General features: G+C 73.6%; 54 protein-coding genes, 1 pseudogene and 1 riboswitch (2 of these 56 only partly in view). Of the genes and pseudogenes, 18 read left to right on the top strand and 37 right to left on the bottom strand.

Annotated elements, in window-relative coordinates; all coding sequences use genetic code 11:
• Positions 1-1,615: the 5' portion of a translation elongation factor 4 gene (lepA, locus tag ACLE50_RS15835; RefSeq protein ID WP_410944317.1), read on the bottom strand. The gene continues 245 nt to the left of window position 1, outside the view; only the first 1,615 of its 1,860 coding nucleotides appear in the window; its start codon is at positions 1,613-1,615; its stop codon lies off the left edge, out of view.
• A gap of 330 nt (positions 1,616-1,945) precedes the next feature.
• Between lepA and rpsT the strand changes: the two genes are divergently transcribed.
• The gene (gene rpsT / locus ACLE50_RS15830; protein ID WP_410944316.1) at positions 1,946-2,212 is read left to right on the top strand and encodes a 30S ribosomal protein S20; all 267 of its coding nucleotides are present in this window, start codon (positions 1,946-1,948) and stop codon (positions 2,210-2,212) included.
• Positions 2,213-2,298: 86 nt separating this feature from the next.
• Here rpsT and holA read toward each other — a convergent pair whose 3' ends face one another.
• Complete coding sequence (holA, locus tag ACLE50_RS15825; protein WP_410944315.1) at positions 2,299-3,276, bottom strand: DNA polymerase III subunit delta; 978 nt, start codon at positions 3,274-3,276, stop codon at positions 2,299-2,301.
• A gap of 135 nt (positions 3,277-3,411) precedes the next feature.
• Positions 3,412-3,565: riboswitch (SAM riboswitch) on the top strand.
• 6 nt (positions 3,566-3,571) lie between these two features.
• Between holA and thrC the strand changes: the two genes are divergently transcribed.
• Entirely contained in the window at positions 3,572-4,837 is a 1,266-nt protein-coding gene (thrC, locus tag ACLE50_RS15820) for a threonine synthase (protein WP_410944314.1), read from the top strand.
• Positions 4,838-4,845: 8 nt separating this feature from the next.
• Here the strand turns inward: thrC and ACLE50_RS15815 are convergent, their stop codons facing one another.
• From ACLE50_RS15815 to rsfS, 6 genes are all read right to left on the bottom strand, one after another.
• Positions 4,846-7,326 (bottom strand): ComEC/Rec2 family competence protein, encoded by a 2,481-nt coding sequence (locus tag ACLE50_RS15815; RefSeq protein ID WP_410944313.1) that lies wholly within the window; start codon positions 7,324-7,326, stop codon positions 4,846-4,848.
• Positions 7,323-8,615 carry a helix-hairpin-helix domain-containing protein gene (locus tag ACLE50_RS15810; protein WP_410944312.1) on the bottom strand — a complete coding sequence of 431 codons (1,293 nt, stop codon included), beginning with the start codon at positions 8,613-8,615 and terminating at the stop codon, positions 7,323-7,325. The genes ACLE50_RS15815 and ACLE50_RS15810 overlap by 4 nt, the downstream gene beginning before the upstream one ends.
• A 194-nt stretch (positions 8,616-8,809) precedes the next feature.
• On the bottom strand, positions 8,810-10,255 hold the full coding sequence (locus ACLE50_RS15805; protein WP_410944311.1) for a xylulokinase: 1,446 nt from the start codon (positions 10,253-10,255) through the stop codon (positions 8,810-8,812).
• Positions 10,252-10,983: a diglucosylglycerate octanoyltransferase gene (octT, locus tag ACLE50_RS15800; protein ID WP_410944310.1), complete on the bottom strand. Its 732-nt coding sequence runs from the start codon at positions 10,981-10,983 to the stop codon at positions 10,252-10,254. The genes ACLE50_RS15805 and octT overlap by 4 nt, the downstream gene beginning before the upstream one ends.
• Positions 10,976-11,596 carry a histidine phosphatase family protein gene (locus ACLE50_RS15795; protein WP_410944309.1) on the bottom strand — a complete coding sequence of 207 codons (621 nt, stop codon included), beginning with the start codon at positions 11,594-11,596 and terminating at the stop codon, positions 10,976-10,978. Before ACLE50_RS15795 ends, octT begins: the two co-directional genes overlap by 8 nt.
• Entirely contained in the window at positions 11,593-11,994 is a 402-nt protein-coding gene (gene rsfS, locus ACLE50_RS15790; protein ID WP_410944308.1) for a ribosome silencing factor, read from the bottom strand. The genes ACLE50_RS15795 and rsfS overlap by 4 nt, the downstream gene beginning before the upstream one ends.
• Positions 11,995-12,207: 213 nt before the next feature.
• On the opposite strand from rsfS, the gene ACLE50_RS15785 reads away from it, so the two are divergent.
• Complete coding sequence (locus tag ACLE50_RS15785) at positions 12,208-13,059, top strand: MaoC/PaaZ C-terminal domain-containing protein (protein WP_410944307.1); 852 nt, start codon at positions 12,208-12,210, stop codon at positions 13,057-13,059.
• Positions 13,060-13,174: 115 nt separating this feature from the next.
• Positions 13,175-13,990 (top strand): class I SAM-dependent methyltransferase, encoded by an 816-nt coding sequence (locus ACLE50_RS15780; RefSeq protein WP_410944306.1) that lies wholly within the window; start codon positions 13,175-13,177, stop codon positions 13,988-13,990.
• On the opposite strand, the gene ACLE50_RS15775 is transcribed toward ACLE50_RS15780, so the two are convergent.
• A complete protein-coding gene (locus tag ACLE50_RS15775; RefSeq protein WP_410944305.1) occupies positions 13,948-14,706 on the bottom strand; it encodes a class I SAM-dependent methyltransferase in 759 nt (252 codons plus the stop codon). The two genes, ACLE50_RS15780 and ACLE50_RS15775, sit on opposite strands and share 43 nt — an antisense overlap.
• Positions 14,707-14,801: 95 nt before the next feature.
• Here ACLE50_RS15775 and ACLE50_RS15770 point away from each other — a divergent pair, with 95 nt between their 5' ends.
• Complete coding sequence (locus ACLE50_RS15770; protein ID WP_410944304.1) at positions 14,802-15,554, top strand: DedA family protein; 753 nt, start codon at positions 14,802-14,804, stop codon at positions 15,552-15,554.
• Between the two features lie 43 nt (positions 15,555-15,597).
• Positions 15,598-16,260, top strand: coding sequence for a maleylpyruvate isomerase family mycothiol-dependent enzyme (locus ACLE50_RS15765; RefSeq protein WP_410944303.1), 663 nt, complete (start codon positions 15,598-15,600; stop codon positions 16,258-16,260).
• Here the strand turns inward: ACLE50_RS15765 and ACLE50_RS15760 are convergent.
• The 3 genes from ACLE50_RS15760 to ACLE50_RS15750 all read right to left on the bottom strand — a co-directional run bounded on the left by ACLE50_RS15760 (position 16,245) and on the right by ACLE50_RS15750 (position 18,319).
• Positions 16,245-16,793 (bottom strand): dihydrofolate reductase family protein, encoded by a 549-nt coding sequence (locus tag ACLE50_RS15760; protein WP_410944302.1) that lies wholly within the window; start codon positions 16,791-16,793, stop codon positions 16,245-16,247. The two genes, ACLE50_RS15765 and ACLE50_RS15760, sit on opposite strands and share 16 nt — an antisense overlap.
• Before the next feature lie 90 nt (positions 16,794-16,883).
• On the bottom strand, positions 16,884-17,081 hold the full coding sequence (locus tag ACLE50_RS15755) for a ferredoxin (protein WP_410944301.1): 198 nt from the start codon (positions 17,079-17,081) through the stop codon (positions 16,884-16,886).
• A 14-nt stretch (positions 17,082-17,095) separates the two neighbouring features.
• Positions 17,096-18,319 carry a cytochrome P450 gene (locus ACLE50_RS15750; protein ID WP_410944300.1) on the bottom strand — a complete coding sequence of 408 codons (1,224 nt, stop codon included), beginning with the start codon at positions 18,317-18,319 and terminating at the stop codon, positions 17,096-17,098.
• 129 nt (positions 18,320-18,448) lie between these two features.
• Here ACLE50_RS15750 and ACLE50_RS15745 point away from each other — a divergent pair, with 129 nt between their 5' ends.
• A complete protein-coding gene (locus ACLE50_RS15745) occupies positions 18,449-19,117 on the top strand; it encodes a TetR/AcrR family transcriptional regulator (protein ID WP_410944299.1) in 669 nt (222 codons plus the stop codon).
• A 14-nt stretch (positions 19,118-19,131) separates the two neighbouring features.
• Here ACLE50_RS15745 and ACLE50_RS15740 read toward each other — a convergent pair whose 3' ends face one another.
• Positions 19,132-20,193 carry an alpha/beta fold hydrolase gene (locus ACLE50_RS15740; RefSeq protein WP_410944298.1) on the bottom strand — a complete coding sequence of 354 codons (1,062 nt, stop codon included), beginning with the start codon at positions 20,191-20,193 and terminating at the stop codon, positions 19,132-19,134.
• A gap of 98 nt (positions 20,194-20,291) precedes the next feature.
• A complete protein-coding gene (locus tag ACLE50_RS15735; RefSeq protein WP_410944297.1) occupies positions 20,292-20,798 on the bottom strand; it encodes a hypothetical protein in 507 nt (168 codons plus the stop codon).
• Between the two features lie 164 nt (positions 20,799-20,962).
• Here ACLE50_RS15735 and ACLE50_RS15730 point away from each other — a divergent pair, with 164 nt between their 5' ends.
• From ACLE50_RS15730 to ACLE50_RS15720, 3 genes are all read left to right on the top strand, one after another.
• Entirely contained in the window at positions 20,963-21,562 is a 600-nt protein-coding gene (locus ACLE50_RS15730) for a hypothetical protein (RefSeq protein WP_410944296.1), read from the top strand.
• A 115-nt stretch (positions 21,563-21,677) separates the two neighbouring features.
• Positions 21,678-22,127 (top strand): DUF4396 domain-containing protein, encoded by a 450-nt coding sequence (locus tag ACLE50_RS15725; protein WP_410944295.1) that lies wholly within the window; start codon positions 21,678-21,680, stop codon positions 22,125-22,127.
• A gap of 82 nt (positions 22,128-22,209) precedes the next feature.
• A complete protein-coding gene (locus tag ACLE50_RS15720) occupies positions 22,210-22,905 on the top strand; it encodes a hypothetical protein (protein ID WP_410944294.1) in 696 nt (231 codons plus the stop codon).
• A gap of 80 nt (positions 22,906-22,985) precedes the next feature.
• Here ACLE50_RS15720 and ACLE50_RS15715 read toward each other — a convergent pair whose 3' ends face one another.
• The 5 genes from ACLE50_RS15715 to ACLE50_RS15695 all read right to left on the bottom strand — a co-directional run bounded on the left by ACLE50_RS15715 (position 22,986) and on the right by ACLE50_RS15695 (position 26,524).
• Positions 22,986-23,309, bottom strand: coding sequence for a hypothetical protein (locus ACLE50_RS15715; protein ID WP_410944293.1), 324 nt, complete (start codon positions 23,307-23,309; stop codon positions 22,986-22,988).
• Positions 23,306-23,503, bottom strand: a complete 198-nt coding sequence (locus ACLE50_RS15710) for a hypothetical protein (protein ID WP_410944292.1) — start codon at positions 23,501-23,503, stop codon at positions 23,306-23,308. Before ACLE50_RS15710 ends, ACLE50_RS15715 begins: the two co-directional genes overlap by 4 nt.
• A gap of 89 nt (positions 23,504-23,592) precedes the next feature.
• Positions 23,593-24,543, bottom strand: a complete 951-nt coding sequence (locus tag ACLE50_RS15705; protein WP_410944291.1) for a helix-turn-helix domain-containing protein — start codon at positions 24,541-24,543, stop codon at positions 23,593-23,595.
• Positions 24,544-24,809: 266 nt separating this feature from the next.
• Complete coding sequence (locus ACLE50_RS15700) at positions 24,810-25,436, bottom strand: MBL fold metallo-hydrolase (RefSeq protein WP_410944290.1); 627 nt, start codon at positions 25,434-25,436, stop codon at positions 24,810-24,812.
• Entirely contained in the window at positions 25,436-26,524 is a 1,089-nt protein-coding gene (locus tag ACLE50_RS15695) for an S-(hydroxymethyl)mycothiol dehydrogenase (RefSeq protein WP_410944289.1), read from the bottom strand. Before ACLE50_RS15695 ends, ACLE50_RS15700 begins: the two co-directional genes overlap by 1 nt.
• 301 nt (positions 26,525-26,825) lie before the next feature.
• Between ACLE50_RS15695 and ACLE50_RS15690 the strand changes: the two genes are divergently transcribed.
• Together ACLE50_RS15690 and ACLE50_RS15685 are read left to right on the top strand one after the other, a co-directional pair.
• Positions 26,826-28,103: a sensor histidine kinase gene (locus tag ACLE50_RS15690; protein ID WP_410944288.1), complete on the top strand. Its 1,278-nt coding sequence runs from the start codon at positions 26,826-26,828 to the stop codon at positions 28,101-28,103.
• The gene (locus ACLE50_RS15685) at positions 28,100-28,774 is read left to right on the top strand and encodes a response regulator (RefSeq protein ID WP_410944287.1); all 675 of its coding nucleotides are present in this window, start codon (positions 28,100-28,102) and stop codon (positions 28,772-28,774) included. Before ACLE50_RS15690 ends, ACLE50_RS15685 begins: the two co-directional genes overlap by 4 nt.
• Positions 28,775-28,795: 21 nt before the next feature.
• Here ACLE50_RS15685 and ACLE50_RS15680 read toward each other — a convergent pair whose 3' ends face one another.
• Positions 28,796-29,698, bottom strand: a complete 903-nt coding sequence (locus ACLE50_RS15680; protein WP_410944286.1) for a CPBP family intramembrane glutamic endopeptidase — start codon at positions 29,696-29,698, stop codon at positions 28,796-28,798.
• A 254-nt stretch (positions 29,699-29,952) separates the two neighbouring features.
• The gene (gene nadD / locus ACLE50_RS15675; RefSeq protein ID WP_410944285.1) at positions 29,953-30,543 is read right to left on the bottom strand and encodes a nicotinate-nucleotide adenylyltransferase; all 591 of its coding nucleotides are present in this window, start codon (positions 30,541-30,543) and stop codon (positions 29,953-29,955) included.
• Between the two features lie 67 nt (positions 30,544-30,610).
• On the opposite strand from nadD, the gene ACLE50_RS15670 reads away from it, so the two are divergent.
• A complete protein-coding gene (locus ACLE50_RS15670; protein WP_410944284.1) occupies positions 30,611-31,633 on the top strand; it encodes an acyl-CoA dehydrogenase family protein in 1,023 nt (340 codons plus the stop codon).
• On the opposite strand, the gene ACLE50_RS15665 is transcribed toward ACLE50_RS15670, so the two are convergent.
• Positions 31,569-32,279 (bottom strand): alpha-ketoglutarate-dependent dioxygenase AlkB, encoded by a 711-nt coding sequence (locus ACLE50_RS15665; protein ID WP_410944283.1) that lies wholly within the window; start codon positions 32,277-32,279, stop codon positions 31,569-31,571. The genes ACLE50_RS15670 and ACLE50_RS15665 overlap by 65 nt on opposite strands.
• Before the next feature lie 61 nt (positions 32,280-32,340).
• On the opposite strand from ACLE50_RS15665, the gene ACLE50_RS15660 reads away from it, so the two are divergent.
• The gene (locus tag ACLE50_RS15660) at positions 32,341-32,988 is read left to right on the top strand and encodes a DUF7103 family protein (RefSeq protein ID WP_410944282.1); all 648 of its coding nucleotides are present in this window, start codon (positions 32,341-32,343) and stop codon (positions 32,986-32,988) included.
• Between the two features lie 3 nt (positions 32,989-32,991).
• Here the strand turns inward: ACLE50_RS15660 and ACLE50_RS15655 are convergent, their stop codons facing one another.
• Positions 32,992-34,026 carry an ABC transporter substrate-binding protein gene (locus tag ACLE50_RS15655; protein WP_410944281.1) on the bottom strand — a complete coding sequence of 345 codons (1,035 nt, stop codon included), beginning with the start codon at positions 34,024-34,026 and terminating at the stop codon, positions 32,992-32,994.
• A gap of 128 nt (positions 34,027-34,154) precedes the next feature.
• On the opposite strand from ACLE50_RS15655, the gene ACLE50_RS15650 reads away from it, so the two are divergent.
• On the top strand, positions 34,155-35,012 hold the full coding sequence (locus tag ACLE50_RS15650) for a hypothetical protein (protein WP_410944280.1): 858 nt from the start codon (positions 34,155-34,157) through the stop codon (positions 35,010-35,012).
• Positions 35,013-35,028: 16 nt separating this feature from the next.
• Here the strand turns inward: ACLE50_RS15650 and ACLE50_RS15645 are convergent, their stop codons facing one another.
• Entirely contained in the window at positions 35,029-36,456 is a 1,428-nt protein-coding gene (locus ACLE50_RS15645) for a vWA domain-containing protein (protein ID WP_410944279.1), read from the bottom strand.
• A gap of 49 nt (positions 36,457-36,505) precedes the next feature.
• Positions 36,506-37,372, bottom strand: a complete 867-nt coding sequence (locus ACLE50_RS15640; RefSeq protein ID WP_410944278.1) for an AAA family ATPase — start codon at positions 37,370-37,372, stop codon at positions 36,506-36,508.
• A 103-nt stretch (positions 37,373-37,475) separates the two neighbouring features.
• On the opposite strand from ACLE50_RS15640, the gene ACLE50_RS15635 reads away from it, so the two are divergent.
• Positions 37,476-39,578 carry a RecQ family ATP-dependent DNA helicase gene (locus tag ACLE50_RS15635; protein WP_410944277.1) on the top strand — a complete coding sequence of 701 codons (2,103 nt, stop codon included), beginning with the start codon at positions 37,476-37,478 and terminating at the stop codon, positions 39,576-39,578.
• Positions 39,579-39,655: 77 nt separating this feature from the next.
• A complete protein-coding gene (locus ACLE50_RS15630) occupies positions 39,656-40,651 on the top strand; it encodes an ABC transporter substrate-binding protein (protein ID WP_410944276.1) in 996 nt (331 codons plus the stop codon).
• Positions 40,652-40,693: 42 nt separating this feature from the next.
• Here ACLE50_RS15630 and ACLE50_RS15625 read toward each other — a convergent pair whose 3' ends face one another.
• From ACLE50_RS15625 to ACLE50_RS15570, 12 genes and pseudogenes are all read right to left on the bottom strand, one after another.
• A complete protein-coding gene (locus ACLE50_RS15625) occupies positions 40,694-41,305 on the bottom strand; it encodes a hypothetical protein (RefSeq protein WP_410944468.1) in 612 nt (203 codons plus the stop codon).
• Between the two features lie 220 nt (positions 41,306-41,525).
• Positions 41,526-41,987: pseudogene (locus ACLE50_RS15620) on the bottom strand (glycosyltransferase family 39 protein); the annotation flags it as partial.
• 338 nt (positions 41,988-42,325) lie between these two features.
• Positions 42,326-43,588, bottom strand: coding sequence for a methyltransferase domain-containing protein (locus ACLE50_RS15615; protein ID WP_410944275.1), 1,263 nt, complete (start codon positions 43,586-43,588; stop codon positions 42,326-42,328).
• 70 nt (positions 43,589-43,658) lie between these two features.
• Positions 43,659-44,777 carry a glutamate 5-kinase gene (gene proB / locus ACLE50_RS15610; protein WP_410944274.1) on the bottom strand — a complete coding sequence of 373 codons (1,119 nt, stop codon included), beginning with the start codon at positions 44,775-44,777 and terminating at the stop codon, positions 43,659-43,661.
• Between the two features lie 8 nt (positions 44,778-44,785).
• Positions 44,786-46,285 carry a GTPase ObgE gene (obgE, locus tag ACLE50_RS15605; protein WP_410944273.1) on the bottom strand — a complete coding sequence of 500 codons (1,500 nt, stop codon included), beginning with the start codon at positions 46,283-46,285 and terminating at the stop codon, positions 44,786-44,788.
• Between the two features lie 96 nt (positions 46,286-46,381).
• Positions 46,382-46,639, bottom strand: coding sequence for a 50S ribosomal protein L27 (rpmA, locus tag ACLE50_RS15600; protein WP_410944272.1), 258 nt, complete (start codon positions 46,637-46,639; stop codon positions 46,382-46,384).
• A 12-nt stretch (positions 46,640-46,651) separates the two neighbouring features.
• On the bottom strand, positions 46,652-46,957 hold the full coding sequence (gene rplU / locus ACLE50_RS15595; RefSeq protein WP_410944271.1) for a 50S ribosomal protein L21: 306 nt from the start codon (positions 46,955-46,957) through the stop codon (positions 46,652-46,654).
• Positions 46,958-47,114: 157 nt separating this feature from the next.
• Entirely contained in the window at positions 47,115-50,768 is a 3,654-nt protein-coding gene (locus ACLE50_RS15590) for a translation initiation factor IF-2 N-terminal domain-containing protein (protein WP_410944270.1), read from the bottom strand.
• Between the two features lie 177 nt (positions 50,769-50,945).
• Positions 50,946-51,752, bottom strand: coding sequence for a TIGR03936 family radical SAM-associated protein (locus ACLE50_RS15585; RefSeq protein ID WP_410944269.1), 807 nt, complete (start codon positions 51,750-51,752; stop codon positions 50,946-50,948).
• 69 nt (positions 51,753-51,821) lie between these two features.
• Positions 51,822-53,309 (bottom strand): amino acid permease, encoded by a 1,488-nt coding sequence (locus ACLE50_RS15580; RefSeq protein ID WP_410944268.1) that lies wholly within the window; start codon positions 53,307-53,309, stop codon positions 51,822-51,824.
• A gap of 123 nt (positions 53,310-53,432) precedes the next feature.
• The gene (locus ACLE50_RS15575) at positions 53,433-53,984 is read right to left on the bottom strand and encodes a GNAT family N-acetyltransferase (protein ID WP_410944267.1); all 552 of its coding nucleotides are present in this window, start codon (positions 53,982-53,984) and stop codon (positions 53,433-53,435) included.
• Positions 53,977-55,944 carry a TIGR03960 family B12-binding radical SAM protein gene (locus ACLE50_RS15570; RefSeq protein WP_410944266.1) on the bottom strand — a complete coding sequence of 656 codons (1,968 nt, stop codon included), beginning with the start codon at positions 55,942-55,944 and terminating at the stop codon, positions 53,977-53,979. The genes ACLE50_RS15575 and ACLE50_RS15570 overlap by 8 nt, the downstream gene beginning before the upstream one ends.
• Before the next feature lie 136 nt (positions 55,945-56,080).
• On the opposite strand from ACLE50_RS15570, the gene ACLE50_RS15565 reads away from it, so the two are divergent.
• Positions 56,081-56,392 carry the 5' end (the start) of an acyl-CoA dehydrogenase family protein gene (locus tag ACLE50_RS15565; RefSeq protein ID WP_410944265.1) on the top strand. It continues 861 nt past the right edge of the window, so 312 of the gene's 1,173 nt are visible here — the first part of the coding sequence; the start codon lies at positions 56,081-56,083; its stop codon lies beyond the right edge, outside the window.

The raw sequence follows: 56,392 nt of genomic DNA, 5'->3' as shown, positions 1-56,392 counted from the left end.
ACTGCTGGCGCGGGATGAGCTCGCGCAGCTTGGTGGCCATCGAGGTGCCGTAGGCGTAGGCGGACTCCTTGTGCACGATCGCGGAGAACGCGTCGACGGCCTCGCCCTGCAGCAGGATGTCGACCTTCACCAGGTCGGCGACCTGGGTGCCGGCCTCCTCGTAGTCGAGGCTGGCGTAGCCGCGGGTGCGGGACTTCAGGGCGTCGAAGAAGTCGAAGATGATCTCGCCGAGCGGCATCGTGTAGCGCAGCTCGACGCGGGTCTCGGAGAGGTAGTCCATGCCGCCGAGCTGGCCGCGCCGGCTCTGGCACAGCTCCATGACCGCGCCGATGAACTCCGACGGCACGATGATGGTGATCTTCGTGATCGGCTCGCGGATCTCGGCGATCTTGCCCGTCGGCCAGTCGCTCGGGTTCGTGACCTGCAGCTCCTCGCCGTCGTCTGTGGTGACGTCGTAGACGACGTTCGGCGCGGTCGAGATCAGGTCCAGGTCGTACTCGCGCTCGAGCCGGTCCCGGGTGATCTCCAGGTGCAGCAGCCCGAGAAAGCCGCAGCGGAAGCCGAAGCCCAGCGCCGCGGACGTCTCCGGCTCGTAGGTGAGCGCGGCGTCGTTGAGCTGCAGCTTGTCCAGCGCCTCGCGCAGGTCCGGGTACTGCGAGCCGTCGATCGGGTAGAGCCCGGAGTAGACCATCGGCTGCGGCTCGCGGTAGCCGGTCAGCGGGTGCTCCGCCCCGTTGCGCTTGCTGGTGACGGTGTCGCCGACCTTGGACTGGCGGACGTCCTTCACCCCGGTGATCAGATAGCCGACCTCGCCGACACCGAGGCCGTCGGAGGGCTTCGGCTCCGGGGAGACGATGCCGATCTCGAGCAGCTCGTGCTCGGCACCGGTGGACATCATCTTGATCCGCTCGCGCGGGGTGAGCTTGCCGTCGACGACGCGGATGTAGGTCACGACGCCGCGGTAGGTGTCGTAGACCGAGTCGAAGATCATCGCGCGGGCGGGGGCGTCGGCGTCGCCGACCGGCGGCGGGACCTGCGTGACGACGGCGTCGAGCACCGCCTCGACGCCCTCACCGGTCTTGGCCGAGCAGCGCAGGACGTCCTCGGGCTCGCAGCCGGTGATGTGGGCGATCTCCGCCGCGTACTTGTCCGGCTCGGCCGCAGGCAGGTCGATCTTGTTGAGGACCGGGATGATGTGCAGGTCCTTCTCCATGGCCAGGTACAGGTTGGCCAGGGTCTGCGCCTCGATGCCCTGTGCGGCGTCGACCAGCAGGATCGCCCCCTCGCACGCCTCCAGGGCCCGGGAGACCTCGTAGGTGAAGTCGACGTGGCCGGGGGTGTCGATGAGGTGCAGGACGTACTCGGTCTCGACGCCGTCGGCGTTCTTCACCTCCCACGGCAGCCGCACGTTCTGCGCCTTGATCGTGATGCCGCGCTCGCGCTCGATGTCCATCCGGTCCAGGTACTGGGCCCGGTAGTCGCGCGCCTCCAGCACGCCCGTCATCTGCAGCATCCGGTCGGCCAGCGTCGACTTGCCGTGGTCGATGTGGGCGATGATGCAGAAGTTCCGGATGCGCTCCGGCGGGGTGAAGGTGCGGTCGGCGTACGTCGTCACTCGGCTGTACTCGGCTTTCGCTGTGGGCTGGCGCCGGGGCGTCGCGGCCCGGCGGCGGGGCTCTCGCGACCATCGTCCCATGTCGCGCGGGCGGGGTGCGGTGGTACCGCACGCGGTGGGCCGGGCACCGCGCCCGGCCCCGGTCGCCGCGGACCACGCGGAACCCGGTCGCCGCCCCGGCGCCGGGGCGCGCGGAGCCCGCTGGTAGTCTCGACCGCTGAGCGCTCGGCGTGCTCGCCCGGAACGGTACTGACCGTTCGGTGCCGCCGGAGCGGACCGGACTCCAGCAGACACAGCCGAACTCAGTAGGCAGGAAGACCAGAGGCAGACGTGGCCAACATCAAGTCGCAGATGAAGCGGGTCAAGACCAACGAAAAGCGCCGCCAGCGGAACAAGTCGGTGAAGTCGTCGGTCAAGACCGCCATCCGCCACTTCCGCGAGGCCGCGGAGCAGGGCAACACCGAGACCGCTGCCGAGCTGCAGCGCAAGGCCTCGAAGGCCCTGGACAAGGCGGCCAGCAAGGGCGTCATCCACAAGAACCAGGCCGCGAACCGCAAGTCGGCCATGGCCAAGCGCCTGAACAAGGTCGGCGCCTGAGCCACAGCGTTTCTTCGACGGCGGCGCCGTCCCGGATCTCCGGGGCGGCGCCGCCGTCGTGTGTGCGGGGGTTGCGCCGCGTCGCGTCAGCGACCGGCGCGGGCGTCCACCACGGCCAGGACCGCACGCTCCAGGGCGTACTCGGAGTCCGCGGCCATGCCCTTGACGTCCGCGTTGACCTGCGAGGTGGCCGCGATCGCCGTCGCCAGCTGCTCCGGGCGCCAGCTGCGCACCTGTCCCTGCGCCTTGCGGATCTTCCACGGCGGCATGCCCAGCTCGCCGGCCAGCCGGTTCGGGTCGCCCCGCCCGGCCGAGCCGACCTTGGCCAGCGTGCGGACGGCGTCGGCGAGGGCGTCGGCGATCAGCACGTGCGGGACGCCCAGCACCATGGCCCAGCGCAGGGCCTCCATCGCGGCCCGCCGGTCCCCCGCCACGGCCGCGTCCGCTACGGCGAAGCCCGAGGACTCCGCCCGGCCGCGGTAGTAGCGGCGCACTCCGGCCTCGTCGATCCGGCCGCCGGTGTCGGCGACCAGCTGCGACGCCGCCGACGCGAGCTCGCGCAGGTCCGAGCCCACCGCCTCCACCAGGGCGGCCAGCGCCCCCGGTGTGATGCTCCCGCCGTTGCGCTTGACCTCGGAGGAGACGAAGTCCGACCGTTCTGCCGGACGGCTGATCTTCTCGCAGGTCACGACGTGCGCCCCGGACTTGCGCATCAGGTCGGTCAGCGCCTTGCCCTTCGCGCCGCCGGAGTGCTGGGCGACCAGGATGATGCCCTCGGCCGGGTCCTTCACGTACTCCGCGACCGCCGCGACCATGTCCTTCGTCGCGTCCTGGGCGTGGGTGAGCACGATCACCCGGGACTCGGCGAACAGCGACGGGCTCAGATGCCCCGCCAGCTCCCCCGGCGCGACCTCCGAGGTCTTGAACCGGCGCAGCTCCACCTCGGGATCCTGGTTCCGCACCCGGCGCACCAGGTCGGACACGGCGCGCTCGGCGAGGAACTCCTCCTCGCCCACGATCAGCTGCAGCGGATCCGGGGGTGCGGCGTCGCGGCTCCTGCTCACCACCCCATCGTGGCCCAGACCCCCGACAGCCGGTGAGCCGCGTCCCCTTCCGGCAGGCACCTCTGGCTCCCTTCCATGTCCATCGCGTAACGTGATCGACGCTTCCGGCCCGGTCCGGAGGCCACAACCGCATATGGCTCATCCAGAGGGGCAGAGGGAACGGCCCGTAGAAGCCCCGGCAACCGGCGTCGAGCGACGATCCGCCCGGACCCGCGCACTCCCGCGCGGCGAGGACGTCGACGAACACGGTGCCAATTCCGACCCGCCACACCGGCGGGACAGATGAGGAGATCTCGTGACTCTGTCTGCTGCGCCCGAAACGACGACCTTCGACCTGGGGTCGGCGCAGGCGCTGTCCTGCCGCGAGTGCGGGCACCGGATCGCGCTCGCCGCGGAGTTCGCCTGTCCGCGCTGTTTCGGGCCGCTCGAGGTGGCCTATGACTTCCCGAATGTCACCCGGGCGGCGATCGAGGCCGGGCCCAAGTCGATCTGGCGCTACAAGGACCTCCTCCCCGTCCCGTCGACGGTGCACGACCACCCGAACACCGAGCCCGGCCTGACCCGGCTGATCGAGGCCGACAACCTGGCCAAGGCGCTCGGCGTCCGTAAGCTCTGGGTCAAGGACGACACCGGGAACCCGACCCACTCGTTCAAGGACCGCGTCGTCGCCGTCGCGCTGGCTGCCGCCCGTGAGCTGGGCTTCTCGGTGCTCTGCTGCCCCTCGACCGGCAACCTCGCGAACGCCGTCGCTGCGGCCGCCGCCCGCGCCGGCTGGGACTCGGTCGTGCTCATCCCGTCCTCGCTGGAGCAGCCGAAGATCGTCACCACCGCGGTGTACGGCGGAACGCTGCTCGCGGTCGACGGCAACTACGACGACGTGAACCGCCTGGCCACCGAGCTGGCCGCGGAGCACGAGGACTGGGCATTCGTGAACGTCAACGTCCGCCCGTACTACGCCGAGGGCTCCAAGACCCTGGGCTACGAGGTCGCCGAGCAGCTCGGCTGGCGGCTGCCGGAGCAGATCGTCGTGCCGATCGCCTCCGGCTCCCAGCTGACCAAGGTCGACAAGGGCTTCACCGAGTTCGGCGAGCTCGGCCTGGTCGAGCCGACGCCGTACACGATGTTCGGCGCGCAGGCGACCGGCTGCTCGCCCGTCGCGACCGCGTTCGAGGCCGGGCACGACGTGATCCAGCCGCAGAAGCCGGACACGATCGCCCGCTCGCTGGCCATCGGCAACCCGGCCGACGGCCCGTACGTGCTGGACTCGGTGCGGCGCACCGGCGGCCACGTCGGCCAGGTGACCGACGAGGAGGTCGTCGAGGGCATCCGGCTGCTGGCCCGTACCGAGGGCGTCTTCGCCGAGACCGCCGGTGGGGTCACCGTCGCGACCGCGAAGAAGCTCATCGACGAGGGCAAGATCGACCCGGACGCCGAGACCGTCCTGCTGATCACCGGTGACGGCCTCAAGACCCTCGACGCGGTGTCCGGGCAGGTCGGCCCGACCGCCACCGTGCCCTCCACCAGCGCCGCCGTGCGGGACGCGCTCGCGCACCTGGGCTGAGCACCCGCTCATCCGGACTCCTTCCCCGCGCCCTGCTTCCGCTTCGTCGGGGCCGGGCGCGGGTCTCCGCGCTCGACGAGGCTGAGCCCACCGGGGTCGTTCCCGGTGAGTGCGACGTCGCCGTCGCGGTCGGTGCGCCCGATCGCGATCCCGGAGCGGGCCAGCGCGTCCATCAGCCCGGGGTTCGGGTGGTGGTAGCTGTTGCCGTTCCCGACGCTGACCACCGCGGCCCGCGGACGTACCGCGGCCACGAACCGCGGGCTGAGCTTGCGGCTGCCGTGGTGCGGCAGCTTCAGCACGTCGGCGCGCAGGTCCTGCCCGGAGGCGATCAGCGCGTCCTGCGCGGCGAGCTCGATGTCCCCGGTCAGCATCACCGACCCGGCCGGGGTCCGGGCCCGGGTGACCACCGAGATGTCGTTCACTGCCGTGCCGTCCTCGCCGTCCACCGAGACCGGCGGGTCGACCGGGCCGAGCACGTCGAGGCGCAGCGCGGGCCACGTCAGCACCGCGCCACGGGTGACGCCGACGACGCGGGTGCCGGCGTCGGCGGCGGTCCGCGTGAGGTGTGCCAGCTCGGTGACCGGATCCCGGACCGGGCCGACCGCGACCGCTCCGGTGGGCCGGCCGCGCATCGCGCCGGCGACACCGCCGACGTGGTCGGAGTGCAGGTGTGTGATCAGGATCAGTGCGATGGTCCGGACGCCGAGCCGGTCCAGGCAGGCGTCGACGGCGTCGTCGGTCGGGCCGGTATCGACCAGGACGGCCTCGCCCGGCACACCGGTGGCGAGGACCAGCCCGTCGCCCTGACCGACGTCGCACACGATCATCCGCCAGACCGGGGGCGGCCAGCCCGGCGTGACGAACCGGGTCGGGACCAGGACGAGCAGCAGCCCGATCAGCGCCGCGAGCAGCAGCGCACGCAGCCGGGGCACCCGTCCCATCGCGAGCAGGACGACCAGCATTCCGGTCAGCAGCAGGGCGCCGCCGGTACCGGCCGGCCAGGGCACCGTCGCTCCCGGAACGGCGGCGGCGCGGTCGCCGACCGTGACCAGCCAGCGCACGAACGGGCTCGCCAGCCAGGTGCAGACTGCGGCGGCATCCGGGCTCAACGGTGACAGCACCGCGGCGAGCACCCCGAGCACCGTCGCCGGGGCGACGGCCGGGGCGGCGAGCAGGTTCGCGACGACGGTCACGAGCCCGATCTGCCCGCTGAGCCCGGCGATGATCGGGGCGGTGGCCAGCGCGGCCGCGACCGGGACGACGAGCGCCTCGGCCGGCCCGGGCGGGATCCCGCGCGCTCGTAGCCGGGCCGCCCAGCCGGGCGCGAACAGCACCAGGGCGCCGGTGGCGACGACCGACAGTGCGAAGCCCGCGTCGACGGCCAGCGCCGGGTCGACCACCAGCAGCACCAGCACCGCCCCGGCGAGCGCGGGCACCGCCGACCGGGCCCGGCCGGCGGCGAGCGCCAGCAGGACCACCGTGCCCATCACCGCGGCCCGCAGCACCGACGGCGACGGCCGGGCGAGGATCACGAACCCGACGAGTGCGAGCAGCGCGACGGCGGCGGCGATCCGCGGATCGGCTCGGAACAGGCGGAGCAGGAGCAGCACCGCACCGGTCAGGATCGCGACGTTCGCGCCCGAAACCGCGGTGAGGTGAGCCAGGCCGGAGGCCCGGAAGTCCTGCTCGGTCTCGGGGAGCTGGGACCGGGTGTCCCCGATGGCCAGGCCGGGCAGCAGTCCCGCCGGGGCGGGTTCCATCGTCGCCGCCGAGGCACCGCGCAAACCGTCGCGCAGCGTCCCGGCACCGGTCTGCCACCACGGCGGGGCACTCACTTGCTCGGCCGGTCCGCGCACGCGCAGCACCGCGACGGTGAGGTCGGGCCGCTGGGCGGGCGCGAGCAGCCCGGCCGCGGACGCCTCCTGCCCGGGGAGCAGCCCCTCCCAGCCCTCGGCCGGGGCGATCAGCAGGACCTTCCCGCCACCGCCCCAGTGGCCGTCGCCCGCGGTCGCGGTGCGCAGCTCGGCCGGGACCAGCACCGAGCGGCGGGCACTGCCGGACTCGTCACCGCCGCCGGCGCTGCGGATGGCGCGCGGGTCGTCGGTGAGCACGATCCGGACCTCCGCGGCCGCTCCGCGCTCGGCGAGCGCCCGCAGCGGGTGCGCGGCCACGACCGACGCGTGCCCGGTGATCAGGACCGCGGCGACACAGGCACAGCCGCCCGCGGCGAGCAGGATCGAGCCGGGGGCCGCGGCGCGGGCGCTCAGCCGGGACCGGACCAGCGCGGTCAGCACGGTCGTCGCGGCGACGAGGGCAGCGGCGATGCCTCCGGCCGGACCGCCGAGCAGCCCGCACAGGACCGCGGCCCAGGTGGCGAGCGCGGCCGGCACGAGGCGCAGGTCCGGCGGGGCGGTCCGCTCGTCCTCGGGTTCCCCCGGTTCCACCGGGCCGGTCCGCTCCTCGGGCCGGGTGGACGGCGGCGTGCTCACAGGGACACGACCTCTTTGAGCTGGGAGAACCGGCGCTCGCCGATGCCGTCGATCTCGCGGAGCTGCTCGACGCGGCTGAACCGGCCGTTCTTCGTCCGCCAGTCGATGATCTTCTGGGCGGTCACCGGGCCGACCCCGGGCAGCGCGTCGAAGTCCTGGAGCGTGCCCCGGTTGAGGTCGACCTTGCCCTGCGCCTTTCCACCGGCCGCCCCGGCACCGGCGCTGCTGCCTGCGCTGCCACCGGTGCCGCCGCCCGACGCGGTCGCCGCACCCGGCTCGGTGCCCGACGCGGGCTCCGCGCCCGGCGCGGTCACCGCAGGTGCGGCGTCACGCGCGGGCGGCACCCCGATCGCGATCTGCTCGCCGTCGCCGAGCCGCCGCGCCAGGTTCATGGCGGTCAGGTCGACACCGGGCCGGGTGCCACCGGCCGCGTCGAGGGCGTCGGCGACACGGGCACCGTCGGTCAGCCGGACCAGGCCGGGGCGGCGGACCTTCCCGACCACGCTCACCACGACGGGGTTCGCCCCGACCGGACCGCTCGCCACCGGTGCCCCGGGTACGGGTGTGCCCGGGTGTCCGGCCGCCTTCTCCCTACCCGTCGGTCCCGCGGCTCCGGCGTGCACCTCCGGCAGGCCGCTCACCGGCTGGGCGACCGGCCGGTTCGCCCACACCCCGATCCCCGCACCGAACGCGGCGACGACCACGACGAGCACCAGCGCGATCGCACCGGGCCGGCCGGGGTCGACGCGGGCGCCGACCAGCGACGGTGGCAGCCAGCGCAGCGCCACCCGCCGCCACAGCGGCGGCCGGGCACCGTGGCTCGTCGTGTCGGGGAGGTCGTCGAGGTGCGCGGGATCCTCCGCCGCCGGGGACTGCGCCCGCGGTGCACCGGGCGCGTGGTCCCTGTCCTCGGGCCGCGGACGGTGGCCCGGGTCGTCGTCCGGACCCGGACGGGCCGCACGGCGCAAGCGGGACGGGTCACCGGGCCCGGTGCGGGAGACGAACGAGGGCCCGAGCGCATCCTCGGGCTCGACGGGCGCGTACCGGTCCCGGACGAGGCCGCGCCCCGGTGCCCGGGCTCCGGGTGCCGGTCCGGCGGTGGACTCAGGCTCACCGAGTGGCCACGTGCCGGGGATCGGCAGCGGCACCGTCGGCGGGTCGAGCCGCGGCCCCGGCTCGAGGGTCGGGGCCGGCCGCTCCGGGGTCAGGACACCCGCGTCACGGCGCGCTCGCCCGTCCAGCCCGGCCAACCGGTGGGCCGGGCTGCGGGTGTCGTCGGACCTGGTCACGGCGTCGACGCTAGGACCGGCGCGGCCGCGCCGACCCCACGATCGCCGGCGCTGTGGAGCGATCGGGCGGGTGTGGACAACCCCGTCGGCGGATGGAGCAGAGCGGCGTACGACGGACGGTTCGTGTCGGACGGTGCTGCTGCACTGCCTCCATGACCCGATCTCACGGGGGCGGCGACCGCGGCCCCGCCGGGCTATCCGGCGAACAGCGGTCCGAGCAGGCGCTGGGCCTCGAGATACCGGCCGTGCGCGTCGTCGTAGCGGGCCCGGGTGCGCGGGTCGGGGGTGAAGACCCGGTCGACCCGCACCATCCGTGCGGCCAGCTCCCCCACCGACGACGCCGCCCCCGTCGCGAGCCCGGCGAGCATCGCCGCGCCGAGCACCCCGGCGTCGGGCTCGGCGGTGCGGTGCAGCGGCCGGTCGAGCACGTCGGCCTTGATCCGGCACCACAGGTCGCTGCGCGATCCGCCGCCGCACGCGGTCAGGTGTGCGACGGGCCGGCCGGCTGCGGTCTCCAGCGCGGTCAGCACATGGCGCGCCGCGTGCGCGACCCCCTCGGCGGCGGCGCGGGCGAGCTCGGCGCGCCCGGTGCCGAAGGTGGCGCCGAGCCAGTGCGCGCGCAGCGAGGCGTCCCAGACCGGGGCGCGCTCCCCCGCGAGCTGGGGCAGGAACAGCAGCCCGTCGCAGCCGGGTTCGGCGGCCGCCGCGAGGTCGAGGACCCCGGCGACGTCCGCGCCGAGCACCGAGCCCGCCCAGGCGAGCGCGTCGCCACCGGCCTGGGTCGGCCCGGCGAGCACGTGCAGGCCCTGCCACGGCGGGAAGGCGACGACGCCGCGCCCGCCGGCGTCCGGGCCGGTGGCCGTCGCGAGCACCTCGGAGGTGCCGGCGACGTCGATGGCGTCGCCGGGTACGCAGACGCCGCCGCCGAGCAGCGCCGCCCAGGCGTCCATCGTCCCGGTGGCGACGGGCAGCCCGGCCGGGAGACCGCCGGCACCGGTGGTCTCGCCGACGACCGTCGCCGGGTCGGCGAGCGGTGGCAGCAGGTCGCGCAGGCCGGGGACCAGCAGGTCGAGCCGGTCCGGGTAGCGCCCGTCCGGGCCGACGAGCCCGATCGAGGAGATCGGGTCGGCGGCCACGGTGCCGGTGAGACGCAGCAGCAGCTGGTCCTTGGGTGCGAGGAGCCGCTCGGTGCGGGCCCAGACCTCGGGCCGGTGCGCGGCGAACCAGGCCGCGCGGGCGGCGGGGTGCGAGGCGTCGACGGTGCCGAGCCCGCCGCGCACCCGCGCCCGGTCGCCGTCGGGGAGGCGGTCGGTCAGCGCTGCGGCGGTCTCCGCGCACCGGCTGTCCTGCCAGGTCACCGCGGGGTGCAGCGGGGACCCTGCGGCGTCGGTGACGAGGTGGGTGTTGACCTGCCCGCACAGCCCGACAGCGGTGACGTCGCCGAGGACACCGGCTCCGGCGAGCTCGGCGACGGCGCCGGTCAGACCGGCCCACCAGTCGTCGGGATGCTGTTCGGCGTACCCGGGCGCCGGCCGGTGCGTGACGTGGCCGCGGCGGGCGGCCGCGAGGCGGGTGCCGTCGTCGTCGAACACGGCGGCCTTGACCGAGGTGGTGCCCAGGTCGATGCCGAGCAGCGTCACGGCGTACCCGTCCGGGTGCCGACCAGCTCCGCGACCGCGTCACCGACGACGCGATGACCGGCCCAGCCCCAGTGCATGCCGTCCGGGTTGCCGTGCCCGCCCAGCACGTGCGCGGCGACCAGCGACGGGGTCTCGACCAGCGAGAGCTGCGGTGCGGTCTCCGCCCAGCGGCGGATCGCGCGTTCGGTCGCGGCGTGGTGCGGGTGGGCGCCGCCGTAGTCGGCCGCACGGTGCACCGACGGCAGCAACGCCAGGACGGGCAGGCCCGGCCGCAGCGCGTGGATGCCGGCCCGGCAACGCTCCAGGTAGGCGACGGTCAGCCGCGGCGGCAGCGTCGCGGGGCCGCCGCCGGGCAGCCGGGCGAACGCGGGCGCCAGGACGGGCTGCGCCTTCCGGTAGCTCGCGCGGACCAGGCGGCGCAGCGGCTCGGGCCGCACCACCGGGATCAGCTCGCGCAGCGCCGTCGGCAGCGGGGAGGGCAGGGCGTCCATGCCGGAGACCCCGAGCACGACGGCATCGGCCCGGGGCAGCGCCGCCCACACCCGGGGGTCGCCGGTCAGCGCGGACCAGGCGTGCCGGGCGGTCCAGCCGGCCCGGGCGACGATCTCGGCTCGCCCGCCGAGGCGGGCCGCGGCCAGGTTCGGCCACAGCCGCGGCTCGTCGGCCGGGTAGGGCCGGTCGGGGCCGTGGAAGGCCAGCGAGTCACCCAGGACCAGCAGGTCAGGCACCGATGTTGTACCCCGAGAGCCGCCAGCGGGGGTGGTCGTCGCGCCGGGCCACGACGGCCCACTTCGCGTTGCCCATCCCGCCGATCACCGGCCACGACGCCTCGGGCAGGTCCAGCAGGCCGCACACCATCCCGGCGATCATGCCGCCGTGGGCGACGAGCAGCACCGAGCGCTCCTCGGGGTCGTCGGCCCAGGCGAGGTCGAGCTCCTCGACCACCGGCAGGGCGCGGGCGACGACGTCGACCCGGGACTCGCCGCCCGGCGGGGTCCAGCGCGGATCGGACCGCCAGTCGGCGATGGCGCCCGGGTCCTCGGCCTCGATCTCCTCGACGGTCCGGCCCTGCCAGGCCCCGAGGTGAGTCTCGCGCAGCCGCTTGTCGACCTCGACCGGCAGCCCGATGACCTCGGCGACGGCGAGCGCGGTGTCGTGGGCGCGGGTGAGGTCCGAGGAGATGATCCGGTCGAACGGGAACCCCGCGAGGTACGGCGCCGCGGCCGCGGCCTGGGCGTGCCCGTCGCCGGTCAGCTGGGTGTCCAGATGGCCCTGCATCCGGCCGCCGGCGTTGTACTCGGTCTGCCCGTGCCGCAGCAGGGTGACCCTGCGCAGGGTCATGCGTCTCCGCCGGGCACCGCGTCCGGCTCCGGCGGCGGGGCGTCGTCGGGGACCGCGATCGTCGGGCAGTCCTTCCACAGCCGGTCCAGGCCGTAGAAGCCGCGCTGCTCGGTGTGCATGACGTGCACGACGATGTCGTTGAAGTCGAGGAGGACCCAGCCGTTGTCCGCGTCACCCTCGCGCCGGGTGGGCTTGTGGCCGCGCTCGCGCAGCTTCTCCTCGACGGCGTCGACGATCGCCTGCACCTGGCGCTCGTTCTGCGCCGACGCCAGCACGAAGCAGTCGGTCAGGGCCATCTGCTCGGACACGTCGAGCGCGACGATGTCGGCGGCCTTCTTGTCCGCGGCGGCGGCCGCGGCGACCTTCGTCATCTCGATCGCCTCGGATGATGCCGTCACTGCGTCTCACGTCTCCCGGGTTCGGCTGCTCCCCGGTGTAGTCGTCCGAGGAGCACTCAGTGTGTCAGCCGGGGTGCCGGAAACGAGCGCGGGCTCGCCCTGCGTGCGGGGTCGCGGACCGGAGCGCGCACCGGTCGGGGCACGACGCTTGGGCCCGGCGGCCCGAGCGGATAGGTTTCACGACCACGGTGGACCGTCGAAGGAGACTCCCCAATGACCCTGGCACCGAACCTGGCCGGAACACAGTGCGAACCAGTCAACTTCGCGTGGGAACGCGACGACGTGCTGCTCTACGCCGTCGCCGTGGGTGCCGGCGCGGACGACCCGACGACCGAGCTGGCGCTGACCACCGAGGACACCGGCGGGGTCCGCACAGCGGTGCTGCCGTCGTTCGCCGAGGTGATCACGCGCAAGGCCCGCGTCGACCTCGGCTCGCCGGACCCGGCGTCGCTGGTGCACGCCGAGCAGTCGGTACGGCTGGCCGCGCCGCTGCCGGTGTCGGGCTGGGCGCGGGTCACCGCGACCGTCACCGACGTCGTCGACCTCGGTTCGGGGGCGCTGATCCGCACCGAGGCGCACGCCGCGGACCCCGAGACCGGGGCTCCGCTGTTCAGCACGGTGCGCTCGTCGTTCCTGAAGGGCGCCGGTGGCTTCGGCGGCGAGCGCCCGGAGCCGCGGCCGGACCCGGTGCCCGACCGCGAGCCCGACGTCGTGGTCACCGAGCGGACCGCGGGCAACCAGGCGCTGATCTACCGGCTCACCGGTGACCGCAACCCGCTGTGCTCGGACCCCGCCGTCGCCGCGCGCGGCGGCTACGACCGGCCGATCCTGCAGGGCATGTGCACGTTCGGTTTCGCCGCGCGGGCGGTCGTCGCGGCCGTGTGCGACGGCGACCCGTCACGCATCGCCTCGCTGGATGCCCGCTTCACCGCGCCGGTGTACCCGGGCCAGACGCTGACGGTGTCGGTGTGGCGGACCGACGACGGCGCCGCTTTCCGCGTCGCCGTCGACGACGGTGCGGTCGTGGTCGATCGCGGATCCGCGACCCTGTTCCCCGTCGCCTGATCCCGGCACGCCGGAGCCCGGGTGACCCGGCCGACCACGGGCAACCTGGTCCCGGGTCACCCGGTCCCCGGGTCCCGGGTCCCGGCGCACCGCAGCCGGTCGTAGCGTGGCCGCCGTGACGACTCCGAACCCGCAGCAACGGGCGGCCTGGTCGGGACGGTCCGGTGACCACTGGGCGGCACACCCCGACCGGTACGAGGCCGGCGTCGCCGAGTACCGGGACGCCCTCGCCGCGGCGGCGGACGTTCGCCCGGGCGAGCAGGTGCTCGATGTCGGCTGTGGCTTCGGCACCACGACCATCGACGCGGCCCGCGCCGCCGGACCGGACGGGCACGCGCTCGGCGTCGACCTGTCCCCGCAGCTGCTGGAGCTGGCGCGCGAGCGCGCGGCCGCCGCGGGTGTCCCGGCGACGTTCGCCCTGGCCGACGCCCAGACCGACCGGTTCGGGCCCGTGGACCTGGTCCTCAGCCGCAACGGCGTGATGTTCTTCGACGACCCGGCCGCGGCGTTCGCGAACCTGCGCCGCGCGCTGCGCCCGGGTGGGCGGATCGTGCTGCAGGTGTGGCAGTCCTGGGAGCGCCAGGAGTGGCTGCATGCGGTGCACGAGGCCCTCGGGCTGCCGGCGGCGGCGCCGGAGGGGCCGAGCCCGGTCTCGCTCGGCGACCCCGACCGGATCCGCGCGCTGCTGACCGGGGCCGGGTTCACCGACATCGTCGTCGACGGTCTCGCGCGGCCGATGTGGCTGGGCGCCGACGTCGACGACGCCGCGCAGTACCAGCTGTCCCGGGTCGGCCCGGACCTCGCCGAGCGCACCGGGGAGCAGCGCGACGCGGCCGTCGCGGCGCTGCGCGAGTCCCTCGCGGCGCACCTCGGCCCGGACGGCGTCGTCTACGACTCCGCGGTGTGGCTGGTGCGCGGGCGCAGCACGTAGCCGGTGTAGCCGTAGTCGGCGCCGAACTGCTCGCGGATCCGGATCTCCCGGCCGACCTCGTCGAGCGCAGCCGGGTCCAGCCCGTCCTCGCGCAGCAGCTCCAGCCGCGCGCCCAGCGGGCGGTAGTAGGCGTCCCAGTCGGTGCCCGGCAACAGGTAGAGCGCCTGCACGGTGTATCCGGCACGCTGCGCGGCGGCGACGTTCTGCTCGGTCGTCCGCATGCCGGGGTACAGCCGGTCCCAGAACTCGCGTGCCCCGGCCGCCGGCTCGGGCGTCGTCCACTCCGCCTCGGTGAGCACCAGCGCCCCGCCCGGGGCGAGCAGCCGGCGCCAGCCGGCCAGCGCCGCGTCGAACCCCATGACGTAGGCGGCACCCTCGGCCCAGACGAGATCGGCCTCGCCGTCGGGCAGCGGCAGATCCTCCATCGGGGCGCGCACCGGCCGCACCCGCTCTCCCAGCCCGGACGTCGACGCCCGCACCTGCAGCCGGCGCAGGAACGGCTCGTGCAGGTCGACCGCGATCACCTCGCCACCCGTCGCGGCGGCTAGCGGCAGCGTCGCCGGCCCTGTGCCGCAACCGATGTCGACGATGCGGGGCGCGTCGGGCACCTCTCCGACGAGCTGCAGCAGCAGCGCTGTCGTCTCCTCCGACCCGGGGGCTTCACGGGGCAGGTCCTCGTGCGCGGCGGCGAACGCCTGTTCCAGCCGAGTGGTCACAGTTCCCCGAGCGTGCCAGTGCCGCAGAACCCCCGCATCCCTCCCGACGACGGGTGGGGCCACGGGCCCGCACCCACGCCCGCCACAATGGGGCCGTGCACGTCGACGCCCTCCTCCACGCCATCCCCCCGCTGGCCGTCTACGTCCTCTGCGGGCTCGTGGTCGGTGTCGAGAGCATCGGCGTCCCGTTGCCCGGTGAAATCGTGCTCGTCGGAGCATCGCTGCTGGCCGCGCAGCCGCACAGCCTGCTGAACCCGTTCGCCATCGCCGGCTGCGCCGCGGCGGGGGCGATCATCGGCGACTCGATCGGCTACTCGATCGGCCGCCGCTACGGCACCACGCTGCTGGAACGCCTGGGACGCAGGTTCCCGAAGCATCTGGGGCCTGCCCACCTCGCCGTCGGGCAGAAGATCTTCGACAAGCACGGCGTCTGGGCGGTGCTGTTCGGCCGCTTCGTCGCGATCCTGCGCATCCTCGCCGGGCCGCTCGCCGGGGCGATGCGGATGAGCTACCCCGCGTTCCTCGCCGCGAACGCGACCGGCGCGATCCTGTGGGCCGGTGGCACCACGTTCGGCATCTACGCCCTGGGCATCGTCGCCGAGACCTGGCTCAAGCGGTTCTCCTGGGTCGGCCTGGTCGTCGCCGTCATCGGCGGGCTCCTGGTGTCGCGCATGGTCCGCAACCGTGTCGAGCGGGCCGCGCAGGCGCACGACGGCGCCGGGGCACCGGACGGCACAGGGCACGACAGCAACGGACACGACGGCACCGGGCACGACGGGACCGAGGACGACGGGACCGAGGACGCCGCGCACGAGAGCGCGCCCCAGTGCGTCCGCCGGGAGGACTGAGCCCGGGCTGCGGCCGGCGTCGCCTCGGAGCAGACTCGCCGCCGTGACCACGGCCCGCAGCGTCCCGAGCACCCTGGCCGCCGCCGAGCGCGCCGATCTCGCCGACCTGCTCGCGACGCTCACGCCCGGGCAGTGGGACGCCCCGTCGCTGTGCGCGGGCTGGCGGGTGCGCGACGTCGTCGCCCACCTCATCGCCTACGACGGCCTGCCGTGGCGTGAGCTGCTCGGCCACGCCGTAAGGGCACGGTTCTCCCTCGACCGGATCAACGACGCGCTGGTCGCCGAGTGGGCCACCCGCGACACCGCCGAGCTGGTCGCCGAGATCCGGGCTCACCCATACCCGTCCGGACTGGTCGCGATGTTCGGCGGCCGGGTCGGGTTGCTCGACGTGCTGCTCCACCAGCAGGACATCCGCCGCCCGCTCGGGCTGCCGCGGGTCGTGCCGCCGGACCGGCTCGCCGTCGTCCTGGAGTTCGCCGCGGGTGCCCCGCCGATCCGCTGGCGCCGCCGCTGCCGCGGGCTCCGGATGCTGGCGACCGACCTGGACTTCCGGTACGGCGACGGCCTCGACGTGGCGGGCCCGGCGGAGGCGCTGCTGGTCGCCGGAGCCGGCCGGGCCGACGCGCTGGACGAGCTCGCCGGTACCGGCGTCGGCGTGCTCGCCGAGCGGATCGCGGCCGAGCAGGCGGCTCAGCCCGCGGCGTGACGGGTGTAGGAGACCCCGTTCGCGAACGACGCGGTCTCCACCAGCCGCAGGTCCGCCGACCAGCCGTCGGGGAACAGCCGCCGCCCGCGGCCCTGCACGACGGGGTAGCGGAACAGCCGGTACTCGTCGACCAGCCCGGCCTCGATCAGGGTGTGGCACAGCGTGATGCTGCCGGTGACGACGATGTCGGCGCCGTCCTGCTCCTTCAGCGCGCGGACCTCGGCGACCGGGTCACCGGACAGGACCGTCGAGTTCTGCCAGTCCGGGTCGGTCAGCGTCGAGGACACGACGTACTTCTGCACCTGGTTCAGGTAGTCGGTGATCCCGGTGGTGTCGTCGGTCTGCTTCGGCCAGAAGCCGCGGAAGTCGGTGAAGGTCTGCCTGCCGAGCAGCGTCGCGTCGGACGCGGCGTCCTGCCGGTGCAGCTCGGCGAGCTGCTCGTCCTGGCCCTCCGCGGTGGGGTCGAACCAGTCGCCGAGCATCTCCACGGCGCCGTCGAGGGTGATGTTCTGGGTGATCGCGAGCGTGCGCACGGGGTGCCTCCACGGTCGTCGGTGCGGGTACACCAGGGACGACCGTGGAGGCGTCCGGATCTCATCGATCCGGCCGGAGAAGTCCCGGAATCAGTTCTCGTGCACGGTGATCGCCCCGGCCGGGCAGCCCCGCGCCGCGTCGCGCACGGCCGGGTACTCCGACTCCGGCGGTTCGGCGTCGAGCAGCTCGACGATCGCGTCGTCGTCACGCTGGTCGAACACCTCGGGTGCGGTGAGCAGGCACTGCCCGGACCCGATGCAGGCGTCCTTGTCGACCTCGATCTTCACGGCGCTCCCCTCCCTCACCAGGTGACCGGCAGGCTGCGGACGCCCCCGGTGATGTGGTCGGCGCGGACATCGAGCTCGTCGAGCCCGATCGCCATCCTCAGCTCCGGCAGCCGCCGCGCCAGCGTCGCGAACACCGCACGCAGCTCGGTGCGGGCCAGGCTGGCGCCGATGCAGAAGTGCGGGCCGTGACCGAACCCGACATGCCCCCGCTCGGAGCGGTCCGGGTCGAAGGTCTCGGCCTCGCCGAACACGTCGACGTCGCGGTTGGCCGCGTTGATCGACAGGATGACGGCGTCGCCGCGGGCGATGGTGACCCCGCCGATCTCGACGTCTTCGTGCGCATAGCGCAGCAGCCCCAGGTCACCGGGGGCGCCGAGGCGCATGACCTCCTCGATGACGGCGTCGACCCGCCCGTCGGGGTCGTCGGCGAGGGCGTCCCACTGGTCGCGGTTGGTCATCAGGAACAGGACCCCGAGCCCGATCCGGTTGACCGTGGTCTCGTGCCCGGCGAACAGCAGCCCGACGCAGAGCCGGACCAGCTCCTCGTAGCCGAAGGTCTCGTCCTGCGCCTGGGCCTGCACCAGGTCGGAGATGACGTCCTCGCCCGGCTCGGCCCGCTTGGCCTCGGCCAGCCCGGCCATGTAACGGCCGAACTCGATCCGCGCGTCCTGGGCGTCCTGCCCGGAGAACGTCGCCATCCGGTCGGACAGGGCGCGGAAGTAGTCGCCGTCGGCCTCGGGGACGCCGAGCAGCGAGCAGATGACCGCCACCGGCAGCGGGAACGCCAGGTGCGCGTGCAGGTCGACGACGCCGTCCCCGCCGGCCGCGACCGAGGCGTCGTGGTCGGCGACCATCGCGTCGACGTAGCCGTCGACGAGCTCCTGGACGTGCCCGGACAGCCGCCGCATCCGCTTCGCCGAGAACGCCGGCGTGAGCAGCCGGCGCATCCGGGTGTGCTCCTGGGCCTCGGTGTCGTAGTTGCCGGTCGGGCCGTCCTGCACCGCGGCCGTACTGAGCCTCGACGCCTTCTCCGGCTCCGGGTGGGAACGTCCGAACCGCTTGTCCCCCAGCAGCTCGCGCACCTCGGAGAAGCGGGTGGCGAGCCAGGCGGGGTCCCCCGCGGGGGTGGTGACGGCGGCGATCGGGGCCTCGCGGCGCAGCACGGCGTACAGCGGGGCGATGTCGATCAGGTTGGGCCGGGTGAACGGGAGCTCGTGGCGGGCCGCGGCGAGGGTCATCGGCGTCCTCCTTCGTGGTGGGTACCCCGAGCCTACGATTTGTTGGCAGTACCTGCCAGAAAAATGACGGATTATGGTTGCCGAGTTGCCGGACGTCCGGATCGCACGTCCGGACCGGGAGGAGGAACCGTGAGCGCACAGCGGGAGACCGGGCGCCGGGGGCGCCCCCCGCTGTCCGAGCGCGACCGGGTCGCGCAGCGCCTCGCGATCTCCCGGCACGCGGTGCGGCTGTTCCGCGAGCGCGGGGTCGCGGCCACCTCCGGCACCGACGTCGCAGTGGCGGCCGGGATCTCCGAGCGGACGCTGTGGCGGCTGTTCCGCACCAAGGAGGCCCTGGTCGAGCCACTGCTCACCGAGTCGCTGGAGAGCTTCCGCGAGATCCTGCGGTCCTGGCCCGACGGCGTCGACCTGGCCGACCACCTGCGCGAGGCCTATCAGTTCCTGCCCGAGCCCTCCTCCGGCGACGCCGGGACCGCGGCCGCCGGAGACAGCGAGGCGGTGCTCGCGATCGTCCGGATGACCCGCGAGGCACCGGGCCTGCGGGCGGTCTGGCTGGTGCTGCACGAGCGCGCCGAGCCGACCATCGCCGCGGTGCTCGCACCCCGGCTCGGACTGCCCGCCGACGCCCCCGAGGTACGGCTGCAGGCCGCGACGCTCAACGCGGCCTTCCGGGTCGCGACCGACGACGTCGCGCAGGCCACGACCACCGGCAGCGTCGCCGAGGTGACCGGGAGCCACCGCCGCCACCTCGCGGAGATCCTGCGGGCCGCGACCCGGATCCCCGCCGCGGACACCTGAGCAGGGCGGTGCGCTCAGGCCTCGGTGTCGAGCAGCTCCTGCAGGTACTGGTCGACCTGGCCGATGTAGGTCGGCGTGATCCCGAACAGGCCGAGGTGACCGGCCGGGTCCTCGACCACCCGGATCGTCGCGTGCGGGGTCAGCTCCAGCTCGGACTCGTGGTCGCGGACCGGGAAGAACATGTCCTCGTCGATCGGGATGATCCGGGTGACGGCCTCGGTCCGGTCCAGCGCCGCGGCGAGGTCGCCCCCGGCGTGCCGGGCGACGTCGCCGTGCTGCCACTTCCACGCCATGCAGAGCAGGTCGTTGGGGTCCATCGCGGTGAAGTACGGCTCGAGGAAGCCGGTCAGGAACTCCTCCTTGCTGCCGAAGCCCAGCCCGCGCCAGAGCTCCTGCTTCCACCACTCGGTGGAGAACCCGACGACCGCCCAGATGCCGGCGTGCCGCTTGAGCCCGTCGACGACGTCGGCGTTGGAGGAGTACTCGCCGTCCTTGAACCCGGGGTCGGAGGTGATGGCGTCGCACAGGGCCGTCACGTACAGCTCGTCGTGCGGGGTGATCTGCGCGGTGCCCGCGATCGGCGCGGCGCGGCGGACCTTGTCCGGGAACCGGACCATCCACTCGTAGGTCTGCTGGGCGCCCATCGACCCGCCGACGACCAGCGCGAGGGACTCGATACCGAAGTGCTCGCGCAGCAGCTGCTCCTGGGCGCGGACGTCGTCGCCGATCCGGACGCGCGGGAACCTCGACATCCCGATGCTCGCGTTGGCGCCGGAGGCGTTGTGCGGGCTGGTCGACAGGCCGTCGCCGATCTGGTTGACGACGACGATGAAGTACTTCTCCGGGTTCAGCGCGTGGTCGGGGCCGATGTAGACGTCGCGCCAGATCTGGTGGGTGCCCGAGTACCAGGTGCTGACGAGGATCGCGTTGTCCTTCGCCTCGTTCAGCTCCCCGAAGGTGGCGACGGCGAGCTGCAGGTCCGGGACGACCCCGCCCTCCTCCAGCGCGAACTCACCGAGACCGATCAGGTCGTAGTCGCCGTGGAACTCGTGGGTGTAGTACGGGTTCTCGATCACCGTTGATCCTCGTTCCGCCGCCCGGCGTGGTCACCCCCGACTCTCCACCGTTGTGATCGGCGACACAAGGACCGGCTGCATCCGGGCCCGGAACGACCTCACCCCGAGAACAGGCCCGGGCTCATGTAGAGGACGAGGCCGATCATCAGCGCGACGATGACGCAGCCGACCACCAGGAGCGCGAGCGTCCAGCCGGCGTCCGCGGGCCGGGCGGCCTGCCCGCCGTCCACCTGCCCGTTGCCCTCCGCCGACCGGTCGTTCCCCGCCGGCCGCTCGCGGGGCGGGACCGCGGTGGCCCGGTAGGTCATGTGCGGGTCGTCGAGGTCCTCGGCACGCGGGGTGACCTCCGCCGGGACCGGCCGGTGCTGCGGTCCGCCCGCGGGCTCCGGGCCCGCACCGGCCGGAACCCGCTGGGGCCCCGACGACTGCGGCCCGGCCCACTGCGGACCCGGCAGGTTCGGCCGCGGCGCCGCCTGGGAGCCGTCCCCCAGGTTCCCGACGTACGGCCGCCCGGCCGGCGCCGCCTGCCGGTTCGGCTCGGGGCGGGCGCCACCCGGGATCGGGCGGTCCATGATGCGCGCGGTCTGGTCGTCCTCGAGGCCCATACCGGTTCAACGGCTCGCACGGCCGCGGGCGACCCCCAACCGCCCCATCGGACCACTGCTCGCCGGAACCGTCGCGGACGGTGACCGGACCACCTCCCGAGATGCGACCGTTCGAGGTCCGGGGGGCCGCAGAGGCGAAGATCACGCGAGCGTACGGTGCCGGAATGGCTACCTCCGAGACGACCACGGACACCCTGACCGAGGAGAAGACGGAGACCGTCACGAACGGGGAGGAGACCCGCGCGACCGCGGTCTCCGACCAGGACGGGCCCGCGAAGGCCGCTCCCGAGCGGGTCTCGGCGGACGCCTCCACCTCCGCGGACGAGACCGCGAAGAAGACCTCCGACGGCGGGGCGATCGCCGGGGCCGGCGGCCTCGTCGGCGCGGCGCTCGGCCTGGCGTCGATCACCGGCACGTCGGTCACCGACATGATCCGCGCCCGCGCCGAGCTCGTCGGGCAGATCGACGCCGTCACCGGCGGCGGGGCAGGCGCGGACCAGATCGCCACGCTCTACGGCACCCCGTGGCACACCGCTGCGCTGGTCAACGGCATCGTCGCGGTCATCGCGACGATCATCGGCCTGGCCGTGGTGTTCGGGCCGGCCCGCAAGCCGGGAACCCCGGCCTGGGCGCGTGCCGTCGCGATCGCCGGGCTCGTGCTCGGCGTGCTCGGCCTGCTCGTCTCCGCGGGCATGGCGCTCGACCTGTTCGCCCCCGCACCCGCCATGCCGGCGATGCCGAGCATGCCGGGGATGCCCCGCTGACCTGCGTTCCCGCCCGCGATCCGTCGCGGGCGGGAATACCGGGACCCGGTCGCCGGTTGCCGTGGAATGGATACCCCCTAGGGGTACCTGAGCGGCTGCGGAAGGGGAGATCCCGGTGTCCGAGCACCACCACACGTCGTGGGCGGAGGCGGCCCGCGCGACGCTGCACTGCCTCACCGGCTGCGCGATCGGCGAGATCCTGGGGATGGTCGTCGGGACCGCGGTCGGCCTGCACAACGCGGGCACCGTCGTCCTGTCGGTGGTCCTCGCGTTCGCCTTCGGCTACGCGCTGACCATGCGCGGCGTTCTGCGGGCCGGCGTCCCGCTCGGCCGCGCGATCCGGATCGCACTCGCCGCGGACACGGTGTCGATCCTGGTCATGGAGATCGTCGACAACACCGTGGTCGTCGCGGTCCCCGGCGCGATGGACGCCGGGCTCGGCACCGTCCTGTTCTGGGCGTCGCTGGTGTTCTCCCTGGCCGTCGCCTTCGTCGTCGCGCTGCCGGTGAACCGGTGGATGATCGGGCGCGGACAGGGGCACGCGGTGGTGCACGCGTACCACTGAGCACCGGCCTCGGCCGGTCCTCACTTCTGATGACCTCGCCCGAACAGGGCAACACGGTGGTGCGGACGGCCGACAGGCAGGCGTGACCACCTACCGGAACTCCTTCGCCCCAGCGCCCGGCGCGCAGCCCTGGCCGCCCGCCCACTACTGGACGCCGACCCCGGCGCCCCGCCCCGGCCGCGCCTTCGCCTGGTGGGCGCTGGGCCTGGCCGCGTCGGTGTTCGTGCTGGGGTCGGTCACCGGGTTCGTCCCGGTCACCGTGCTGCTGTGGGTGGTCTCGCTGGTCGTCGCCATCGTCGCAGTGGCACGGGCCGCCAACGGCAGGGCCGGGGGACAGGCTCTCGCCGTCGTCGCACTCGTCGTCACCGGCGTGGCGTTCTTCGCGATGGTCGTCGGCTCGGCGTTGCACTCGACCGCCACGGCGGCGGACCCGACCGCGTCGGCCCCGATCACCAACACGCCCGCCCGCGCCGTCACCGACCGCGAGTGGCAGCTCATCGCACGCGACGCGGACGCCCACCGGGGCGAGCGGATCATCGTGCACGGCGAGGTGACCCAGGCCGACTCCGTGACCGGCACGTCGATGGTCCTGGCGCAGGTCTCGGGACAGCCGAGCGAGTACCCGGACAGCCAGGTCGCACTCAACGGCGGTGTGGGGAGCCTCGTCGAGGGCGACCGGTTCACCGCCGAGGTGATGGTCGACGGCACCTACGACTACACGACCGTCATGCGGGCCGAGACGTCCGTGCCCGACCTGCAGCTGATCGCGCTGCGCTGAGCAGGCGGTCGGCTACGACGGTCAGACATCGGTGATCTCCACACCCGGGTCGACCCGCATCAGCCTGCCGGGATCGGCGCTCAGGACCGGCCATCCCCGTTCCCGGGCTGTGTGAACCACGTGTCCGGCCAAGGCGTCGAACGCCCGGGCATCGTCGAGGAGCGCAGCAACCGCGGCCGCGGCGTCCGCATCCAGTTCACCGACGATCCCGACGGGTGCCCCAGCAGCTCAGCGAGCTGCGGGCCGGCGTCGACCAGGACGGTACGGACTTCGGTCAGAGCCAGGGTCGGTACGTAGAGCGCGATTCCCAGCTGCCGCGCGGTGGCAAGCCACGCGAGGACACCGAGGCGACCACGGACCAGGGCCGCCAACGCAGAGGCGTCGAGGACCTTGCCACCGATCACGCCGCTTCGGACACCGGGAGCGTCCGACGAATCTCCTCGTCACCGGGCCACGCCAGCCCGAGATCGGCGAAGACGGATCGGTAGTGCTCCAGCGTCGGGGCGCCGTGTCGCTCGACCATGCGGGACACCACGGCCGCCGCTCGGGCGTCGTCGCCGGCCCGGGCCTGCGCCGAACGCTGATCCTGCTGGGTCATGCCACCGAGAATAGCGCGATCCCGTCGCCACGAGGATCGTCGCAGGCCGGGAGGTCGATCCGGCCGGCAGCGAGCCACCCCGACGACGGCTACGCCGACCGGGCCACTCCGTCCAGCTCCCGGAAGTCCCCCGGCGTCATCCCGGTCTCCGACCGGAAGGTCCGGTAGAAGTGGCTGAGGTTGGAGAACCCGGTCTCGCGCGCCACCGCGCTCACCGGACGGCCCCGGTCGCGCAGCAGGTCCTTCGCAGTGTCGATGCGCACCGAGCGCAGCAGGCTCATGACCGAGGTGTCGGTGTCCTCGAACAGCCGGTACAGGCTCCGCCGCGACATCTGCACACCCGTGGCGATGGTGTCCGCGTCCAGGTCCGGGTCCGCGAGATGCGTCCGGATGAACGAGGTGACCTCGTTGTGCCGCAGGAACTCCGGCGCCTCGGGGGCCTGCGTGCTGCTCGCGTAGGTGAGCAACGTCGAGGCCAGCCCGGAGGCGTGCGGCAGCAGGAACTCCACGCCGTCGGGGTCGCGCTGCTGGGTCTCGGCGAAGTTCACGAAGAACGCGGCGACCGCCGACATGGCGCCCTTGCAGTCCAGAGGGACGGCCAGCAGGTCGGTGCCGCGCCGCAGCCCGGCCAGCGCGTAGGCCCGCTCGGCAGGCAGGCGTACGACGACCTGCTCGTAGGGACCCTCGTAGTGGAGCTCGAACGGCAGCGAGCTGTCGTAGAGCGCGAACGCCCCCGGCGACACGACCGCACTCCGGCCGGCCTGCTGCAACATCCCTGTCCCGGAGATCTGGAACGCGGCGAACAGGTAGTCCTCGTCCTCGTCGCCGTGGGTCAGCCGGCGGGGGCCGCGCCGGATGTGCTCGCCGGACGCGTGTTTCGTCGACAGCGCGAACGTCCCGTACTCGCCGGAGGTGACCTCACCGTGGAACTCCGGTGTGGTCGGGTCGGTGCCGACGTCGACGTAGGCCTGGCGCCGGACGTTCCGCCAGTAGTCGACCGCGTGCTGCCGGTCCACCTCGTCGGTGGACCATCGGGTCACGCGCGAGGATCCGGGTGGCGCGCTGGGTGTCGTCACAGTGGGCTCCCGACGTCGCCCGGGCCGGTGGGCGGCTCCGGAGCTCGCCCACCACGGACCCGGGTACCTGCACCGACCGTGGCCCACGGGCCGCGGTCATCCGCGGAGATCGATGATATGCGCGGGAGAGCATCCCACCCCACGCCACCACCCGCGAGCCCGGGCGGGGCCGTGGTGATCCACGACGCCCGCCCGGCAGCGGCACGGTCTCCCGGCCCCGGTCTCTCGCCTCAGTGCCCCCGGGCGATCCACTCCTCCAGGTGCGGTGACTCGTCGCCGATCTTCGTCGAGTCACCGTGCCCGGTGCGGACCTGCGTGTCCCCGGGCAGGGTCAGCAGCGTCGACCGGATCGACTCGATGATCGTGTCGAAGTCCGAGTACGAGCGCCCGGTCGCGCCGGGGCCGCCGCAGAACATCGTGTCGCCGGTGAACACGATGCCCAGCTCGGGTGCGTAGAGGCACGACGAGCCCGGCGAGTGCCCCGGGGTCTGCAGCACCCGCAGGGCGATGCCGCCGGCGGTGACCGTGTCGCCGTCGTGCAGCTCCTGGTCGGGCTTGCGGTCCGGCCAGGTCATGTCCCACAGCACCTTCTCCGCAGGGTTCAGCAGGATCGGCGCGCCGAACCGGTCGGCGAGCTGCGGGGCCTGGTTGACGTGGTCGTCGTGGGCGTGGGTGCACACGACGGCCTTCACCTCGCGGTCACCCACGGCGGCGGCGATGGCATCGGCGTCGTGCGCGGCGTCCACGACGACGACCTCGCGGTCGTCGCCGACGATCCAGACGTTGTTGTCGACCTCGAAGCTGCCGCCGTCGAGGTTGAACGTGCCGGACGTGACGACGTGGTCGACCGGCGCCATCAGAGAACCACCACCGACCGCAGGACCTCACCGGCGTGCATCTTCTCGAAGGCCTGCTCGACCTGGTCGATGTCGATGGTCTCGGTGACGAACTTGTCCAGCGGGAACCGCCCCTGCAGGTACAGGTCGACGTAGGTCGGAAAGTCGCGGCTGGGCAGGCAGTCGCCGTACCAGGCCGACTTCAGCGCCCCGCCGCGGGCGAAGTAGTCGATCATCGGGATCGGCGGGGCCGTGAGGTCGGGCATCGGCACCCCGACCAGGACGACGGTGCCGGCCAGGTCGCGGGCGTAGAACGCCTGCTCGTAGGTCTCGGGGCGGCCGACCGCCTCGATGACGACATCCGCGCCGTTGCCGTCGGTGGCGCCGCGGATGAACTCGACCGGGTCGGTCTCCTTCGGGTTCACCGTGTGCGTCGCGCCGAACTCCTCGGCCCACTTGAGCTTGTTCGGGTCGGGGTCCACGGCGATGATCGTCGTCGCGCCCGCGAGCTTGGCCCCGGCGATCGCGGCGTCACCGACACCACCGCAGCCGATCACCGCAATCGAGTCGCCGCGACCGATCTGCCCGGTGTTCACCGCCGCACCGAGGCCGGCCATGACCCCGCAGCCCAGCAGACCCGCGGCCTCGGCCGACGCCTCCGGGTTCACCTTCGTGCACTGCCCCGCCGCGACCAGGGTCTTCTCGGCGAACGCGCCGATCCCCAGGGCCGGGGACAGCTCGGTGCCGTCGGTCAGCGTCATCTTCTGCGTCGCGTTGTGCGTGTCGAAGCACAGGTGCGGCTTGCCCTTCTTACAGGCCCGGCACACCCCGCAGACGGCGCGCCAGTTCAGCACCACGTAGTCCCCCGGCTCGACGTCGGTGACGCCCTCGCCGACGGCCTCGACCGTGCCCGCGGCCTCGTGGCCGAGCAGGAACGGGAACTCGTCGTTGATCCCACCCAGCTTGTAGTGCAGGTCGGTGTGGCACACCCCGCAGGCCTGGATCGCGACGACCGCCTCGCCCGGTCCCGGATCGGGGATGACGATCGTCTCGACGGTGACCGGCTCGCCCTTGGCGCGGGCCACGACCCCACGTACCTCTTGCGACATCGTCGTACTCACTTCCTCCGTCGAGTCGCTCCGGCGGACCCGTGCAGGCGTCACGACTCGGCGATCGGCTCGAACCTCGGTTCGAGAAGCATGCATGGATGCTTCTGCTTCCTGGACGCCCTCAGGCTAGGAGCAGACGGGCCGCCTGTCGTTGGTCAGCTGTGCCAGCGCGTTGCCGATCCGTGCCAGAGCCGTGCCGGCGACGCGCGTCGTCGTCCCGCAGCCCCGCCCCGGTCACGCCGCCGCCCGTCCCGCGGGGATGATGGACCCACGACCCGAGTCCCGACTCCGGAGGAGGCCCGTGCCCGCGCCCGCGCAGCCGTTGCACCCGCGCACCGCGGTGGGCTGCGCCGTGGTCGCGATCGCGCTGCTGCTGTTCCTGCCGTGGGCAGCGGCGACCGACCCGGGGCTCGGTACGGCGGCGCTGCCCGGCGAGGCCGGCTGGTGGCTTGCCGTCGCGGTGCTGCTGACGCAGGCGGCCCTGGTCAGCTGGGTCGGACGGGCGCCGGCGGTACTGCCGCCCGTGGTGAGCGCGGTACCGCTGATCGTGATCGCGGCGACGCCGGGGGCGGTGTTCAGCATCGGCGCCGTCGCCGTGGCGACCGCGGTGTTCCTCGCCGTCGTCGCCCGCTCCTCGACGCGGCTGTGGCCCGGGCTGCTCTGCACCGGGCTGGTGCTGGGGATCGGGCAGTTCGCCAACGAGGTCCACACCTTCGGGACCCCCACGACGACGGCACTGATCACGTCACCGCTGCACGTGGTCATCGTCGTCGGGCTGCCGCTGCTGCTCGGGCTCGTGATCGCCTCGCGCCGGGACGCCGACGCCGCCCGCACCGAACAGGTCGCGGCGCTGCGCCGCGAGCAGGGCGCGGTGCTGCAGGCCGAGATGGCACGGCAGCGCACGGCCCTGTCCCGGGAGCTGCACGACATCGCGGCGCACCACATGTCCGGTATCGCGGTGATCGCCGCGGCGATGGACCGGCAGATCGACTCCGACCCCGCGACCGCCAAGCAGTCCGCCCGCCAGATCCGTGAGCAGAGCCGGGCCGTCCTCGACGACCTGCGACGGCTGGTCGGGCTGCTGCGCGAGGAGGCCGACGCCGCCCGCCCGGTCGAGACCCTGGAGTCGGTCACCGCGCTGGTGGAGGAGCGGCGCGCGTACGGGGCCGAGATCGACCTCGTGGTGCCGGAGCACGTCGTCGAGCCGGGGCCGCTGACCCAGCTCGTCGTCTACCGGATGGTGCAGGAGTCGCTGGCGAACGCGGCGGCGCATGCGCCGGGCGCACACTGTGTCGTCGAGCTCGCGGCACCGGACGCGACGCAGCTGCAGGTCCGCGTGCGCAACGGCGTCCCCACCGGACCGGACCGCGGGCCCGGTGGCGGGTTCGGCCTGCTCGGGATGGCCGAACGGGCCCAGCTCGTCGGCGCGGAGCTCCGGCACGGCCCCACCTCCGACGGCGGCTGGGAGGTCGCGCTGACGCTCCCGCTCGATGACCCGCCGCCGCTCCCGCTCGATGACCCGCCGGCCACGAACTCCACTGCCCCGAACCGCACTGCACTCCGGGAGGAACCCGCATGATCCGCGTCGTCGTCGCCGACGACCAGCCGCTGGTCCGGGCCGGGCTCGCGGCGCTGCTCGGCGCCGAACCGGACGTCGAGGTGGTCGGCGTCGCCGCGGACGGGACCGAGGCGCTGGCCCTGACCCGCGAGCTGGTCCCCGACGTCGCCTGCCTGGACATCCGGATGCCCGGCCGCAGCGGCATCGAGGTGGCGCGCGAGCTGTGCGCGCCCGACGCCGACCCGGCCGTGCCGGTGCTCGTGCTGACCACGTTCGACCTCGACGACTACGTGTTCGGCGCGCTCGAGGCGGGGGCCTCCGGGTTCCTGCTCAAGGACTCCGACCCCGAGGACATCGTGCACGCCGTCCGGCAGGTCGCCGCAGGCCGCGGCACCATCGACCAGACGCTGACCCGGCGGATCCTGCGCGAGTTCGTGCAGCGGCGCAGCCTGCAGCCGGTGACCGGGCGTCGCGCCGAGGACCTGCTGACCCGGCGCGAACACGACATCCTGCTGCTGCTCGCCCAGGGGATGTCGAACGGCGACATCGCCGAGACGCTCGTGCTCGAGGTCTCGACGGTGAAGTCGCACCTGGCCCGGATGCTGCCCAAGCTCGGGGTGACCTCGCGGCTGCAGGCGGTCGTATGGGCCTACCAGAACCACGTCGTCGACGTGCCGGCCCCGGGCCGCTGAGCGGACCCGGGGCCCGGCGGGTCATTCGACCGCGGAGGCCGGCCGGTAGCCCAGCCGCCCTCGGGTGCCGATCAGGACCAGTCCCCCGGCGACGACGGCGCCGGCCGCCATCGCGTGCATCGCGTGGTCGCCGTCGATGGCCGGGAACATCTCGGTCCACATGATCGAGGCGAAGTTGTTGGCGCTGACGTGGGCCAGCATCGCCAGCGGCAGGGACTCCCCGGTGCGGTTGAACACCCAGCTCATGACGAAGTTGAACGCCACGCAGAAGACCACGAACGCGACCGGACGGGTCCAGCTCGCGTCGGGCCAGCCGCCCCAGTCGGTGAAGAACAGCGGCAGGTGCCAGACCGCCCACAACGGGCCCAGGACGGCCGACGCGAGCAGCGGGCCGAACCGGCGCTGCAGGCGGGGCAGCGCGAAGTCCCGCCAGCCCGGCTCCTCGGCCAGACCGGTGGTGACCATCTGGAGGATCAGCCCGGGCACGAAGGAGACGAGGGCGATCATCGACGGGGTGCTCACCTGCCCGCCGGAGAACACGAAGCCGGTCGCCAGCATCGCCGCGGGCACGCCGAGCAGCGTGATCGCGTACCAGTGCCACCGGACGCGCCAGCGCCACATCCGGCCCAGCCAGATCCGCAGCCCGCTGCGACCGTCGGCGATCACGGTGACCAGCAGCGCGGCTCCGATCGGGCCGAGGTAGGCACCGGGCAGCATGCCGAGGATCTGACTGGTGCCCAGCACCTCAGGGATCCGGAAGTCCCAGAGACCGATCCCGTTGCGGGACAGGACGTAGGGAGCCCAGGCCAGCCAGCTGAGCAGGTCGGCGAGTACGAAGAAGGTCAGCAGTGGACGGCGGCGGATGAAGCCGCGCAGACCGTCGTCGGCCGGACTCGATGCCGGTCGGATCTCGGAGATTCTCATGGCTGGAATGCTCTGTCGCGGAGGGCATCCGCTTCGAGCGGCGAACGACCGAACCCGCGCGGTGCCATCGAAAGTTGCAGGTGCGGCCGAGCGGTGTCAGGGGGCCGTCGCGTGCTCGCGGACCGACAGCAGCCGTTGGCACGATCGCGTCATGCCGGCGGCTCGGCACTCGCAGCACACCGTTTCCGTACGTGGCACATGCTGCAGCGTGTGCTGCGTACGGAAACGGTGTGCTGCGGCGCGGGAGGGGACGCTCAGTCCTCCGCGCCGTACAGCTTCCGCTTCGAGATGTACTGCACCACCCCGTCCGGCACGAGGTACCAGACCGGGCGGCCTGCGGCGACACGGTTGCGGCATTCGCTGGACGAGATCGCCATCGCGGGCACCTCGACCAGGGTCACCGAGCCGTCGGGCAGGTGGCCGTCGGCCAGCTCGTAGCCGGGGCGGGTGACGCCGACGAAGTGGGCGTAGCGGAACATCTCGTCGACCTTGCGCCAGGACAGGATCTGCTGGAGCGCGTCGGCGCCGGTGATGAAGAACAGCTGCGCGTCGGGCATCGCGCGGTGCAGGTCGGCGAGGGTGTCGGCGGTGTAGGTCGGGCCGTCACGGTCGATGTCGACGCGGCTGACCGAGAACCGCGGGTTCGACGCCGTCGCGATCACCGTCATCAGGTAGCGGTCCTCGGCGGGTGACACGGCGCGGTTCGACTTCTGCCACGGCTGCCCGGTCGGGACGAACACGACCTCGTCGAGGTCGAACCGGTCGCCGACCTCGCTGGCGGCGACGAGGTGACCGTGGTGGATCGGGTCGAACGTCCCGCCCATCACGCCGATCTTGCGCTGCATCGCCGCAGACTATGCGGTCGCCTCCGGAAGTGACACGTGCGGCGCGAATCCAAGTAAGGTGACCCTTATGAACCCTCCTGTCGCAACAGGTCTGGATCATCCGCTCGTCGTGCGCGCCCGCGAGATCGCCGACGACGTCCTCTTCCGCGACGCCGTCGAGGTCGACCGCACCGGCCATGTCCCGCAGGAACACTGGGACCTGCTGGCCCGCGAGGGCTTCTACGGGCTGGCCAAGGAGGGTGCGCCGGAGCTACCCGGTCTCGTCGCGATCCTCGAGGCGCTCTTCGGCGGCTGCCTGTCGACGGCGTTCACCTGGGTCCAGCACCAGGGCGCAGTCTTCGGGCTGACCCACTCGAAGAACACCGAGCTGCGCGACGCGTACCTGCCGGACATGCTGGCCGGCCGGGCGAAGGCCGGTGTCGCGTTCGCCGGTGCGCTCGCCGATCCGCCGCGGCTGCGCGCCCACCCGGACGGCGAGGGCTACCTCCTCGACGGCGACGCCCCGTTCGTCAGCGGCTGGGGCGTGATCGACGTGCTGAGCGTGTCCGCGGTCGACCCCGACGGCAACGTCGTCTCCGGTCTGATCGACGCGCGCGAGGCCGACGGCCTTTCCGTCACCCCGCTGGACCTGCTCGCCGGACAGGGAACCGCGACCGTCCGGCTGCAGTTCGACGACTTCCCGCTCCCGGCCGGCCGCGTGATCTCGGTGGCGCCCTTGGCGGGGTTCGCGGCGTTTCAGACCTTCGGCTCCCGGCTCAACGCGAGCCTGGCCTGCGGGGTTGCCGACCGCGCGATCCGGCTGCTGCCCGACTCCGCCGCCGAGGCCGCGACGACCCTGCGCCGCTCGCTCGACGAGACCCGCACCGCCCTCGACGGCGGACTCGCCGACCCGGCGACGCTCCCGGCCGCCCGCGCCGCGGCGTCGGACCTGGCGCTGCGCGCCGCCGGCGCCCTCTTCGCCGCCACCGGCAGCACCGCGATGGACCCGGCCGGCCACCCGTCCCGACTGCTGCGCGAGGCGGCGTTCAGCCTGGTGGCGGCGAGCCGTCCGGAGATGCGCGCGCTCCTGGTCGACCGCCTGGCGGACTGAGACCGCCCGCCGGATCACCGGGCGATCCCGGGTACAGGTGCCGGAACTGGATGCTGATCCGCGGCCCGCACGCCGCACGCGTCTTGGGCACCGAGTGCTGCCAGGTCCGCTGGCACGACCCGCCCATCACCAGCAGGTCCCCCGATGCGAGCGGGAACGACACCGAGCTGCCGCCGCCGGTGGGGCGCAGCCGCAGCGGACGCGTCGCCCCGAGCGCCACCAGAGCGACGACCGCCTCGGGCCGCTCCCGGGCGACCCGGTCGCCGTGCCAGGCGACCCCGTCCGCCCCGTCCCGGTACAGGTTCACGCCGACCTGACTGAACGCCACGTCGTAGTGCGCGCCGAGCTCGACGGCCATCCCGGTCAGCCGCCCCGGGACCTCCGGCTCGGGCAGCAGCCAGCGGTGGGTGAGCCGTGGCTCGTCGACCACGCGGTCGTACATCCGGCGGCGATGCCCGCGGAACGGCACCCGGGCCAGCAGCAGGTCGAACAACCCGTCCGGATCGGCGACCCATCCGGGCACGACGTCCACCCACGCCCCTCCCGCGAGCTCGTGGCGGAACGCCGACCCGAGGCCGGGCAGCGCGCCGCCCGGGGAGTCGGGGTGCGGATCGGCGAACAGCGATCCCTGCCAGCAGGCGTCCACGGCCGACACGCTACCCGAATTCGACCGCATGTTCGACTGCGTTCCTGCGATGATCTTGCCCATGACGACCGCAGCCCCCCGCGAAGGCGGAGCCGTCCTCTCCTACGTCGGGCTCCGCCGGGCCGTCGGACTGATCGGCCTGCTGCTGCCGTTCGTGCTGGTCATCGGCGACCAGCTGCTCGGCGAGCACGGCCTGCGCTCCTCGATCAGCAGCTACTACTACTCCCCGGTGCGCGACATCTTCGTCGGCAGCCTGTGCGCGGTCGGCGTCTTCCTGTTCTGCTACCGCTACGAGCGCCCGGACGCGATCCTCGGCAACATCACCGGCGGCGCCGCGGTCGCCGTGGCCCTGCTGCCGACCGTCCCACCGGGGGTCGTCACGCCTGCCCAGCGGTTCGTCGGGACCCTGCACCTGATCTCGGCGGCGATCTTCTTCGTCGGCCTGGCGCTGTTCTGCCTGCGGCTGTTCGTCCGCGGCGAGCCCGGCGGACGCAAGGCGGCCCGCAACCTCGTCTACCGGATCTGCGGCTGGACGATCATCGGCTGCCTGGTGCTCGCCGCGCTGACCGGGCTGCTGCTGCCCGACCCGGTCAAGGAGGAGTTCGAGACGCTGTTCTGGCTGGAGTCGCTGGCGATCCTCGCGTTCGGTGTCGCGTGGCTGGTCAAGGGCGACACCGTGCTGCGCGACCCCACCGCCTCCTCGGTCTGACGGTCAGGCCTTCCCGTCCGCGGCACGAGCGAGGACGGGCAGGTAGTCGCCGAGCACCCACGGCAGCGACAGCACCGACGGCGCCGAGGTCGCGACCACCTTCGCGTTGCCGACGACGGCGGCGAGCCCGCGGCGCCGCACCGCCGGCATGGTCGCGACGGCGGCGTCGGTGCGGAACCGGCGCACGTCGTCGTCGGAGGCGAAGAAGCCGATCACCAGGTCGGAGTCGATGCGCGACAGCAGCTCCGGACTGACGGTGTAGTAGACCGAGCCGTCCCGCACGGCGTCGCGCTCGGCGGAGCCGTCGAGGGTGAGGCCGAGGTCGGTGACCAGCTGGACGCGGGCGTCGGCGGCGCGGAACAGGCCGAGGCGGCCGCCGTCGAGACCGCCAGTGTAGACGAAGGTCTTCCCCGCCAGCTGCGGGTAGCGCTGCGTCGCCCCGGCCAGCTGTGCCTCGGTGTCGGCGATCAGGCGGTCCGCGCGGGCCGGGTCCCCGAAGACCTGCCCGGCGACGCGGGTCTGCTCACGCCAGCCGGTGGAGTACTCCGCGTCCGGGTAGGCGACGGTCGGCGCGATCTCCGAGAGCTGCGCGTACTCCTGCGGGGTGAGCCCGGAGTAGGTCGCCAGCACCAGATCGGGCTTCGCCGCGGCGACGCCCTCGAACGGGACCGCGGTGACGTCACCGCTGCCGATGACCTGCGGGAACGGTCCGCCGGTCCGCTCGATCGCGGTGCGCACCCAGGGCAGGACGCCCTCGGCGTCGCCGCCGTAGGTGGTCTTCGGGATCGCGACGGGGAGCACGCCCATCGCCAGCGCGACGTCGGTGTTCGACGCCCCGAGCGTCACCACGCGCCGCGGGCGGTCCGGGATCACCGTCTCACCGAGCCGGTGGCGGATCGTCACCGGGAACCCGGGTGCCGCCGGGGCGGGACCGCTCACGGCGGGCCCCTCGGCCCCGCAGGCGGTGAGCCCGCCGATCCCGGCGAGCAGCAGTCCGGCACCGGCGAGGACGCGACGACGGCTGACGGGGGCGGGCATGGACGTCCTCCTCGAGCAGTGGAAGGTGAGCCTAACCTGATCGGGGGAACGGCCCGCTCGGCTCCCACCACCCGACGTCCGGCGACGCGACGACCGGCCGCCCGTCGCACCCCGGTAGCGTCCCGGTCATGCCAGCTCCGGACACCGGCGACCGGGCTCCCCGCGGCACCGGCTCCCCCGCCCCCGACCGGCCCGCGCCCGACCTCCCGGCCTACCCCGACGCCGCCCCCGACGGCTCCGCGGGCGCGGTCGCCGCGACCGCCGTCGCCGCCGGACAGCACGCCGGCAGGCAGGACACCGCCGGGCAGCACGCCGGCGCACAGGACCCCGCTGGGCAGGACACCGCCGGGCAGGACACCGACCGGGGCGCACGCCCGGGCCCCGTGGCTCCCGCCGGGCCGTGGCCGACCGTCCGGCCCGCCACCGCCCGCACCGTCGCGATCCGCCGCGCGCTCGCGGTGCTCGCGCTCGTCTACGGCGTGGCCGTGTACTGGATCGCCACCGACGTCCTGTCCCGGGCCGAGCACCTGCTGGCCGGGGTTGTCGTCGGCGGGCTGCTGAACCTCGTCGGCGTCGTGCTGCTGTGGCTCTACGCCCAGCGGACCCCGGCCCGGGTCGAGCCCGCCCGTGGCCCGGACATGGGCCTGGTGCGCGACCGCGCCGTCGCCCGGAAGGTGCTGCGCTCCGGGCTGACCCCGGACGGTGAGCAGCGCAGGCTCGTCGCCGTCGACGTCCTCGCCGATGCACCGGTCCCGCTGATCACCGGCGGGACGTTCGCGCTGCTCGGGCCGCTGGTCGTCGCCGTCGCGCACGACTCGGGTCCGTTCGGCTGGGCCGGTCCGCTGACCGCCGGGCTGATCGTCGTCGTGCTGGCGCTGGTCGGGGTGCGGGCGTGGCGGGCGTACGCGCTGCACAAGCTCGCCGATGCCAAGCACACCGTGCCGCGGTTCGAGGAGTCCGGGACACCCTGGCAGCCCTGGCCCTGATCCCGGCCCGGCCCGTTCAGACCGGCAGGAGCCCCTCGACGACGTCGGCGAGCTGTTCGGCGGTACGGCACTCGTGCATCGGGAGCACCTCGCCGTACGCCGGCGCGGCGGAGTCGCCGGTCCCCCACAGCCGTTCGGCCTCGGGGTTGAGCCAGTGCGCGTGCCGCGCGGCCGCGGCCATGGTGCGCAGCGCCCGCAGGTTCGGGTCACGGTGGTTGGTGCGGCCGTCGCCGAGCACCAGCAGCGAGGACCGCGGGGTGAGCGCATCGAGGTGGTGCTCGCAGAAGTCGCCGAAGGCGTGGCCGTAGTCGGAGTGCCCGTCGACGGCGACCAGGTCGGCCTCGCGCAGCACCCGCTGCATCACCCCGGCGAGGTCGGCGCCCGGCTCGAACAGGTGCGTGACCTCGTCGGTGCGCTCCACGAACGCGAACACCCGCACCTTCGAGAACTGCTCGCGCAACGCCTGGACCAGCAGCAACGTGAAGTGGCTGAACCCGGCGACCGAGCCGGACACGTCGCAGAGGATCACCAGCTCGGGCCGGCCGGGACGCCGTGTCCGGTACGCGGGGTCCATCGGCACGCCGCCGGTGGACATCGAGCGGCGCAGCGTGCGGCGCAGGTCGAGCTGTCCCCGGCGGGCCCGGCGGCGCCGCGCCGCGAGCCGCGACGCCAGTCGCCGGGCCAGCGGGTGCACGGTGCGGCGGAGCTCGGCGAGCTGGGTGGCGTTGGCGGTGAGGAAGTCGGCGCGGTCGGCCTGGGTCGGTGTGGTGGTGCGGGCGACCTGCTCGCGGCCGCGCTGCTCGGCGGTGCGCCGACGGACCTCCTCGCGGACGGTTCCCTGGAATGCGGCGATCCGGTCGCGGACCTGCCGGCGGCGGACCTCGGAGACGAAGCCGGTGTCGTCGTCGCGGGCGAGGCCGTCGAGGATCCGGGCGAGCAGCGTCTCCGGGGACAGGACGTTGAGCATCTGGTACGCGGACAGGCCGGGCTGCGCCATCCGGCCGCGGACCCCGGTCCCGGCCGCGCCCGCGGTGCCGATCGCCTCGACCGCGGCCCGGGCGAGCTGCTCGGTGGCGGCGGTGTCGCCGTCGCGCAGGAGTCCGGCGAGGGTCTCGCGCAGGGCGTCGACGTCGACCGGGGCGTCCTGCTCGTCGGCGGTGCGGGGGATCTCCACCCCGCCGGTCCCGGCGCCGAGCACCGGCGGGAACCACAGCTCGAACAGGGCGTCGAAGGTGTCGCGCTGCCCGGACCGGCGCAGCAGCGCCGACGCCAGTCCCTCGCGCAGCTGCTCGCGTTCCAGCAGGTCCAGCGCCCCGAGCACCCGCGCGGCGTCCACGGTCTCCCCCGGCCCGACGGCAACGCCGTGCCGGCGCAGCGCCGCGACGAAGTCGACCAGGTGCCCGGGCAGGCCGTGCTCGGGTGCGGGGGCGGACGGTCCGGTCACCCGGCCATCATGCGGCACACCGCTCATTCACCAGTAGTGACGAGCGGGCTCAGTTGAGCCGCAGCTCCGACGCCGCCTTCTCCGCGTCGGAGCGGTGCTTGAGCACGACGCCGAGGGTGGCGCGGGCGGCGTCGTCGTCGAGGGTGTCGAGGCCGAGCGCGAGCAGGGTCCGCGCCCAGTCGATCGTCTCGGCGACACTGGGGACCTTCCGCAGCTCCATCGCGCGCAGCACCCCGACGGTCCGGACGAGCGCATCGGCGAGCTGCTCGGGCAGCTCCGGCACCCGGGTCAGCACGATCCGGCGCTCCATGTCGGCGTCCGGGAAGTCCAGGTGCAGGAACAGGCAGCGCCGCTTGAGCGCCTCGGACAGCTCGCGCGTGGAGTTGGAGGTGAGCAGCACGAACGGGCGCCGGTTCGCCGTCACCGTGCCGAGCTCGGGGATGGTGACCTGGAAGTCGGACAGGACCTCCAGCAGCAGGCCCTCCATCTCGACGTCGGCCTTGTCGATCTCGTCGATGAGCAGCACCGTCGGGTCGGCGCGGCGGATCGCGGTGAGCAGCGGGCGGGCGAGCAGGAACTCCTCGGAGAACACGTCGTCGCGGGCGGCGTCCCAGCCCTGCTGCTCGCCCTGCGAGGCGGTGATCCGCAGCAGCTGCTTGGCGTGGTTCCACTCGTAGAGCGCGCGGGCCTCGTCGATGCCCTCGTAGCACTGCAGGCGCACCAGCCCGGAGCCGGTGGCCTCGCTGACCGCCTTGGCCAGCTCGGTCTTCCCGACGCCTGCCGGGCCCTCCACCAGCAGCGGCTTGCCGAGCGTGTCGGCCAGGAACACCGTGGTCGCGACGGCCGTCGAGGCCAGGTAGCCGACCTCGCCGAGCCGCTCGACGACCTCGTCCACCGACCCGAACGTCCCAGCCACGGCCCCATCCTCACCCATCGATCCCGCTGTGGCACAGCAGGGCAGGCGGCGGACGCGGCACCGGCGCGCGAAACTGTCGGTGCCCGGGTCCACCATGGCTGTCATGACCACCGCATCGCAGACCCTGCGCGACCGGGCCGAGGCCGTCCTCGAGCAGCTCGCCGGCCCGGGCGCCCGGCTGCGCGAGGACCAGTGGACTGCCATCGAGGCGCTCGTCGCCCAGCACCGGCGGGCACTGGTCGTGCAGCGCACCGGCTGGGGCAAGTCCGCGGTGTACTTCGTGGCGACGGCACTGCTGCGCGAGCAGGGCGCAGGACCCACGGTGATCGTGTCGCCGCTGCTGGCGTTGATGCGCAACCAGATCGACGCCGCGATCCGCTCCGGGATCGTCGCGGTCACGGTCAACTCGGCCAACGCCGACGAGTGGGACGCGGTGTACGCCGACATCGAGAACGGCGACGTCGACGTGCTGCTCGTGTCCCCGGAGCGGCTCAACAACCCCGACTTCCGGGACCGGGTGCTGCCGAAGCTGGCCGCGACCGCCGGGATGCTGGTGGTCGACGAGGCGCACTGTGTGTCGGACTGGGGCCACGACTTCCGGCCGGACTACCGGCGGCTGCGCACGCTGATCGCCGAGCTGCCGCCGGGGATCCCGGTGCTGGCGACGACGGCGACCGCGAACGACCGAGTGGTCACCGACGTCTCCGAGCAGCTCGGCATGGGCCGTGAGGACGACGAGGGCACCCTGGTCCTGCGCGGCTCGCTGGACCGCGAGTCGCTGCGGCTCGCAGTGGTGCAGCTGCCGACGCCGGCGCGGCGGCTGGCCTGGCTGGCCGCGAAGCTCGACGAACTGCCCGGCGCGGGGATCGTCTACACGCTGACCGTGCAGGCCGCCGAGGAGGTCGCCCAGTTCCTGACCGAGCGCGGGTTCTCGGTGCGGTCGTACTCGGGCAGGACCGCACCGGAGGACCGGCTGTCCGCGGAGGCGGACCTGCTGGCCAACCGGGTGAAGGCGCTGGTGGCGACGTCCGCGCTGGGCATGGGCTTCGACAAGCCGGACCTGGGCTTCGTGGTCCATCTGGGTGCGCCGGCGTCGCCGGTGGCCTACTACCAGCAGATCGGTCGCGCCGGGCGTGCGCTGGACCGGGCCGAGGCGATCCTGCTGCCCGGCCGCGAGGACCGCGAAATCTGGGCCTACTTCGCGTCGCTGGCGTTCCCGCCGGAGCCGCTGGTCCGCCAGACGCTGGGCGTGCTGTCCGAGCACCCGCAGTCGACGGCGTCGATCGAGACCCGCGTCGACCTGTCCCGAACCCGGCTGGAGATGCTGCTCAAGGTGCTCGACGCCGACGGCGCCGCGAAGCGGGTGAAAGGCGGCTGGGTGGCGACCGGCGAGGACTGGGTCTACGACACCGAGCGCCACGAGCGTGTGAACGAGGCGCGCCGGGCCGAGCAGCAGGCGATGCTCGACTACATCGCCACCACCGACTGTCGGCTGGTGTTCCTGCGCCGCCAGCTCGACGACCCGGACCCGACGCCGTGCGGTCGCTGCGACACCTGCACCGGCACCGTCTGGTCCGACGACGTCGACGCCGACGGCGAGCGCGCCGCCGAGGAGCAGCTGTCCCGTCCCGGGGTGGAGATCGCGCCGCGGAAGATGTGGCCGTCCGGGATGGCCGAGCTCGACGTGCCACTGTCCGGGAAGATCGCCGCCGGTGAGCAGGCGGCGCCGGGGCGGGCGATCGGGCGGCTGTCCGACATCGGCTGGGGCACCCGGCTGCGCGAGCTCGTGACCGGGCCGGACCAGCCGGTCCCGGCCGAGGTGTTCGACGCGGTGGTCCGGGTGCTCGCCGGATGGGGCTGGGAGCGGCGCCCGGTCGGCGTCGTCGGGATCGCGTCGCGGACCCGCCCGCACCAGGCCGACCACCTCGCCCGGCGGATCGCCGAGATCGGCCGGCTGACCTATCTGGGCACGCTCACCCCCGCCGGGGAGCGCCCCGGGCCGAAGGAGAACTCCGCGCAGCGTCTCGCCGCGGTGTGGGCCGGCCTCGCCGACGCCGAGGTACCGGACCTGTCCGGGGTGGACGGTCCGGTCCTGCTGGTCGACGACGTCGTCGACTCCGGCTGGACCCTGACGGTCGCGGCCCGGGCGCTGCGCCGAGCGGGGGCGACGGAGGTGTTGCCGCTGGCCCTGGCGGTGTCCGGCTGAGCCGCGGCCACTTGACACCCCACCCCCGCTCGACTGAGGTATGCCTCACCTCAGTCGAAGGGTGGACCATGGGCCGGTTGCCCGCAGCCGTCGCAGCGTGCATCGCACTGCTCGGTGTCTCCGTGCTGCTCGCGGGTTGCGGTGGCGCGTCCGCACCCGCGTCGTCGTCGCAGGCTCCGCAGGCCAGTGGTGCCGGGTTCCCGGTGACGGTCCGGCACGCGTTCGGCGAGACGACGATCCCGGCGAAACCGCAGCGGGTGGTGGTGCTCGGGCTCAACGACCTGGCCGTCGCGCAGAAGGTGGGTGCGCCCGTCGTCGGGGCGGTGCGGAACGTGACCGGCCCGGCAGCCCTGCCCTACCTTCCTCCGCTGCCCGACGACGTCGCCGGCCTCACACTCGGCGACGTGGGTGCGGAGAAGGTCGCCGCGTACCGGCCGGACCTGATCCTGGCCGTCGGCTTCCCGCAGATGGACCAGGCGATGTTCGACCGGCTCAGCGAGATCGCTCCGGTCGTCACCTACGCCCGCTCGCTCTACGGCGACTCCATGCAGGACGACGCCCGCCAGGTCGGGCGTGCGCTCGGCGAGACCGAGAAGGTCGAGAAGCTGATCGCCGACGCCGACCACCGGGTCGCGCAGCTACGGACCGAGCTGCCCGGGCTCGCCGGGAAGACGTACCTGTTCGGGCAGGCCCGCGGCCAGGTACTGCCGATGGTCGTCGGCGAGCAGAACCAGTCGACGGTGTTCATGCGGAGCCTCGGGCTCTCCGTACCGCCGTCGTTCCGCGACGCCCCCGCCTCGGACGCCCTCGCCCCCGGCACCGTCGGCCTGTCCTACGAGGAGGCCGGTCGCCTGTCGGAGGCCGACCTGCTGCTGATCACCTTCGCCCGCCCCGACGATCGGGCCTTGTTCGAGCAGAACCCGCTGGTGAAGACCACGCGGCCGGTCCGGCAGGGCACGTTCACCCCGCTGACCCTGGACCAGGCGGTCGCGCTGCAGGCGCCGAACGTCGTCGGCGCGAGCTGGCTGCTCGACCAGCTGCGGCCGTCGCTGGAGCGGGTCGCCGGGCGCTGACCGTCGGGTGGCCCGAGCGCCGACCGGGCAGGCCACGCGAGCTCACCCGACGTGCCGGATCTCGGGCCACAGCTCGGGCCACGGCCGCAAGGGAATCCGGCAGACCCAGACGGTCCCGCCCTGTTCCTGGTTGTCGAGGCCCACGCCGTTGTCGATCCGCGCGGCCGGCACCACCGAGGCGAACCACCCGGTGAGCTGGTCGCGGTCGTACCCGGTCACGACGGCCGTGGTCGCCGTGACCGGGGGGATGGCCCAGTCGGCGTAGGAGTTGTGTCCGCTGACCACGGCCAGCCGCGGCGCGAACCGCTGCAGCGCACCCGCCTCGCCGTAGTTGCGGGTGAGCACCACGGTTCCGGGTGGCTGGGCATCGGCGACCCGGGCGACCGTCGCCGCGAACGCGGGCCAGCCGACGGTCTCGCCGACGTCGGCGACCATCGCGGTGATCGGCGTCGAGGCCAGCATGTGTTCCGGGACGACCGGCAACATGAGCGTGGCGTCGACCAGCGCCGACAGCGCCACCGCCGCCCCCACCAGAGCCGTTCGTACCCGCGTGGTCCAGGCCCACCGCACGACCGGGCCGGCTCCGGCGGCCAGCAGGACCGGGTAGAGACCGGCCAGGTAGTAGGGCTTTCCACCGGTGACGGTGAAGATCACCGCGAGCAGGCCGAACGCGAGCGGGGAACGCCGCGAGCGTCCGGTCCCGGGCGAGCGCGACGATCCCCACCACCCACACCGGCACGAGCAGCGGGCTGATCAGCAGCACCTGGAACGGGACCACCAGCCACCACGGCGAGCTGGACGTCGAGCCGCCGGCGGCGATCGAGTCCGTGAGCGTGAGCAGCGGCCAGCCGTGCCGCCCCTGCCAGAGCAGGAACGGTGCCCACAGTAGGGCCGCCAGGAGACCGGCCACCCAGAACCACGCATCGCGCAGCGGCCACCGTGGCCCGACGAGCAGCAGGGCCACGACGAGTGCCCCGAGCAGGAACGCGGTCAGCGGCTTGTTCAGCAGACCGACACCGGCCGCGGCACCGACCGGCAACCACCGGGTCCCGCCCCCGCCCCGCAGGGACCGGATCGCAGACCAGGACACGACCGCCCAGACGAGGAGGTCGGTCGTGGTGGTGGAGAGCAGGTGGCCGGTCTGCAGCAGGATCGCCGACACCGCGATGCAGCCCGCGGCCAGAACCTGCGCGGATGCGCGGGCCCCGAGTTCCCGCGCGATCGCCGCGGTCACCAGCACCACCCCGGCGGCCAGCAGGGCCGGGAGCACGCGCAGGCCCACCAGCGAGTCGCCGAACACCGCCGAGGCCGTCCGGGCGATCAGCGGGGTCAGCACGCCCTGGTCCACGTAGCCCCACGCGAGGTGCCGGCCCGCGGCGAGGAAGTAGAGCTCGTCGCGGTGGTAGCCGTAACCCCCCGCCGACAGCAGCAGCACCGCGCCGGTCAGCGCCGGCAAGCTCCCGTGGGCTACCGGGGACGGTGCGGGCGCCGGTCTCGATGACGCCCCGCCCTCCGCTGTCGTCACGGGCCCAGTGTGCCGGGTTCCGCGACACCCTGACGCCTGGTCGGCCTACCGCTCCGGCATCTCCGGACCGCATCCGGTGCCGACCGGCCGGCCCCGCCGGGATGCCCTCCGGAAAGTACCTCGGCCAGTGAGACATCTCGGGGAACGTCTCAGCTACTGAGGCGTTCCGCCTTCGGTCCCCCGCCCCAGCTCGGCCGCAGCACCGTGCCGGCCCCGTCGACGATCTCGGTCGGGTCCGGCTCGGCGGACGGCTCCAACCCGGGCACGACCGCCTCCACCCGCAGGTCCGACGCGTGCGGGCACCCTGCGCCCACCCAGCCCTCCAGCAACGCGATCAGCCGAGCCGCCGCGACCGCGCCCCCGGGGCCGAACCCGCGCACCGTCGCCGACGGCTCGGCGAGCAGCAGCGCGCAGCCGTCCGGGCTCGCGACGCCGAGCGTGCCCCGGGAGCCCGGCAGCGGGAACAACGTGTCGGCGAGCCCGCCGGACGACGGCCCGACCAGCCGGAACACCGCCGGATCGGCGACCGCGCACCACAGTCCGAGCCCGTCCCACAGGTCCGCGGGCGAACCACCGATCGGCGCCGGCCGGTCCCCCGCGGGTTCACCGAGCCACCCGGTCACGGTGTCCGCGGCGCCACCGGATCCTCTGGGCGGCCCGTCCGCGGTGGCACCCGGACCCGCAGAGCCCGGATCCACCGGGAACACCGTCCAGCTCCCTGCCCGGCACCCGTTGCTCCCGTCGGGGTCCGCGCCCTCGCCGCGCAGCCGGATGAACGCGCAGCTCCGCACGGACGTCGATTCCAGTCGCCCCGGACCGGTCCGGGTGAACGCCACCGACAGCTGGCTCCCGCGCACGGTCAGCGGCAGCACGAGCCGTCCGTCCGGGGCGAGCTGTTCCACCCACTCCCGCCGCACCCCGGACGTCCCGACGGTCAGCTCGATCCGGTCGTACGGCGCCGACGGCGGGTACCCGAGCGCGCCGTCGCCGGTGACCGTCTCGACCCGCTCCAGCCCGGCCGCGGCGAGATTCGCGCGCGCCCCGGCGACCAGGTCGTCGTCGATGTCGACGGAGGTGACCGCGCCGCCGGAGCCGACGAGGTGCGCGAGCAGGCCCGCGTTCCACCCGCCACCGGCACCGATCTCCAGCACCCGGTCCCCGGGGCGGGCGTCGAGCTGCTCCAGCATGATCGCGACCATCGACGGCTGCGAGACCGAGCTGACGGCGGCTCCGTCGTCGTCCTGCTTGATCGTGACGGCGCCGTCGAGGTAGGCGTCGGCAAGGTCGATACCGGGCAGGAACAGGTGCCGCGGGACGGCCTCCAGCGCGTCACGGATCCGCGGGCTGCGGACCCGGCCGTCGCGTTCGAGATCCGCGACCAGCCGTGCCCGGGCGTTCTCCGCGGACGGCATACCGGCATCGTCGCCGGTCAGGGGCGTGCGGACAACCGGGGCACCGACGAGACGGCACGTCCGGATGAGATCAGAGGAACACCAGGTCGTCGGCGTGGACGAGCTCACGACGCTGCTCGGGCGGCAGCTCGCGGGTCCGGCGACCGATCATCGACGGCAGCTCGGCGGCGTCGTAGGACACGACCCCGCGGGCGATCGCCCGGCCGTGCGGCGCGAGCAGCTCGACGACGTCGCCGGCGACGAAGTCCCCGGAGATGCCGTGCACCCCTGCCGCGAGCAGCGACCGGCGACGTTTCCGGACTGCCTCGACCGCGCCGGCGTCGAGGTCCAGGGCGCCGCGGACGTCGGCGGCGTGGCGCAGCCAGAACCGGCGCGCGCTCATCCGCCGCCCGGACGCCCGGAACGCGGTGCCGACCTTCGGGCCGTCGTCGCCGGTGGCGAGCGCCCCGGTGACCTCCTCGGCGGAGGTGAGCAGCACCGGGATCCCGGCCGCCGACGCCATCGCCGCCGCGGTGACCTTGGTGGCCATCCCGCCGGTGCCCAACCCGGACCCGGGCCGCGAGACGCTGATCCCGGCCAGCTCCGACGGGTCCTCCACCTCGCCGACCAGCGACGATCCGGGTTCGCGGGGGTCGCCGTCGTAGAGACCGTCGACGTCGGAGAGCAGCACCAGCGCGTCCGCGCCGACGATGTGCGCCACCAGCGCGGCGAGCCGGTCGTTGTCCCCGACCCGGATCTCGGCGGTGGCGACGGTGTCGTTCTCGTTGACCACCGGCAGCGACCCGAGCCCCAGCAGGCGCTCCAGGGTGCGCTGGGCGTTGCGGTAGTTGGACCGGCGGATCATGTCGTCGGCGGTCAGCAGCACCTGCCCGATCCCCTGCCCGTGCCGCGCGAACGACGCCGAGTACGCGTGCGCCAGCAGCAGCTGCCCCACCGACGCAGCCGCCTGCTGGGTGGCCAGGTCACGGGGCCGCTTGCGCAGCTGCAGCGGGGCGAGCCCGGCCGCGATCGCCCCGGACGACACGAGCACGACCTGCGTGCCCTCGCCACGGCGCGCCATGAGGGCGTCGACCAGCGCGTCGAGCCGGGCCGGGTCGAGCCCGCCGGACAGGCTCGTCAGCGACGACGACCCGACCTTGACGACGACACGCTTCGCGGCGCCGAGCGCCGATCGGGTCGACGAGCTCATCGGCCGGGTCAGTCCTCGATCTCGTGGTCGGACGAGTAGTGCGCGCCGGCGGCGAGCTCGGCGTCGGACAGGTGCTCGCGGCGCGCGGCCCGGGCGCGCTTGCGCTCGGAGGCGCCGACGCGGTCGTTGCGCTCCATCCGGACGTCGGTCCCGCGCCCGGACATCAGCGCGGCGACACCGGCCGGGGTGGTCGGCTCCCACTCGAACGACACGTCGCCGATGGTGACCGGGCAGCCGGGGACGGCACCGGCCTTGGCCAGCGCCTCCTCGACGCCGAGGCGGGCGAGCCGGTCGGCGAGGTAGCCGACCGCCTCGTCGTTCTCGAAGGCGGTCTGGCGGATCCAGCGCTCGGGACGCTCGCCGCGCACGACGAAACCGTCCTCGACCTCGGGGTCCGGTTCGACGGTGAAGCCGCTGTCGCCGATGGCGTGCGGCCGGATGACGGTCCGGGTGACCTCCGCCTCCGGACGTGCGGCGCGGGCCTCGGCGACCCGTTCGGCCATCGCGAAGCTCAGCTCGCGCAGCCCCTGCCGGCTCGCGGTGGAGATCGGGAAGATCGGCCAGCCGAACCGCTCGGCCAGGTCGGCGCGCACGAGGTCGACGAGGTCGGCGGCGTCCGGGACGTCGATCTTGTTGAGCGCGATCATGCGGGGGCGCTCGTCGAGCCGCTCCCCCAGCGCACTCTCGCCGAGCTGGTCGGAGTAGCGGGCGAGCTCGGCCTCGAGGGCCTCGATGTCGGACACCGGGTCGCGCTCGGTCTCGAACGTCGCGCAGTCCACGACGTGCACCAGCACCGAGCAGCGCTCGACGTGCCGCAGGAACTCCAGGCCCAGGCCGCGACCCTCGGCGGCGCCGGGGATCAGGCCGGGGACGTCGGCGACGGTGAAGACCTCGTCGCCCGCGGTGACCACGCCGAGCTGCGGGACCAGCGTCGTGAACGGGTAGTCGGCGATCTTCGGCCGGGCCGCGGACAGCGCCGCGACCAGCGACGACTTGCCCGCGCTGGGGTAGCCGACCAGGCCGACGTCGGCCAGCGAGCGCAGCTCGAGGGTGTAGGTGATCTCGTCGCCGGGCTCGCCGAGCAGCGCGAAGCCGGGGGCCTTGCGGGCCCGCGAGGCGAGTGCGGCGTTGCCGAGCCCGCCGCGCCCGCCCTCGGCGGCGACGAAGCGGGTACCGGCGCCGACCAGGTCGGCGAGCAGCTCGCCGTCGGAGTCGAGCACGACGGTGCCGTCCGGGACGCGCAGCTCCAGGTCCTCGGCGTTGGCGCCGTTCTTGAACGCGCCCTGGCCCTGGGTGCCGTTGGCGGCCATCGCGTGCGGGTGGTGGTGGTAGTCGAGCAGCGTGTGCACGCCCGGGTCGACGACCAGCACGATCGAACCGCCGCGACCGCCGTTGCCGCCGTCGGGGCCGCCGAGCGGCTTGAACTTCTCACGGTGCACGGAGGCGCAGCCGTTGCCGCCGGCTCCCGCGGTCGCGTGCAGCACGACGCGGTCCACGAACCGGGACATGGGGCTGCTCCTCTGGAAGAAGGGGTGAGACGACGAACGGCGGGCCCCCCGTTACCGGGGTGACCCGCCGTCGGCGTCGCTGTGCTGGCGGGTCGCTCAGACCTCGGCCGGCACGATGTTGACGGTCTTGCGGCCGCGCTTGGAACCGAACTCGACGGTCCCGGCGGCGAGGGCGAACAGGGTGTCGTCCTTGCCGCGGCCGACGTTCACACCCGGGTGGGTGCTGGTGCCGCGCTGGCGGATGAGGATCTCGCCCGCCTTGACGACCTGGCCGCCGAAGCGCTTGACGCCGAGGTACTGGGCGTTCGAGTCGCGACCGTTGCGGGAGCTGGATGCACCCTTCTTGTGTGCCATGACGCAGGCTCCTTACTTGCCGATCGCGGTGACCTGGACCTTCGTCAGGGGCTGACGGTGCCCCTGACGCTTGTGGTACCCGGTCTTGTTCTTGAACTTGTGGATCCGGATCTTCGGACCCTTGGTGTGCTCGACGACCGTGGCGGTCACCGCGGAGGTGAGGCCGGTCGCATCGGTCGACACCTGGTCGCCGTCGACGAGCAGCACGGCGGGGAGGCTGATCTCGGCGCCGGGCTCACCGTCGATCTTCTCGACGGTGACCACGTCGTCGACGGCCACCTTGTACTGCTTGCCGCCGGTCTTGACGATCGCGTACATCGCTGACGCACGACTCCTGAAACATCGGGGGCGCGGCTGGCGCGCTCGGGTTCTCACAGCTCGCGCCGGATCGGCGCGCACGCCGCGGACCCGGTCTTGCACTCCAGGCGCGGCTTCTGTCGGTCAAGGGTACGCGACCCCGTTACCGGGGTCGAACTCACCCCCCGTCCTGCGGAGGACCCGCGGGACGGGACGCGGCCCGGCGGGAACGCCGGGGCCGGGAGACCACCGCTTCGGGCTCCGGCTGGGCCGGAGCCTCCGACGATGGAACGGCGGTGGGCGCGGCCGGGCGCTGCCCGGTCGTGCCCGTGGTGATGACGACCGGGTCGGCGCCCCGCACGGGGGCTCCGGCCGACCGGCTCACCCGGCGACGCCGGGGGGCCGGCTCCGCCGCGGGTTCGGGTGCGACGGAGGCCTCCGACGCATCGGTGACGGATGCGGGCTCCGGCGTGGGCGCGGGGGCACCCACCGCCCCGGTCGTCGCGGGCGCCACCGCCCCGGTCGTCACCGGCTCGACACCCGGCTCGGTCTCGTCCGGGTCGGCGGCCGGCTCGGGCGCGGGCGCCGCCTCGGTCACGGTGGTGCCGGCCGGAGCCGTCTCCCCCGCGGACACGGCGGCGTCCCCGTCCGAAGGCGTGCCCGCGGCACCGGAGTCCGCGGCAGCGGGATCCGTGGCCCCGGCGTCCGCAGAGCCCGACGTCGCGGCGCCGGAATCCTCGGCGCCGGAGACCGTGACGTCGGTGTCCGTGGCGTCGACGTCGGTGTCCCTGGCGCCGGTGCTCGTGGTGTCGGCGGCCGCGGCGTCGGTGTCCTTGGCCAGGCTCCCCGCGATCACCGCGGCCGCGGCAGCGGCCGAGGTGGTCTCGACGGTCCGCTCGGCGTCGCCGGAACCGTCCCTGTTGCCGTTGCCGTTGCCGTTGGCGCCGTGGCCGTTGGTCCCGGCCTCGACGGCGTGGCCGTTCGAACCGTTGTCCCCGTTGCCGGAGCCACCGCCGCCACCCCGGCGACGACGACGGCGTCCCCCGCCGTCCCCGTTGCCGTTGTTGCCGCCGTTGTTCTGGGCGCCGTTGTGCTGCCCGTTGCCCTGGGCGCCGTTGCCGTTGTTGCCGTTGCCGTTGTTGCCGCTGCCGTTGTTGCCGCCGCCACCGTGCTGGTGGTCGGACTCGGTCGAGACGATCACGCCACGGCCGCGGCAGTGCTCACACGGCGTCGAGAAGTGCTCGAGCAGCCCGCCGCCGACCCGCTTACGGGTCATCTGGACCAGGCCCAGCGAGGTCACCTCGGCGACCTGGTGGCGGGTGCGGTCCCGGGCCAGGCACTCGGTCAGCCTGCGCAGCACCAGGTCCCGGTTCGCCTCGAGGACCATGTCGATGAAGTCGACGACGATGATCCCGCCGATGTCACGCAACCGCAGCTGGCGCACGACCTCCTCGGCCGCCTCCAGGTTGTTGCGCGTGACGGTCTCCTCCAGGTTGCCCCCGGAGCCGGTGAACTTGCCGGTGTTGACGTCGACGACGGTCATCGCCTCGGTCCGGTCGATCACCAGCGTGCCGCCCGATGGCAGCCAGACCTTGCGGTCCAGCGCCTTGGTCAGCTGCTCGTCGATCCGGTACTCGGTGAACACGTCGCGCGGGCCGGTGTGCCGGTGCATCCGGTCGGCCAGCTCGGGCGCGACGTGGTCGACGTAGCCCGAGACGGTCTCCCACGCCGAGTCGCCGGAGACGATCAGCGTCGAGAAGTCCTCGTTGAACTGGTCGCGCACGACCTTGACCAGCATGTCCGGCTCCTCGTAGAGGAGCGTCGGCGCCTTGGGGGCGCCCTTGCCGGTCTTCTCGGACTTCTCCTTGACGACCTCCCACTGCGCCTGCAGCCGGCGGACGTCGCGCTCGAGGGACTCGTGCGAGACGCCCTCGGACGCCGTCCTGATGATCACTCCGGCCTCGGACGGGACGATCTCCTTGAGGATCTCCTTGAGCCGCTTCCGCTCGTTGTCGGGCAGCTTGCGGGAGATGCCCGCGGCGCCGCCGGAGGGCACGTAGACCAGGAACCGGCCGGCCAGCGAGATCTGTGTGGTCAGACGGGCGCCCTTGTGCCCCACCGGGTCCTTGGTGACCTGCACCAGGACCTGGTCGCCGGACGACAGCGCCTGCTCGATCTTGCGCGCCTTGCCGTTGAGGCCGGCGGCGTCCCAGTTGACCTCACCGGCATAGAGAACGGCGTTGCGGCCGCGCCCGATGTCGACGAACGCCGCCTCCATCGAGGGCAGCACGTTCTGCACGCGCCCCAGGTAGATGTTGCCGACCATGCTCCCGGCGCCGGAGTTGCCGCCGGTGATGAAGTGCTCGACGAGGACGTCGTCCTCCAGCACTCCGATCTCGGTGCGGTCGGACTGCTGGCGGATGACCATCTTGCGGTCCACCGACTCGCGGCGGGCCAGGAACTCCGACTCCGACAGGATCGGCGGACGACGACGGCCTGCGTCGCGGCCGTCCCGGCGCCGCTGCCGCTTGGCCTCGAGCCGGGTGGAGCCGCGCACGCCCTGCACCTGGTCGTCCGACGACGACTCCTGGCGGGCCTCGCGGACCTTGGTGACGGTGTTCGGCGGGTCGTCGTCGGTGCTCGAGTCGGAGTCCGACCCGCCACGGCGACGACGGCGGCGGCGCCGGCGCGACCCGGACGAGCCGCCCTGCGAGCGGTCGTCGTCGCTGCCGTCGTCGGAGTCGGAGTCGGAGTCGTCGGACTCGGAGTCGGACCCGTTCGAGTCGTCGTCGGACTCGTCGGCCCCGGAGCCCGAGCGTGTGTCGGACGACGAGTCGTCGGAGTCGTCGTCGGACTCGTCGGAGTCGTTCTCGCCCTGCTCGTCGCCGCCCTTGCCACGGCCACGGCCACGACGCCCCCGGCGACGGCGGCGGCGGTTGCTCTCGTCGTCGCTCGGGTCGCCCTCACCGGAGTCGGCCTGCTCGCCGTCCTCGGAACCCTCGCCGGAGGTGGTGTCCTCGGCCGGGGTGGTCTCCTCGGCGGGAGCCTGCTCCTCGGCGCGGCGCCGGTTGCGCTTACGGCCCTTCTTGCCGCCGCCCTTGCCCTCGTCGCCGGAGTCGGCGGCATCGTCCGAGCCCGTCTCCGGGGTCTCGGTCCGCTCGGCGGGCTTCGCCGGGGCGGCCGGGGCGGTGGGCGCCTGGAACATCGGCACGGCAAAGGTCGGGGTGAGCGACGCGGCGACGGCGGCGGTCTCCTCCGCGCGCCCGGCCTCGTCGGCGCTCCCCGCGTCGGTCTTCTCGGGGCCGGTCGCCTCCGGGCCGGTCTTCTCCGCGTCGGCGCTCGCCGGCCCGGAGCCGGCCTGCTCGGCGGCCGGGGTCTCGAACGGCGAGCCGGCGGCCTTCTTGGCCTTGCCACCCTTGCGGGTCCGCTTCGCCTTCGCCGACTCCTCCGCTGCAGGCTCCGAGGGGCCGGTGGCGGGAGCGGCGGCGTCGGTGGCGGCGTCGAACTCCGCGACGTCGGCGTCCGCGGCGGGCTCGGCACCGACCGGCACGGTCGCGGTGGTGGCGGCCGGGGCGGCGGTCTCCCCCGCCACCGGCGCCAGCGCGGCCACGACCTGCTCGGCCGTGGCGCGGGTGATGCTGGACTGGACGCTGCGGACCTCCTGGCCGAGGTCGCTCAGCGCGGAGAGCACCTCGCGGCTGGCCCGGCCGAGCAGCTTGGCCAGGGCGTGTACGCGCATCTTCTCCGGAAGGTCAGGCGCCGCGTTCGCGGCGGGGTCCGACACACCGGGGGACCCGCCGGAGGTGCCGGCGGGTGCGTCGTTCGTCGTCATCGAGCTCCATTCGCCCCCGGGCGCCTCACGGGAGGCGGCCGCGCAGGGACCTTGCGCGTTTCACGTTCCGCAGCTCGCGCCGGTTGCGCGGTACGGCACATCTGGTGTCGCTGCTCCCGGGGATCCGGGAGTCGTGCCGACGGCGTCCGCGGCGGCGGATCGGGTGTGCCGACCGCGTCAGGATCCGATCGAGCCGGCCCGGGTGTCCGGAACGGCGCCGAGCGGATCCACCAAGGCGCCGCCGTCGTCGAGCAGGCCCTGCGCCAGCCGGGTGGCCGTCACCGGAACCGGCGGCGTCAGGTCTGCGACAACGGCGAGCGCACCCAGCACGTCGTCGGGTCGAACGGTCGGTGTCGTCTGCCGAACGACCGCGGTCAGTATCGCACAGTCGCCGGACCGATCCGGGGAACCGGCCGCGTCACCGTGGACGTCGCTGGTCACCGGCGGTTCGATCGTCAGAGCGGCCAGGGCCGCGCGCACGTCGATCTCCTTGCGGCCGGACGGCGTGACCCGGGTCACGGTGACGTCGTCGCGAGCCAGCAGTGCGGTCACGGCCGCCTCCAGCTCAGTGACCGGGACGCCCCGCACCTCGAGGCGCCAGAGCGTCGCGTCGATCCGGTCCGCGAGCGCAGGCGGCGACGCCACCGCGGCGGCGAGGACGTCGAGCCCGTCGGGCAGCGCCTCGTCCAGCGCGGCGCGCAGCGCCTCCGGGTCGGTCTCGCGGGTCAGGCCCAGCTCGACGTACTCGGCCTCACTGGCCGCACCGGTCGGCGCGGCACCGACCCAGGACAGCCGCGGATGCGGGCTGAACCCGTGGGAGTGCGCGACCGGCACCCCGGCCCGGCGTACGGCCCGCTCGAAGCTGCGGGCGACATCGCGGTGGGACAGGAAGCGCAGCCGGCCCCGCTTGGCGAAGCGCAGCCGGATCTTCTGCACCGTGGGAGGTGCCGGGTTCGCCGCCACTCCCTGCCCTACGCGCGCCATGGCCCCAGTCTAGGCCGGGACCACGGCGCGCTCCGGCTGCCGTGCTCCGCGCTCAGCCGTCCCGGTGGCTCAGCCGTCCCGGTGCGGGCGGTCGGCGCGGACCGGGAACTCCCCGGTCCAGCCCATCCGCTCGTCGGCCGCCGCCATGACGCGCTTGCGGACGGCGAACCAGCCGGCCGTCAGCAGGATCGCCAGCAGCGGGATCGAGGCAACCGTGTAGGTGCCGGTCGGGTAGTCGTAGGCCATCAGCACCAGCACGACCAGCAGGAACACCAGGACCGCGCCCCCGGTCCACGGCGAGCCCGGGAGCCGGAACGACGGCCGGTGCAGGATGCCGGCCTCGGTCATCCGCACGAACCGCATCTGGCACAGCACGATCGTCGCCCAGCTCGCGATGATGCCCAGCGAGGCGATGTTGAGGACGATCTCGAACGCGTCCTTCGGCACGACCGCGTTCAGCCCGACACCGAACAGGGTGATCACCGAGGTCAGCGCGATGCCGCCGTAGGGGACGCCGCTACCGTTCATCCGGCCGGTGAACTTCGGCGCGGACCCGTTCTTCGACATCGAGCGCAGGATCCGGCCGGTGGAGTAGAGACCGGCGTTCAGGCTGGACAGCGCCGCGGTGAGCACGACCAGGTTCATCACGGTGCCGGCGCCGGGGACGCCGATCGCGGCGAAGAACGTGACGAACGGGCTCTCGCCCTCCTTGTAGGCGGTGTAGGGCAGCAGGAGTGCGAGCAGCACCAGCGACCCGACGTAGAACACCGCGATCCGGGCGATCACCGAGTTGACTGCACGCGGCATGATCTTCTCGGGGTCCTCGGTCTCCCCCGCCGCCGTGCCGACGAGCTCGGTCGCGGCGTAGGCGAACACCACGCCCTGGGTGATGACGACGACCGGGAGCAACCCGGTCGGCAGGAACCCGCCGTGGTCGGTGATCACCGACAGCCCGGTGGACTCGCCCTGGACCGGGAACCGGCCCGCCAGGAAGATCGTCCCGACGACCAGGAACAGCACCAGCGCGATCACCTTGACCAGCGCGAACCAGAACTCCAGCTCGCCGAAGAGCTTGACCGACACCAGGTTCGCGCCGAGCACGACGACGAGTGCGATGAGCGCGATCAGCCACTGCGGCACGGCGTCGAACACCGCCCAGAACTTCATGTACAGCGCGATCGCAGTGGTGTCGACGATCGAGGTGAACGCCCAGTTCAGGAAGTACAGCCAGCCGGCGACGAAGGCGGCCTTCTCGCCGTAGAACTCGCGGGCGTAGCTCACGAACGACCCCGACGACGGCCGGTGCAGCACCAGCTCGCCGAGCGCCCGCAGGATCAGGAAGACGAAGAACCCGCAGATCGCGTAGACCACGGCCAGCGCCGGGCCGGCCGAGGCCAGCCGGCCACCGGCACCCAGGAACAGGCCGGTGCCGATGGCACCGCCGATCGCGATCATCTGGAGCTGGCGCTTGCCCAGCCCCTTGTCGTAGCCCTCCTCCTCGTGCGCGAAGGACTGCCGAGACGACCGGTTCCCGGCCTGCTCGTCGGCCTGCGTCATGACGCCCCCGAAATATGGTCCGCCCGGTCGGCGTCCGTCGTGGGCTCCGCCGGGATCGGGGGCACGCTAGCCCCGGGCTGTGACGGTGATGTGTCGAGGGCCGATCAGTGGTGTTCGCCGTGCTCAGGCGCGCGGGTCGAGCACCAGCAGGGTCTCCCCCGCGGCGGCGAACCCGGCCCGCTTGTAGAAGGCGACGCTGCCCGCGGTCGGGGCGAGCACCAGCCGCTTGTGACCGCGGTCGCGGGCGTGCGCGACAACCGCGGCGAGCAGCGCGCGCGGCACCCCGGCCTCGGCGAACGCGCCCAGCACGAACGCGTTGCCGACCTGCCCGGTGCGTGCGCCGCGCCCGCCGGGGCGGGGCATCTGCACCGTCTCCAGCAGGTTGATCGAGCCGACCGGGGTGTAGCCGGCGCGGTCGCTGCCGGCCTCGGCGATCCAGAACGCGCGCCGCGGCTGCTCGACCCGCCACCAGGCGGCGAAGGTCTCCTCGAAGCCCGGGTCGTCGACGGGGCGGCCGGTGCGCTCCTCGGTCCACTGCCGGCGCAGCCGGGCCAGCGCGACGACGTCGCGCTCGTCGGCGACGCGCACGCGCAGGCGTCGGCCACCGAACTCCCACGCCTCGGCGCCGTCCCGGTCCGGGTCGGGGATGGAGGACAGCCCGGCGGCCTCAGCCACTCGGCTCCCCTCCGCCTGCGCCCGACGCGATCGGGTTGACCACGGTCAGCGGCAGCAGCGTGGTGCCGCTGGGACCGACCTCGATGTCGGTACCGGTGGAGGGGCAGACGCCGCAGTCGAAGCACGGCGTCCAGCGGCAGTCGTCCTGCTCGCGGCCCTCCAGCGCCTCCTGCCAGTCCTCCCAGAGCCAGTCGCGCTCCAGACCGGAGTCCAGGTGGTCCCACGGCAGGATCTCGTCGGCGTCGCGCTCGCGGGTGGTGAACCAGTCGACGTCGACGCCGGCCGGGGCCAGCGTGGTGGCCGCGCAGTCCAGCCAGCGGCGGTAGGAGAAGTGCTCGGACCAGCCGTCGAAGCGGCCGCCGTCGCGCCACACCTGCTCGACGACCGCGCCGACCCGGCGGTCGCCGCGGGCCAGCAGTCCCTCGATCAGCGATGGCTCGCCGTCGTGGTAGCGCATGCCGACGTTCTTGCGCGTCTTCCGGTCGGAGTTGACCAGCTCGCGCAGCTTGCGCAGCCGGTCGTCGACGACCTCGGGGCTGGTCTGGGCCGCCCACTGGAACGGGGTGTGCGGCTTGGGCACGAACCCGCCGATGGAGATGGTGCAGCGCACGTCGTTGCGCCCGGACGCGCGGCGGCCGGCCTCGATGACCCGCTGGGCCATCCCGGCGATCTCCAGAACGTCCTCGTCGGTCTCGGTGGGCAGCCCGCACATGAAGTAGAGCTTCACCTGCCGCCAGCCCTGGGAGAACGCCTCGGCACAGGTCCGGATCAGGTCCTCCTCCGAGACCATCTTGTTGATCACCCGGCGGATCCGCTCGGAACCGCCCTCGGGGGCGAACGTCAGGCCGGAGCGGCGGCCGTTGCGGGAGATCTCGTTGGCCAGGTCGATGTTGAACGCGTCGACCCGGGTGCTCGGCAGCGACAGCGAGGTGTTGGTGCCCTCGTAGCGGTCGGCCAGGCCCTTGGTGACCTCGGCGATCTCGGAGTGGTCGGCGCTCGACAGCGACAGCAGGCCGACCTCGTCGAACCCGGAGGCGCGCACCGAGGCGTCGACCATCTCGCCGATGCCCTGCAGCGACCGCTCCCGAACCGGGCGGGTGATCATCCCGGCCTGGCAGAACCGGCAGCCGCGGGTGCAGCCGCGGAAGATCTCCACCGACGCCCGCTCGTGCACCGTCTCGGCCAGCGGGACCAGCGGCTTCTTCGGGTAGGGCCACTCGTCGAGCTCGACGGTGGTGCGCTTCTGCACCGTCGCCGGGACCCGCTCGTCGGCGGGGGTGACCGCGGCGATCTTGCCGGTGGCGTCGTCGTAGGTGACGTCGTAGAGCGCGGGGACATAGCAGCCGGGCGTGGCCGACAGGCGGATCAGCAGCTCGCGGCGCCCGCCGGGGCGGCCCTGGTCCTTCCAGCCCCGGACGACGTCGGTGATGTCGCCGACGACCTCCTCGCCGTCGCCGAGCGCGGCGACGTCGACGAAGTCGGCCACCGGCTCCGGGTTGAACGCCGCGTGCCCACCGGCGACGACGACCGGGTGCGTGGTGTCGCGGTCGGTGGCGTGCAGCGGGATCCCGGCGAGATCCAGGGTGGTGAGCAGGTTCGTGTAGCCCAGCTCGGTGGAGAACGACACGCCGAGCAGGTCGAACGAGCCGACCGGATGGTGGGCGTCGACGGTGAACGCCGGGACCCCCGACTCGCGCATCAGGGTCTCGAGGTCGGGCCAGACGGCGTAGCAGCGTTCGGCCAGCGCGTCGGACCGCTCGTTGAGGACCTCGTAGAGGATCTGGACGCCCTGGTTGGGGAGGCCGACCTCGTAGGCGTCCGGGTAGAGCAGAGCCCACCGGACGGCCGCGGAGTCCCACGGCTTGACCTGCGAGTTCCCCTCACCGCCGACGTACTGCACCGGCTTGGAGACACGGGGCAGGATCGGTTCCAGGGCGGGGAAAACGGAGGTGGGTGCCACGCTGCACCAGCGTAGCCGCGTTCACCGGGCGTGTTCCCACTGGGCGGCGGGTAGCCGAGACACGGCTCACACGGGCCTCGCACAGGGCTCACCTACCCTGAGCGACGACCACCGTCCCCCAGCACCCGGAGTTGTCTTGTCCCCATCGGATGCCGAGCTCCGCACCCGGTTCCGGCCGCTGTTCGACGAGATCGCCGCCGGTGCGGTGGAGCGCGAGCTGGAGCGCCGGCTGCCGGAGAAGGAGATCGCCGCGCTGCGCGACGCCGGTTTCGGTGCCCTGCGCGTGCCCGCCGAGCTGGGCGGCTCCGGTGCGACGCTGCGGCAGCTGTTCTCGCTGCTCGTGGACCTGGCCGCGGCCGACTCGAACATCCCGCAGGCGCTGCGCACGCACATGCTGTTCGCCGAGCTGTGGCAGTCCGACCCCGACGACGCCGTGCTGCGCGGGCGG

The sequence above is a fragment of the Pseudonocardia phyllosphaerae genome (assembly GCF_046546475.1).
Taxonomy (GTDB): Bacteria; Actinomycetota; Actinomycetes; order Mycobacteriales; family Pseudonocardiaceae; genus Pseudonocardia; species Pseudonocardia phyllosphaerae.
This window is presented reverse-complemented; position numbering and strand designations above follow the sequence as displayed.

Excerpts from the sequence above, each read along its gene's own strand:
- ACLE50_RS15585 (WP_410944269.1), bottom strand. The coding sequence starts at position 51,752 with ATGGCGCGCGTAGGGCAGGGAGTGGCGGCGAACCCGGCACCTCCCACG.
- ACLE50_RS15655 (WP_410944281.1), bottom strand. The coding sequence starts at position 34,026 with ATGCCCGCCCCCGTCAGCCGTCGTCGCGTCCTCGCCGGTGCCGGACTG.
- ACLE50_RS15650 (WP_410944280.1), top strand. The coding sequence starts at position 34,155 with ATGCCAGCTCCGGACACCGGCGACCGGGCTCCCCGCGGCACCGGCTCC.
- ACLE50_RS15660 (WP_410944282.1), top strand. The coding sequence starts at position 32,341 with ATGACGACCGCAGCCCCCCGCGAAGGCGGAGCCGTCCTCTCCTACGTC.
- ACLE50_RS15685 (WP_410944287.1), top strand. The coding sequence starts at position 28,100 with ATGATCCGCGTCGTCGTCGCCGACGACCAGCCGCTGGTCCGGGCCGGG.
- ACLE50_RS15730 (WP_410944296.1), top strand. The coding sequence starts at position 20,963 with ATGGCTACCTCCGAGACGACCACGGACACCCTGACCGAGGAGAAGACG.
- ACLE50_RS15710 (WP_410944292.1), bottom strand. The coding sequence starts at position 23,503 with ATGACCCAGCAGGATCAGCGTTCGGCGCAGGCCCGGGCCGGCGACGAC.
- ACLE50_RS15635 (WP_410944277.1), top strand. The coding sequence starts at position 37,476 with ATGACCACCGCATCGCAGACCCTGCGCGACCGGGCCGAGGCCGTCCTC.
- rpmA (WP_410944272.1), bottom strand. The coding sequence starts at position 46,639 with ATGGCACACAAGAAGGGTGCATCCAGCTCCCGCAACGGTCGCGACTCG.
- ACLE50_RS15680 (WP_410944286.1), bottom strand. The coding sequence starts at position 29,698 with ATGAGAATCTCCGAGATCCGACCGGCATCGAGTCCGGCCGACGACGGT.
- ACLE50_RS15700 (WP_410944290.1), bottom strand. The coding sequence starts at position 25,436 with ATGGCGCCGGTCGACCACGTCGTCACGTCCGGCACGTTCAACCTCGAC.
- obgE (WP_410944273.1), bottom strand. The coding sequence starts at position 46,285 with ATGTCCCGGTTCGTGGACCGCGTCGTGCTGCACGCGACCGCGGGAGCC.
- ACLE50_RS15580 (WP_410944268.1), bottom strand. The coding sequence starts at position 53,309 with ATGACGCAGGCCGACGAGCAGGCCGGGAACCGGTCGTCTCGGCAGTCC.
- rplU (WP_410944271.1), bottom strand. The coding sequence starts at position 46,957 with ATGTACGCGATCGTCAAGACCGGCGGCAAGCAGTACAAGGTGGCCGTC.
- ACLE50_RS15795 (WP_410944309.1), bottom strand. The coding sequence starts at position 11,596 with ATGACCCTGCGCAGGGTCACCCTGCTGCGGCACGGGCAGACCGAGTAC.
- proB (WP_410944274.1), bottom strand. The coding sequence starts at position 44,777 with ATGAGCTCGTCGACCCGATCGGCGCTCGGCGCCGCGAAGCGTGTCGTC.
- ACLE50_RS15750 (WP_410944300.1), bottom strand. The coding sequence starts at position 18,319 with ATGACCCTCGCCGCGGCCCGCCACGAGCTCCCGTTCACCCGGCCCAAC.
- ACLE50_RS15735 (WP_410944297.1), bottom strand. The coding sequence starts at position 20,798 with ATGGGCCTCGAGGACGACCAGACCGCGCGCATCATGGACCGCCCGATC.
- ACLE50_RS15695 (WP_410944289.1), bottom strand. The coding sequence starts at position 26,524 with ATGTCGCAAGAGGTACGTGGGGTCGTGGCCCGCGCCAAGGGCGAGCCG.
- ACLE50_RS15615 (WP_410944275.1), bottom strand. The coding sequence starts at position 43,588 with ATGCCGTCCGCGGAGAACGCCCGGGCACGGCTGGTCGCGGATCTCGAA.
- ACLE50_RS15590 (WP_410944270.1), bottom strand. The coding sequence starts at position 50,768 with ATGACGACGAACGACGCACCCGCCGGCACCTCCGGCGGGTCCCCCGGT.
- nadD (WP_410944285.1), bottom strand. The coding sequence starts at position 30,543 with ATGCAGCGCAAGATCGGCGTGATGGGCGGGACGTTCGACCCGATCCAC.
- ACLE50_RS15785 (WP_410944307.1), top strand. The coding sequence starts at position 12,208 with ATGACCCTGGCACCGAACCTGGCCGGAACACAGTGCGAACCAGTCAAC.
- ACLE50_RS15670 (WP_410944284.1), top strand. The coding sequence starts at position 30,611 with ATGAACCCTCCTGTCGCAACAGGTCTGGATCATCCGCTCGTCGTGCGC.